Origin of the sequence: Xanthobacter aminoxidans (genome assembly GCF_023571765.1) — a bacterium.
Lineage (GTDB): Bacteria > Pseudomonadota > Alphaproteobacteria > Rhizobiales > Xanthobacteraceae > Xanthobacter > Xanthobacter aminoxidans.
In genome coordinates this window covers 225,404-283,074 of sequence record NZ_JAMJXC010000003.1, presented here as the reverse complement: position 1 = coordinate 283,074, position 57,671 = coordinate 225,404, and the positions used below count along the sequence as shown (strand labels likewise).

At 65.9% G+C, this 57,671-nt stretch carries 49 protein-coding genes; 23 read left to right on the top strand and 26 right to left on the bottom strand.

Annotation, left to right across the window (positions count from 1 at the left end; all coding sequences use genetic code 11):
• Positions 1–254 precede the first annotated feature (254 nt).
• The 5 genes from rnr (at position 255) to rpmG (ending at position 5,421) form a co-directional block, all read left to right on the top strand.
• A complete protein-coding gene (gene rnr, locus EJ105_RS06740; protein ID WP_250165850.1) occupies positions 255–2,558 on the top strand; it encodes a ribonuclease R in 2,304 nt (767 codons plus the stop codon).
• A 63-nt stretch (positions 2,559–2,621) separates the two neighbouring features.
• The gene (locus EJ105_RS06735) at positions 2,622–3,161 is read left to right on the top strand and encodes a DUF983 domain-containing protein (RefSeq protein WP_024278789.1); all 540 of its coding nucleotides are present in this window, start codon (positions 2,622–2,624) and stop codon (positions 3,159–3,161) included.
• Positions 3,162–3,166: 5 nt separating this feature from the next.
• Entirely contained in the window at positions 3,167–3,901 is a 735-nt protein-coding gene (locus EJ105_RS06730; RefSeq protein ID WP_024278788.1) for an NUDIX hydrolase, read from the top strand.
• 11 nt (positions 3,902–3,912) lie between these two features.
• On the top strand, positions 3,913–5,088 hold the full coding sequence (locus EJ105_RS06725; RefSeq protein WP_029558734.1) for an MFS transporter: 1,176 nt from the start codon (positions 3,913–3,915) through the stop codon (positions 5,086–5,088).
• A gap of 165 nt (positions 5,089–5,253) precedes the next feature.
• On the top strand, positions 5,254–5,421 hold the full coding sequence (gene rpmG / locus EJ105_RS06720; RefSeq protein WP_012115832.1) for a 50S ribosomal protein L33: 168 nt from the start codon (positions 5,254–5,256) through the stop codon (positions 5,419–5,421).
• A 169-nt stretch (positions 5,422–5,590) separates the two neighbouring features.
• Here rpmG and EJ105_RS06715 read toward each other — a convergent pair whose 3' ends face one another.
• The 3 genes from EJ105_RS06715 to EJ105_RS06705 all read right to left on the bottom strand — a co-directional run bounded on the left by EJ105_RS06715 (position 5,591) and on the right by EJ105_RS06705 (position 8,587).
• Complete coding sequence (locus EJ105_RS06715) at positions 5,591–6,859, bottom strand: lytic murein transglycosylase (RefSeq protein WP_250165723.1); 1,269 nt, start codon at positions 6,857–6,859, stop codon at positions 5,591–5,593.
• Positions 6,860–6,874: 15 nt separating this feature from the next.
• Positions 6,875–7,771: a glutamate racemase gene (gene murI / locus EJ105_RS06710; protein ID WP_250165722.1), complete on the bottom strand. Its 897-nt coding sequence runs from the start codon at positions 7,769–7,771 to the stop codon at positions 6,875–6,877.
• Between the two features lie 120 nt (positions 7,772–7,891).
• Entirely contained in the window at positions 7,892–8,587 is a 696-nt protein-coding gene (locus EJ105_RS06705; protein WP_250165721.1) for a DUF4336 domain-containing protein, read from the bottom strand.
• 83 nt (positions 8,588–8,670) lie between these two features.
• Here EJ105_RS06705 and EJ105_RS06700 point away from each other — a divergent pair, with 83 nt between their 5' ends.
• Positions 8,671–9,288, top strand: a complete 618-nt coding sequence (locus EJ105_RS06700; RefSeq protein ID WP_250165720.1) for a TetR/AcrR family transcriptional regulator — start codon at positions 8,671–8,673, stop codon at positions 9,286–9,288.
• Positions 9,289–9,353: 65 nt separating this feature from the next.
• On the top strand, positions 9,354–9,776 hold the full coding sequence (locus EJ105_RS06695; protein WP_250165719.1) for a hypothetical protein: 423 nt from the start codon (positions 9,354–9,356) through the stop codon (positions 9,774–9,776).
• A gap of 135 nt (positions 9,777–9,911) precedes the next feature.
• Here the strand turns inward: EJ105_RS06695 and EJ105_RS06690 are convergent, their stop codons facing one another.
• The 3 genes from EJ105_RS06690 to EJ105_RS06680 all read right to left on the bottom strand — a co-directional run bounded on the left by EJ105_RS06690 (position 9,912) and on the right by EJ105_RS06680 (position 12,859).
• Complete coding sequence (locus EJ105_RS06690) at positions 9,912–10,418, bottom strand: HPP family protein (protein WP_250165718.1); 507 nt, start codon at positions 10,416–10,418, stop codon at positions 9,912–9,914.
• Positions 10,419–10,496: 78 nt separating this feature from the next.
• Positions 10,497–11,702: an NAD-dependent formate dehydrogenase gene (locus EJ105_RS06685; protein ID WP_250165717.1), complete on the bottom strand. Its 1,206-nt coding sequence runs from the start codon at positions 11,700–11,702 to the stop codon at positions 10,497–10,499.
• A gap of 236 nt (positions 11,703–11,938) precedes the next feature.
• Positions 11,939–12,859, bottom strand: a complete 921-nt coding sequence (locus tag EJ105_RS06680; protein ID WP_250165716.1) for a LysR family transcriptional regulator — start codon at positions 12,857–12,859, stop codon at positions 11,939–11,941.
• Positions 12,860–13,001: 142 nt separating this feature from the next.
• On the opposite strand from EJ105_RS06680, the gene EJ105_RS06675 reads away from it, so the two are divergent.
• Positions 13,002–13,358 carry a winged helix-turn-helix domain-containing protein gene (locus EJ105_RS06675; protein WP_024278780.1) on the top strand — a complete coding sequence of 119 codons (357 nt, stop codon included), beginning with the start codon at positions 13,002–13,004 and terminating at the stop codon, positions 13,356–13,358.
• 25 nt (positions 13,359–13,383) lie between these two features.
• Here EJ105_RS06675 and ccmB read toward each other — a convergent pair whose 3' ends face one another.
• Both ccmB and ccmA read right to left on the bottom strand, forming a co-directional pair.
• Positions 13,384–14,055 carry a heme exporter protein CcmB gene (gene ccmB, locus EJ105_RS06670; protein ID WP_284145332.1) on the bottom strand — a complete coding sequence of 224 codons (672 nt, stop codon included), beginning with the start codon at positions 14,053–14,055 and terminating at the stop codon, positions 13,384–13,386.
• Positions 14,052–14,660 (bottom strand): heme ABC exporter ATP-binding protein CcmA, encoded by a 609-nt coding sequence (gene ccmA, locus EJ105_RS06665; RefSeq protein ID WP_250165715.1) that lies wholly within the window; start codon positions 14,658–14,660, stop codon positions 14,052–14,054. Before ccmA ends, ccmB begins: the two co-directional genes overlap by 4 nt.
• A 176-nt stretch (positions 14,661–14,836) precedes the next feature.
• Between ccmA and acnA the strand changes: the two genes are divergently transcribed.
• The 3 genes from acnA (at position 14,837) to EJ105_RS06650 (ending at position 19,311) form a co-directional block, all read left to right on the top strand.
• Positions 14,837–17,533: an aconitate hydratase AcnA gene (gene acnA / locus EJ105_RS06660; protein ID WP_250165714.1), complete on the top strand. Its 2,697-nt coding sequence runs from the start codon at positions 14,837–14,839 to the stop codon at positions 17,531–17,533.
• A 192-nt stretch (positions 17,534–17,725) separates the two neighbouring features.
• Positions 17,726–18,457: a DUF1223 domain-containing protein gene (locus tag EJ105_RS06655; protein ID WP_250165713.1), complete on the top strand. Its 732-nt coding sequence runs from the start codon at positions 17,726–17,728 to the stop codon at positions 18,455–18,457.
• A gap of 482 nt (positions 18,458–18,939) precedes the next feature.
• Entirely contained in the window at positions 18,940–19,311 is a 372-nt protein-coding gene (locus EJ105_RS06650) for a DUF2794 domain-containing protein (RefSeq protein ID WP_250165712.1), read from the top strand.
• 66 nt (positions 19,312–19,377) lie between these two features.
• Here EJ105_RS06650 and irrA read toward each other — a convergent pair whose 3' ends face one another.
• Positions 19,378–19,863: an iron response transcriptional regulator IrrA gene (gene irrA / locus EJ105_RS06645; protein WP_197023077.1), complete on the bottom strand. Its 486-nt coding sequence runs from the start codon at positions 19,861–19,863 to the stop codon at positions 19,378–19,380.
• A gap of 336 nt (positions 19,864–20,199) precedes the next feature.
• Here irrA and EJ105_RS06640 point away from each other — a divergent pair, with 336 nt between their 5' ends.
• The gene (locus tag EJ105_RS06640; RefSeq protein WP_250165711.1) at positions 20,200–20,688 is read left to right on the top strand and encodes a disulfide bond formation protein B; all 489 of its coding nucleotides are present in this window, start codon (positions 20,200–20,202) and stop codon (positions 20,686–20,688) included.
• Between the two features lie 84 nt (positions 20,689–20,772).
• Here EJ105_RS06640 and EJ105_RS06635 read toward each other — a convergent pair whose 3' ends face one another.
• The 9 genes from EJ105_RS06635 to gmd form a co-directional block, all read right to left on the bottom strand.
• Positions 20,773–21,972, bottom strand: coding sequence for a glycosyltransferase (locus EJ105_RS06635; RefSeq protein ID WP_250165710.1), 1,200 nt, complete (start codon positions 21,970–21,972; stop codon positions 20,773–20,775).
• 115 nt (positions 21,973–22,087) lie between these two features.
• Positions 22,088–23,374, bottom strand: coding sequence for a lipopolysaccharide biosynthesis protein (locus EJ105_RS06630; protein ID WP_051679279.1), 1,287 nt, complete (start codon positions 23,372–23,374; stop codon positions 22,088–22,090).
• A gap of 73 nt (positions 23,375–23,447) precedes the next feature.
• Positions 23,448–24,440: a glycosyltransferase family 9 protein gene (locus EJ105_RS06625; protein ID WP_250165709.1), complete on the bottom strand. Its 993-nt coding sequence runs from the start codon at positions 24,438–24,440 to the stop codon at positions 23,448–23,450.
• A 134-nt stretch (positions 24,441–24,574) separates the two neighbouring features.
• A complete protein-coding gene (gene rfaE1, locus EJ105_RS06620; RefSeq protein WP_250165708.1) occupies positions 24,575–26,038 on the bottom strand; it encodes a D-glycero-beta-D-manno-heptose-7-phosphate kinase in 1,464 nt (487 codons plus the stop codon).
• A gap of 72 nt (positions 26,039–26,110) precedes the next feature.
• On the bottom strand, positions 26,111–27,865 hold the full coding sequence (locus tag EJ105_RS06615; RefSeq protein WP_250165707.1) for a DUF8769 domain-containing protein: 1,755 nt from the start codon (positions 27,863–27,865) through the stop codon (positions 26,111–26,113).
• A 55-nt stretch (positions 27,866–27,920) separates the two neighbouring features.
• Positions 27,921–29,405 carry a hypothetical protein gene (locus EJ105_RS06610; protein WP_250165706.1) on the bottom strand — a complete coding sequence of 495 codons (1,485 nt, stop codon included), beginning with the start codon at positions 29,403–29,405 and terminating at the stop codon, positions 27,921–27,923.
• Positions 29,406–29,652: 247 nt separating this feature from the next.
• Positions 29,653–30,936 (bottom strand): WcaI family glycosyltransferase, encoded by a 1,284-nt coding sequence (locus EJ105_RS06605; RefSeq protein WP_250165705.1) that lies wholly within the window; start codon positions 30,934–30,936, stop codon positions 29,653–29,655.
• 38 nt (positions 30,937–30,974) lie between these two features.
• Positions 30,975–31,931, bottom strand: a complete 957-nt coding sequence (fcl, locus tag EJ105_RS06600; RefSeq protein WP_250165704.1) for a GDP-L-fucose synthase — start codon at positions 31,929–31,931, stop codon at positions 30,975–30,977.
• Position 31,932: 1 nt separating this feature from the next.
• Complete coding sequence (gene gmd, locus EJ105_RS06595; RefSeq protein WP_250165703.1) at positions 31,933–33,015, bottom strand: GDP-mannose 4,6-dehydratase; 1,083 nt, start codon at positions 33,013–33,015, stop codon at positions 31,933–31,935.
• Between the two features lie 925 nt (positions 33,016–33,940).
• Between gmd and EJ105_RS06590 the strand changes: the two genes are divergently transcribed.
• Together EJ105_RS06590 and EJ105_RS06585 are read left to right on the top strand one after the other, a co-directional pair.
• On the top strand, positions 33,941–35,260 hold the full coding sequence (locus EJ105_RS06590; protein ID WP_250165702.1) for a UDP-glucose dehydrogenase family protein: 1,320 nt from the start codon (positions 33,941–33,943) through the stop codon (positions 35,258–35,260).
• Between the two features lie 85 nt (positions 35,261–35,345).
• Positions 35,346–36,803, top strand: coding sequence for a mannose-1-phosphate guanylyltransferase/mannose-6-phosphate isomerase (locus tag EJ105_RS06585; RefSeq protein WP_051679281.1), 1,458 nt, complete (start codon positions 35,346–35,348; stop codon positions 36,801–36,803).
• A 31-nt stretch (positions 36,804–36,834) separates the two neighbouring features.
• On the opposite strand, the gene EJ105_RS06580 is transcribed toward EJ105_RS06585, so the two are convergent.
• Complete coding sequence (locus EJ105_RS06580) at positions 36,835–37,977, bottom strand: AGE family epimerase/isomerase (RefSeq protein ID WP_250165701.1); 1,143 nt, start codon at positions 37,975–37,977, stop codon at positions 36,835–36,837.
• 237 nt (positions 37,978–38,214) lie between these two features.
• Between EJ105_RS06580 and rfbC the strand changes: the two genes are divergently transcribed.
• From rfbC to EJ105_RS06555, 5 genes are all read left to right on the top strand, one after another.
• A complete protein-coding gene (rfbC, locus tag EJ105_RS06575) occupies positions 38,215–38,799 on the top strand; it encodes a dTDP-4-dehydrorhamnose 3,5-epimerase (protein WP_250165700.1) in 585 nt (194 codons plus the stop codon).
• 4 nt (positions 38,800–38,803) lie between these two features.
• Entirely contained in the window at positions 38,804–39,889 is a 1,086-nt protein-coding gene (gene rfbB, locus EJ105_RS06570) for a dTDP-glucose 4,6-dehydratase (protein WP_250165699.1), read from the top strand.
• Complete coding sequence (gene rfbD / locus EJ105_RS06565) at positions 39,886–40,848, top strand: dTDP-4-dehydrorhamnose reductase (RefSeq protein ID WP_250165698.1); 963 nt, start codon at positions 39,886–39,888, stop codon at positions 40,846–40,848. The genes rfbB and rfbD overlap by 4 nt, the downstream gene beginning before the upstream one ends.
• A complete protein-coding gene (rfbA, locus tag EJ105_RS06560) occupies positions 40,845–41,717 on the top strand; it encodes a glucose-1-phosphate thymidylyltransferase RfbA (RefSeq protein WP_029558766.1) in 873 nt (290 codons plus the stop codon). Before rfbD ends, rfbA begins: the two co-directional genes overlap by 4 nt.
• A gap of 159 nt (positions 41,718–41,876) precedes the next feature.
• Entirely contained in the window at positions 41,877–42,650 is a 774-nt protein-coding gene (locus EJ105_RS06555) for a ferredoxin--NADP reductase (protein WP_029558767.1), read from the top strand.
• A 12-nt stretch (positions 42,651–42,662) separates the two neighbouring features.
• On the opposite strand, the gene EJ105_RS06550 is transcribed toward EJ105_RS06555, so the two are convergent.
• From EJ105_RS06550 to EJ105_RS06525, 6 genes are all read right to left on the bottom strand, one after another.
• Positions 42,663–43,433, bottom strand: a complete 771-nt coding sequence (locus EJ105_RS06550) for an SGNH/GDSL hydrolase family protein (RefSeq protein WP_250165697.1) — start codon at positions 43,431–43,433, stop codon at positions 42,663–42,665.
• A 175-nt stretch (positions 43,434–43,608) separates the two neighbouring features.
• Positions 43,609–45,105, bottom strand: coding sequence for an O-antigen ligase family protein (locus EJ105_RS06545; protein WP_250165696.1), 1,497 nt, complete (start codon positions 45,103–45,105; stop codon positions 43,609–43,611).
• The gene (locus tag EJ105_RS06540; protein WP_250165695.1) at positions 45,096–45,839 is read right to left on the bottom strand and encodes a hypothetical protein; all 744 of its coding nucleotides are present in this window, start codon (positions 45,837–45,839) and stop codon (positions 45,096–45,098) included. The genes EJ105_RS06545 and EJ105_RS06540 overlap by 10 nt, the downstream gene beginning before the upstream one ends.
• A gap of 109 nt (positions 45,840–45,948) precedes the next feature.
• Positions 45,949–48,201: a polysaccharide biosynthesis tyrosine autokinase gene (locus EJ105_RS06535; protein ID WP_250165694.1), complete on the bottom strand. Its 2,253-nt coding sequence runs from the start codon at positions 48,199–48,201 to the stop codon at positions 45,949–45,951.
• Positions 48,202–48,420: 219 nt separating this feature from the next.
• Positions 48,421–48,711, bottom strand: coding sequence for a hypothetical protein (locus tag EJ105_RS06530; protein WP_029558776.1), 291 nt, complete (start codon positions 48,709–48,711; stop codon positions 48,421–48,423).
• A 125-nt stretch (positions 48,712–48,836) separates the two neighbouring features.
• Positions 48,837–49,892 carry a DMT family transporter gene (locus tag EJ105_RS06525; RefSeq protein WP_250165693.1) on the bottom strand — a complete coding sequence of 352 codons (1,056 nt, stop codon included), beginning with the start codon at positions 49,890–49,892 and terminating at the stop codon, positions 48,837–48,839.
• A 917-nt stretch (positions 49,893–50,809) separates the two neighbouring features.
• Between EJ105_RS06525 and EJ105_RS06520 the strand changes: the two genes are divergently transcribed.
• Positions 50,810–52,273: an undecaprenyl-phosphate glucose phosphotransferase gene (locus tag EJ105_RS06520; protein WP_250165692.1), complete on the top strand. Its 1,464-nt coding sequence runs from the start codon at positions 50,810–50,812 to the stop codon at positions 52,271–52,273.
• A 735-nt stretch (positions 52,274–53,008) separates the two neighbouring features.
• The gene (locus EJ105_RS06515) at positions 53,009–54,049 is read left to right on the top strand and encodes an NAD-dependent epimerase (RefSeq protein ID WP_284145331.1); all 1,041 of its coding nucleotides are present in this window, start codon (positions 53,009–53,011) and stop codon (positions 54,047–54,049) included.
• A gap of 6 nt (positions 54,050–54,055) precedes the next feature.
• Here EJ105_RS06515 and EJ105_RS06510 read toward each other — a convergent pair whose 3' ends face one another.
• Positions 54,056–54,808 (bottom strand): competence/damage-inducible protein A, encoded by a 753-nt coding sequence (locus EJ105_RS06510; RefSeq protein WP_250165691.1) that lies wholly within the window; start codon positions 54,806–54,808, stop codon positions 54,056–54,058.
• 170 nt (positions 54,809–54,978) lie between these two features.
• Here EJ105_RS06510 and EJ105_RS06505 point away from each other — a divergent pair, with 170 nt between their 5' ends.
• Both EJ105_RS06505 and EJ105_RS06500 read left to right on the top strand, forming a co-directional pair.
• Entirely contained in the window at positions 54,979–56,394 is a 1,416-nt protein-coding gene (locus EJ105_RS06505; protein WP_024278739.1) for a circularly permuted type 2 ATP-grasp protein, read from the top strand.
• A gap of 293 nt (positions 56,395–56,687) precedes the next feature.
• Complete coding sequence (locus EJ105_RS06500; RefSeq protein ID WP_024278738.1) at positions 56,688–57,638, top strand: alpha-E domain-containing protein; 951 nt, start codon at positions 56,688–56,690, stop codon at positions 57,636–57,638.
• Positions 57,639–57,671 lie beyond the last annotated feature (33 nt).

The window sequence follows — 57,671 nt, the reverse complement described above, 5'->3', positions numbered from 1 at the left end:
CCACCACTGGCGGCCGGGGCGTGTTCCGGGTAGCGTCCGGATGAAACCGGAAAGACCCATTGCCGAAGCGCCCCACCAAGCCGCCCACCCGCCATTCCAGCAAGGACGGCCACGCCGCCAGGATATCGCGCGCAGACAAGACATCGCGCGCGGAAAAGCCGCTGCGCGCGACCAAATCCCGTGCCGCGCGCAAGCAGGCGGCGGCCGCCCATGAGGCGGCGGCGCTCGCCGTTGCGCCGCTGGCCACCGGCGAGATGCCGACCAAGGCGCAGGTGCTGGCCTTCATCGCTTCGCAGAACGGCGAGGTGGGCAAGCGCGAGATCGCCCGCGCCTTCGGCCTCTCGCCGGCGCAGAAGGTGGAACTGAAGCAGCTGCTGCGCGACCTCTCCGAGGAAGGCACAGTGAGCCGCGAGCGCAGGCGCCTCCATGTGCCCGGCGCGCTGCCGGCGGTCGTGCTGGCCGACATCGTCTCCCGCGACGGCGACGGCGAGCTGGTGGCCATTCCGGTGGAATGGGACTCCGAGGCCCAGGGCGAGGCGCCGCCCATTCTCGTCCAGGTGCCGCGCCGCGCCTCCGGCCCCGCGCCGGGACTGGCGGACCGGGTGCTGCTGCGCATCGTGGAAGGCTCCATCGAGCACGCGGTCCCCCATGTGGGCCGCGTCATCAAGGTGCTGGAGAAGGCCCGCAAGCAGACCATGGGCATCTTCCGCGCCGCGCCTCAAGGTGGCGGCGGGCGCATCATCCCCATCGACAAGAAGCAGCTCGGCCGCGAATTGCAGGTGCCCCCCGGCGCCGAGCATGAGGCGCAGGACGGCGATCTCGTCACCGTCGAATTGATGCGCCAGCGCGTGTTCGGCCTGCCCACCGCGCGGGTGAAGGAAAAGCTCGGCTCGCTGAACTCCGAGAAGGCGGTGAGCCTCATCGCCATCCACGCCCACGGCATCCCTAACGCCTTCCCGGACGTGGTGGTGAAGGAGGCCGAGGCGGCGAAGCAGATCACCGTGCGCGGCCGCGAGGACTGGCGCGACCTGCCCCTCGTCACCATCGACCCGCCCGACGCCAAGGACCATGACGACGCCGTGCACGCGGCGCCGGACGAGGATGGCGGCTATATCGTCACCGTCGCCATCGCCGACGTCTCGGCCTATGTGCGGCCCGGCACGGCGCTGGACCGCGAGGCGCTCATTCGCGGCAATTCGGTCTATTTCCCCGATCGCGTCGTGCCCATGCTGCCGGAGCGCATCTCCAACGACCTGTGCTCCCTGCGCCCCAGCGAGGACCGGCCGGCGCTGGCGGTGCGCCTCGTCATCGGCGCGGATGGGCGCAAGCGCAGCCACAGCTTCCACCGTATCCTCATGCGCTCGGCCGGCAAGCTCGCCTATGCGCAGGCGCAGAACGCCATCGAAGGCCGCACCGACGACATCACCGATCCGCTGGTGGAGGGCGTGCTCAAGCCGCTCTATGCGGCCTATGCCTGCGTGAAGAAGGCCCGCGACGCCCGCCAGCCCCTCGATCTCGACCTTCCCGAGCGCAAGATCATCCTCAAGCCCGACGGCACGGTGGACCGCGTGGTGGTGCCGGAGCGGCTGGATGCTCACCGGCTCATCGAGGAATTCATGATCCTCGCCAACGTCGCCGCCGCCGAGACGCTGGAGGAAAAGAAGACCCCCCTCATCTACCGCGTCCATGACGGCCCGACGCTGGCGAAGCTCTCGGCCCTGCGAGACTTCCTGAAGACGCTGGACATCGGCCTGCCGAAGACCGACCAGGTGCGCCCCTCCCACTTCAACCGCATCCTGGAAGAGGTGAAGGACACGGACGCCGCCCCGCTGGTGAACCAGGTGATCCTGCGCAGCCAGAGCCAGGCGGAGTACGCCTCCGAGAATTACGGCCATTTCGGCCTGAATCTCCGCCGCTACGCGCATTTCACCTCGCCCATCCGCCGCTATGCGGACCTCATCGTCCATCGCGGCCTCGTCCGGGCGCTGGGTGTGGGCAAGGACGGGCTGCCGGAAGACGCGACCGTCGAGAGCCTCGGCGAGGTGGCGGCGGCCATTTCCGTTACGGAACGTCGCGCCATGGCGGCGGAGCGGGAGACGGTGGACCGGCTCATCGCCCATCATCTGGCGGACCAGATCGGCGCCACCTTCAACGCCCGCATCACCGGGGCGACCAAGGCGGGACTCTTCGTCGCGCTCGACATCACCGGGGCGGACGGCTTCATTCCCGCCTCAACCCTGGGCCAGGACTATTACCGGTACGACGAAGTGCGGCAGGCGCTGGTGGGAGACCGTACCGGCGAGATGCACCGCATCGGCGACCGGGTGGAGGTCAAGCTGGTGGAGGCCGCGCCGGTCGCCGGAGCGCTGCGGTTTGAGCTTCTGAGCGAAGGCTCCTATGTAAAGGGTCCGCGCGGGGGTGGCCCCCAGCGCCGCGGCGCGCCCTCCGGGTTCGCGGGCCGGCCGGGGAGATCCGCGCCGGGCCGTGCGAAAACGGGCAAGGCCGGTTCCGGAAAGGCCGGCTCCGGCAAGGCCAAGCCGGGACCCGGCAGGCGCTGAGGCGTCCGGCCGATAAATGTTGGAGAAGCGCGCTCCTCAGGGGCGACCGAGAGGTTCAGGACCGTGACCACGCCGACCGGCATGACCGTGACCCAGAAGCTGGCGACGCCCGAAGAGGCGGCGGCAGGCGAGGCCGCGGGTGCGCCCGGCGGCGCGTTCGAGCTTCCCCCGCCCCGCCGCGAGGTGCCCGGCGCCCTGATGCGCGGCGCGCGCGGCCTGTGCCCCGCCTGCGGCGCCGGTCGCATGTTTTCCAGCTATCTGAAGGTCTCGCCCTTCTGCGCCACCTGCGGCGAGGAGCTGTACCACCACCGCGCCGACGACGCGCCGCCTTATGCGGTGATCTTCGTGGTGGGCCACATCGTGGTGCCGCTGATGGTGCTGGTGGAGGAATTGTACCGGCCGGAGCTGTGGGTACACCTCTCCCTCTGGCTGCCGCTGACGCTGGTGCTCTGCCTCGCCCTGCTACCGCCGCTGAAGGGCATGCTGGTGAACCTGCAATGGGCGCTGCGCATGCACGGCTTCGATTCCGGCAGTGAGGAACGGGAGGCGCCCCCCGAGGGTGCCGTCCGCCCCGTCATCCGTGCCGTCCGTCCGATACTCTGAGCATCATGAACGATTTTGCCACCCGCCTGACCGAAGCCGAGCGCCTTCAGGCTTCTCCCAACGTGCGCCCGCGCGACGCCGCCACCCTCATCCTGCTCGACAGCAAGGGCAAGAAGCCCCGCGTGCTGATGGGCCGGCGGCATCCCAAGCTCAAGTTCCTGCCGGGCGTCTACGTGTTTCCCGGCGGCCGGCTGGAGAAGTCCGACAAGGCCATGCCGGTCTATGGCTGCCTCGATCCGGACAGCGAACGCCGGCTGATGGCCCATGTGCAGCGCCCGAGCCTCGGCCGCGCGCGCGGCCTTGCCGCCGCCGCCATCCGCGAGATGTACGAGGAGACCGGCCTGCTCGTCGGCACCAAGGAGTGCGGCGCCCCCGAATCCCCCGGTGACGACTGGCGCGCGTTCGAGGAGCGCGGGGTGTTCCCCGATCTCGGCGCGCTCACCTTCGTCGCCCGCGCCATCACCCCGCCCCGGCGCCCCCGGCGCTTCGACACCCGCTTCTTCATCGCCGACGCCACGGCCGTCTGCGACGAGGTGAAGGGGCTGGTGGGCGAGGAGTCTGAACTCATCGACCTTGCATGGCTGACCTTCGCGGAGACGGAGAAGCAGGAGCTTCCCACCATCACCCGCGTGGTGCTTGAGGAACTGGCCGCCCGCATCGATGCCGGCTTCGGCCCGCGCCTGCCGGTGCCCTCCTACGCCATGGTCCGCGGACGCTTCGTCCGCACCCTCCTGGATTGAAGCCGAACGCGATGCATGCTCCCCACGGGTCCCTCGGCCACATGAGCCGGACGGCCTCCATCGCGGCCGCCATCTCCGCCATCACGGTGGTGGGCGTCGGCATCAGCCTGTCCATCCCCCTGCTGGCGCTGGAGCTGGAATCGCGCGGCGTCACCGGCAAGTGGATCGGCATCAACACGGCGGTGGCCGGCATCGCCACCATCTTCACCGCGCCCTTCGTGCCGCTCATGGTGCGCAAGATCGGGCTGCGCGCGCTGCTGGTCGGCGCCATCGTGCTCGCCGCGGCGAGCCTCGTGGGTTTCAAGGCGGCGCCGTCCTTCCTCATGTGGTTCCCGCTGCGCTTCGCCTTCGGCGCAGCGCTGTGCATCCTGTTCGCGGTCTCCGAATTCTGGATCAATGCCCTCGCCCCGCCCAACCGGCGCGGGCTCATCATGGGCATCTATGCCACCGCGCTGTCGCTGGGGGCGGCGCTGGGGCCGACCATGCTCAGCGTGCTCGGCGCCTCCGGCTGGGCGCCCTACCTCGCCGGCGCGGTCGTGCTGCTGCTGGGCGCCATTCCCATCCTGCTGGCGCGGGGAATCACCCCCCGCATCCATGACGACAGCCACCACGGCGTACTCACCTTCGTGCGGCGATCGCCCTCGGCGGTGCTGGCGGCGCTGGTGTTCGGCGCCATCGAGACGGCGGTGATGACCTTCCTGCCGCTCTACGGCCTGCGCCTCGGCCTCGCCGAGACCAGCGCCGCCCTGCTGCTGACGGCGGCGGTGCTGGGCAACGTCGCCTTCCAGATCCCCATCGGCCTCATCAGCGACAAGGTGGACCGGCGGGTGCTGCTGCTCTGCTGCTCGCTGGCGGGCGCGGCGGGCGCCTTCACTTTGCCCTTCGTGCCGGTGTCGAGCCCGTGGTTCCTGGCCATGATCTTCCTCGCCACGGGCGTGGTGGGCTCGCTCTACACGGTCGGCCTCGCCCATCTCGGCGAGCGATTCCATGGCGCGGACCTCGCGGCCGCCAATGCGGCGTTCGTGATGCTCTATTCCGTGGGCCTCATCGCCGGCCCGCCGCTGGCCGGCGCCGGCATGGACCTTTACAACCCGTATGGCTTCGCCTTCGTCATCTCCACCATGCTGGCTGTCTATGCGGCCATCGTCGCCGTGCGGCTGATGATGCGCGGACGGCGGGAGGCGTGATCCAGCGGAAGGGTCGCCCACCCTTGACATTAGGGGCGCATTGAGAGAGTTTCCGCGCCCACGAGCCGCCGGAGACCGGCAGCGCGTCCGTTCTTCTTTTCGCCACCTCACGGTTTGCAAAAACCAGACGGTCGCACGCCGCACGCGGCACCCAGGGATCAAGACATGGCCAAGGCTGCAACCATCAAGATCAAGCTCCTGTCCTCGGCGGACACGGGCGTGTTCTACGTCACCAAGAAGAATTCCCGCACCAAGACCGACAAGATCGTGCTCAAGAAGTACGACCCGGTGGTGCGCAAGCACGTCGAGTTCCGCGAGACCAAGATCAAGTGATCTGGATCGGGTGATCGCAGCGGGTCTGGACAACCGGAACCGCGCCACCTACAATCTGTGGTTCATCGTGACTGGATAGGGCACCCACCGGGTGCCCTTTTCTTTTGCGCGAGAGGGGCGCCGCAAGGCGCCCGTTTCTTTTGGGCAGGCGGCTAGGGGCTGATTCCCCCTACCGCCCCTGCCGCAGCGCGTTGAGGACGGTGAGCGAGGCGTAGCCGTCCGCGGGCGTGATTCCCGCCTTCTGCTGGAAGGCGCGCACCGCGCGCATGGTGTCGGCGCCCACGCGGCCGTCGGAGCCGCCGGTGTTGAAGCCCGCCGCCGTGAGGCGCTGCTGGATCTCCTGGATCTCCGCCAGCGTCAGCGCCCGCTCGCCGCCGGGCCAGGAGGCGACGAATGGCCCCTCCCCCATCACCCGGTCGCCTAGGTGAACCACCGCCAACGCGTAGTTGGACGAGGGGTTGTAAGAGCGCACCGCATAGAAATTGTGGAGCAGCAGCAGCGCCGGCCCGCCGGGACCACCGGGCAGCCAGAGCCGCGCCGGCTCGTCATAGGCGGACAGCGACTGCCCCTCGATGGTGGTGAGGCCCAGCTCACCCCACTGGGAGAGCGGGCGGCGCGTCTTGTTGTCGGCGAGGTCGGAATTGAAATTGCCGGGCAGCTTCGCCTCGAAGCCCCACGGCTCGCCGCGCCGGTACTTGCCGCGCTTCACCAGATAGTTGGCGGTGCCGGCCAGCGCGTCGTCCGGCTTGCCAAAGGGCGAGATGCGCCCGTCGCCGTCGAAATCCACGCCCATGTTGAGCCACACCTCGGGCATCCACTGGGTGTGGCCCATGGCGCCAGCCCACGAGCCGGTCATCTCCTGCGGCGTGCCCCAGCCCCGCTCGACGATGACGAGGGCGTTGAGAAGCTCCGCCTCCCAGTATTTGCGCCGCCGCGCATCGCCCCACGCCAGCGCCGCCAGCGAATTGAAGATGGGCTTCATGTGCTTGGGATTGTCGAGCACCTCGCCATAGGCGCTCTCCATGCCCCAATAACCGAGCATCACCCGGCGATCGACGCCGAACGCCTGTTCGATTCGATCAAACAGGGCGGAATATTGCCGCGCCTTCTGCTTGCCGGTGGCGATGCGCCAATCGGAGACGCGGCGGTTGAGATATTGCCAGGACTGCTCGGTGAACTCTTCCTGGTTGCGGTCCTGCGCATAGACCGAGGTGTCCGGCTTCAGGCCACCGAACACCTTGTTGTAGGTGGCATCCGACACGCCGCGCGCGCGGGCCCGGGCGCGGAAGGTCTCGACCCATTTGGGAAAGGGCTGCGCCGCCTGCTGGGCGAAGACGGGCGGGGCGAGAAGCCCGACACTTGCCAGAAATGCGCTCCCCGCGAGACCGAGGGTGAAGGCGCGGCGGCCGATGAGGAGGCGGGATCGGTCGTCGGTCATGGTTCCTCGGCGGGATCAGCTGGGGGAGGCGAACGGCCGGGCGGAGGCCAGCACCTCGGGATCGGCCACGGTGCGGCCGACGATGGCGGTGACACGCTCTGGCTCGAATGGCCGCAGCGTGGAAATGAGGCGCACCGGCGCCGTATCGGGCGGCGCAACGGCCGGGCCGATGAGCTGCGTCACCCGCCGGGCGATGGCGGGCGCGGGATCGATCCAGGTGACGGGCCACGGCGCGAGGCGCTCGAAGCGGTCCACCAGCAGCGGATAATGGGTGCAGGCCAGAACCACCGTATCGGTGCGCCGGCCGCCGGCGGAGACGAAGCAGGGCGCGATCTCGGCGGCGATGTCCTCATCGTCCACCGGATCGCCTGATATGGCTGCCTCGGCGAGGCCGGCGAGCCGGTCGCTGGGCACGAGGGCCACGTCGCAGCCCTGCGCGAACTCGCGCACGAGGCCGGCCGTATAGTCCCGCCGCACGGTGCCGGGGGTGGCGAGAACGCTCACCCGTTTCGTCCGGGAAGCGATGCAGGCCGGCTTGATGGCTGGGACCGTGCCGATGAAGGGCAGCGCATGGCGCGCGCGCAGGCTCGGCAGCGCCAGCGTGGAAATGGTGTTGCAGGCGATGACCACCAGATCGGGCGAAACATCCGCGATCAGCCGGTCCACCACATGGCCGACGCGCTCCAGCATCACGTCGTCGGTGAGCGCGCCATAGGGAAAGGCCGCGTCATCCGCCGCATAGACGAGCCGCGCATCCGGCCGGGCCTTGGCCACCTCGCGGAAGACGGACAGCCCGCCCACCCCCGAATCGAACACAAGAATGGTCGGCGCGACGCCGGGATGGGACGCGGTCGCGGTCAGCGGGGCGGCGAGGGAGGTCACGGCGGAACTCTCGATGGCAGCGTGTGCCATGGCTTATCCTCAATAGCGCAGGCGAGATTGTGACCGCGCCATCGTAAAGGAAGGGTGAGCGTGGTGGCGGTTGGGATGACGCCTGCTGCTCGCGCACGACCTGAAGACGGGAAGCCGCGCTCAAGCAAGCCAACCGAAAGCGCGCCGGATAAAGGCGCGGCCATCGGCATGGACGGGATCAGCATGCGCCATCACCACGCGCTCGACCGGCCATTCCAGGATGCGTTCAAGCCCCCTTCTGGCGGCGGCGCGGTCCACGAAAGCGACACGGAATTTCCTCGGAACCTGCGGCTCGGGCGCGGTCATCAGGTCCATCTTGGCGACCCAGGCACGCCAGCCGGTGAACCAGGTCGGCGCAAAGTGCTGAATGAGGTCGGTGACGAGGAGCGTGGCGCTGGGACGATGGAAGAAGAGCACCTCGGTGGTGATCAGATTGCCATGCATCGGCGTCTGGTCGATGTCGGCAGCCCAGTCCGACGGGGGCTCTTCGCCGAGATCGACGGCGATATGGAGGTCCGGGCGGTGTTGGCGAAGCCCCGGGGCGGCATGGATGCGGGCGGCGGGATAGGTCGCCTGCCATTCGCCGAGAAACCGGTCGTGCAGGGTGTTCGGAGCGATCAGGTACCGCACGGGACCGAGGGCGTCGACCTCCCGCCGCAGCGCATCGGACAGCGCGACGGGCGACCAGATGAACAGCGACCCTTCCGTCAGCCGGACCACCGCCATGCGGGTGGGATAGTGGAAGCCGCCGCCGGCCGTGACGACCGGCCCGTCGGCGATCCAGAGGTTCGGCCCGAAAGCCTGCAAAGCCGTCATGCGGCGACCTTTCGATTGCGAGGGCGCGTACGCGCGCGCAGATTGGCATACACGTCTGTATAAAATTACACATGAGTATAATTATGCCCAGCGTCAAGCGAACCGACCGGTCGCGCGGCCTTATCCTCGATGCCGCCGACCGCGTGTTCCGCGAAAAGGGCTTCGCGGCGGCATCGGTGGAGGAGATCGCCTCCCGCGCGGGGCTGACCCGCAAGACGGTCTACAACCTGTTCGGTTCCAAGGAGGAGATCGCGCACCACCTGATCGCGCGGGCCGAAGCGCAGGATCAGGGCTATCGCGCCCGTATGGCGGCAGGCGAGGATGCGCTGGGCCTGCTGGAGACGATCCTGTTGGACAGCGCCGGCTGGTGCCTCGCCAATCCTTCACTCGCCCGACTGGCGCTGGCGCCAGCGGAGCGGCCGCGCCTGGAGCCGCCCGCGGATCGGTCGTCCTTTCAAGGGTTGGTTCGGGATGTGCTGCTGCTCGGTCAGCGCCAGGCCGTGATCCGCGCGGATGAGGACGCCAACTTCATGAGCCTAGTGCTGCTGGGCGTCTACGGTCAGGCGATGCTGACGGCATTGGCCGGCGGACCGTTCGACGCGAAAGACATTGTGCGCCTGATCCGGATCGTGGTGGAGGGCATCGGGCGCGCCAGAACGGATCAGGATGTCCCCGCCCCGCCGAAACGTCAGCGCCGTTGACGCTTGACATGCGCTATATCTGAACGAATATAGCTACATTGCCAAAGCGGGGCTGGATCGACGCCATGAAGACCGACGCCATGACGGACGAGAGCCTCCAGCGGGACGACATCATCGGGCAGGATCTCCTGTCGTTCGACGTCGCGGTGGATGGCAGCCGGTTCCGCATGAGCTTCAGCCAGCCGGATGGCTCCAGCGCGTCGCTCAACCTGCCGTCGGACTGCCTGCGCGCGCTGGTGATGACCCTGCCCAAGATGATGGCCGAGGTGCTGCGCGCCCAATACAAGGACGAGAGCCTGCGCCTCGTCTATCCCGCGCACATGGTGCGGGTGGAGCAGGCGTCCGAGCCCTCCACACTGATCCTCACCCTCGCCACGCCCGACGGCTTCGAGGTGTCCTTTGCCCTCGGCGGTCGCCAGCTCCAGACGCTGGCCGCCGCCCACGCCAGCATCCGCCGCACGGGCGAGGCGGCCCCCGTCTTCAACTGATCCCCCCTTTCCTGCCGAGCGACCGACCCCACCTGATCCGTTTGTTTTTCCGATCCCGTTTTCCCATCTCTCGTGTGGCATCTCGCAACGGCGGCACCGGGAGCCGAAAGGCCCCCGGTGCCATTTTTTGGTGCGTCAGCGGATCGGATAGGGACGCCGCGTCACGTATCGGTGGAAGCCGGTCGCGAGCAGCACGATGGCCATGGCACCCACCGCAACCGGCATCAGGGCGAACGTCCAGGACGCCCCCATGAGCATGGCGACGATGGGATCGGCCCCCGCCGGGGGATGCAAGGTGTCGGTCAGCAGCATCACGGCCACGGCGACACCAACGCCCATGGCCACCGCCCAGGGCGCCGCGCCGCAAAAAGCCAGCACGACAACGCCAACGGCCGTGGACAGCACATGCCCGCCAACGACATTGCGTGGCCGCGCCAACGGGCTTTGGGGGATTGCGAAGACGAGGACGCAGCTTGCGCCGAAGGGCGCGATCAGCAGGAGCATGCCGGAGCCATCCTGAACGAGGCCGAGGAGGAGAATCGCCAGGAAGGCCCCGAACCCGGCAAGGCCGGCGTCAAGCGCACGCCGGGCCAGCGGCGCCCCCTGGCCGGAGGCTCCTGACCCGGAAAAAAGGAACGTCATGGGACAAGCACCCGAAAAGCGGGAGGACGACGGCGATGGCACGGCGGCGACCCGAAGAACCGCCGCCGTGCCGGCGGATCAGCCCGCCTTCTTGAACTTCGCCGCCTCCTCCGAGCCGCCGGTGGCATTGCCCTTGGAGTAGGAATGGGCGCCGACGCCGGCGAGGTTGCCGCCCTCAACGATGAGATACTCGTCGCGGATGGGGCGCCCCTCGAAGAAGCACTCGAGGATTTCACGCGTGCCGGCCGCATAGCGGGCCTGGGCGGTGAGCGAGGTGCCGGACATGTGCGGGGTCATGCCGTTCCACGCCATGGTGCGCCAGGGGTGATCGGCCGGCGCCGGCTGCGGGAACCACACGTCGCCCGCATAGCCCGCGAGCCGGCCGCTCTCCAGCGCGCGGGCGATGGCGTCGCGGTCACACAGCTTGCCGCGCGCGGTGTTGACGATGTAGGCGCCGCGCTTGAACAGCTTCAGCGTCTCCTCGTTCACCATGTGCTCGGTCTCGGGATGCAGCGGGCAGTTCAGCGTCACCACATCGCAGTGGGGGTACATCTCCTCGCGGGTGGCGTGGAAGGTGAGGTTCAGCTCCTTCTCGATGGCTTCCGGCAGGCGGTGGCGGTCGGTGTAGTGCAGCTTCACGTCGAACGGCGCGAGGCGGCGCAGCACGGCGAGGCCGATGCGGCCGGCAGCCACGGTGCCGACGCTCATGGCTTCCAGATCGTAGGAGTGCTGCACGCAGTCGGCGATGTTCCAGCCGCCCTTGCGTGCCCAGTCATGGGCGGGGAGATAGTTGCGCACCAGGCCGAGGATCATCATCACCACGTGCTCGGCGACGCTGATGGAGTTGCAATAGGTGACTTCGGCGACGGTGACGCCCCGGTCGATGGCCGACTGCAGATCCACATGGTCCGAGCCGATGCCGGCGGTGAGCGCGAGCTTGAGGTTCTTGGCCTTGGCGAATCGCTCGGGCGTCAGATAGGCCGGCCAGAACGGCTGGGAGATGACGATGTCCGCATCCACCAGCTCGCGCTCGAACACCGAATCCGGGCCGTCCTTGTCGGCGGTGACGACCAGCGTGTGACCGTTGGCTTCGAGATATTTGCGCAGCCCCAGTTCGCCGGAGACGCTGCCGAGCATGGTGCCGGGGATGAAGTCGATGGCCTTCGGCGTCGGCAGGGTCTGGCCGCCGGGATAATGATCGATCTTCGGCAGGTCGTCGCGGGCATAGGTCTTCGGCAGGCCGCCGATGGGATCGTCGTAGAGAACGCAGAGAACCTTGGCCATGGTTTCCTCCTTGAGGCGATGGAGGCGCGCGTCCGCGATCGCCGGGTGGGGAGGCCGGCGCCGGTGGGAACGGGACGCATGTGGGACGATCCGCGGGGCGGCCTGAGGCCACCGCGCCGCGCTTCCATCTTGAGGCCGGCGCAGGTCGCGTCCGGCTTTTGCGAGTTAAGGACGGGGGCGGCGGCCGGTCCAATCGTTTGGCGGCAACGATTGATAGCCGCCTGCGATAAGCCCCCTCAGGCGCAGGCGGTGAGGGCCGGCGGACGGGCGACGCTCTCGCCCATCCGACGCGCCGCATGGCGCATGAAGGCGCCGGCCAGCGGCGATTGCAGGTCGCGGTCCGAGGTCACGACACCGACGCTCTGGCTGTGCACCGGGTCCACCAGCGGGACGGCGACGAGATGGTCCGGCGCGTCGAAGGTTTCGAGATAGGTGTGGGGCACGATGCCGGACCACGCCCCCGAGCGCACCAGAGACCACACGCCGAGGAAGCTGTTCGCCTCGATGCGCGGATTGGAGGCCACCCCCGCCTCGGCGAGGATGCGGTCGACGATGCGCCGGTTCTGCATGTCGCTGGTGAGCAGGCACAAAGGATGCGCCGCCGCCTCCGACCAGCCGATGGAATTGCGTCCGGAGAAGGCGCCGGCGGCGGTGACGAAGACATAGGTCTCGTCATAGAGCGGCAGGGAGCGCACGCGGGTCAGCGGCTCGTTCTCGGAATAGGTGACGCCGGCGTCGATATCGAGCGTGTCGAGCCCGCGCTGGATGGCGGTGGAGGCGAGCGAGAGCAGTTGCACCCGCACATTGGGATAGCGGGCGCAGAAGCCGTTCACCAGCGCCGGCAAGGCGGGGATGGCAGCCGGAATGGCGCCGATGCGCAGCGTGCCGGACAGGCCGGTGGCGGCATCCGAGAGGTCCTGCCGCATGCCGTTATAGTCCGCCACCATGCGCTGCGCCCAGGCAAGCACCCGCTCGCCCTCCAGCGTGAGCCCGAGGAAGCGGTGGGAGCGGATGACCAGCGGCAGGCCCAGCTCCTCCTCCAGCTTGCGGATGCCGGCGGACAGGCCCGGCTGCGACACCCGGCAGGCCTCCGCCGCCCGCCCGAAATGCCCCTCGCGCGCCACCGCCACCAGATATTCGAGCTGGCGCATGAACATGTGTGTGCCCTTCCTGTTCTGCGAGTCGATCTTATATATCGAAGGGAATAACGACAAGGCACCCTCCGGTTTGATAAGCTGCGCGCGGCGGATACAGCGCAGCGCCGGGCGTTCCGATGCGCGATTGCGTGTGTGAGGTTCCATGGCGTCGCTGAGCGTGAGAATCGACCTTGCTCCCGGAGGCCGGCTCGGCCCCGGCAAGATCGAGCTTCTGGAGAAGATCGAGGCGCTCGGCTCCATCTCGGCGGCGGGGCGCGAGATGGACATGTCCTATCGCCGGGCGTGGGAGCTGGTGGAGGAGCTGAACACGCTCTTCCCCGCCCCGCTCGTTTCCGCCCGCTCCGGCGGCAAGCACGGCGGCGGCACCGCGCTCACGGCGCTGGGGCAGTCGGTCGTCGCCAATTATCGCGCCATCGAGAAGGCCGCCGATGCGGCAACGCGCGCGGCCGTGGCGGAGCTGGAAGCGGAACTCGCCGCCACGCCCACCGCCGCCGAATAATCCCGCAAACTCCGCGCGGCCGGCCCTAGGCCCGCGCCGCCCGCAGCGCCGCCGCAGCCGCCACCGGCCCCAGCACCAGCGCGAACAGGGCGAGCCCCGCCAGCACGCGGAACGGCGTGCCGAACGGCACCGGCCCCACCACCGCCGCCTGAGTCGCCGAGACGGCGAAGATCAGCACCGGGATGGTGAGGGGAATCACCAGCACCGCGATCAAAAGCCCGCCCCGCCGGAACGCCCCGGCGAAGGCCGCGCCGATGAGGCCGAGGAAGGTCACGGCCGGCGTGCCCACCAGCAGCGTCAGCACCACCGCGCCGATGGCGGCCGGCTCCAGATTCAGCATCAGCGCCAGCACCGGCGCGGCGAGCACCAGCGGCAGGCCGGTGGCGAGCCAATGGGCGAGGCCCTTGGCGGCGGCGGTGAGTTCCAGCGGCAGCGCGGAAAGGGTGAGCGCATCGAGGGAGCCATCCTCCGCATCGGAGGCGAACAGGCGCTCCAGCCCGATGAGGCTCGCCAGCAGCGCGCCGATCCACAGGATCGCCGGGCCGATGCGCGCCAGGAGCACCAGGTCCGGCCCCACCGCGAACGGCACCACCGTCACCACGGAGAGGAAGAACACCACGCCCAGCCCCGCGCCCCCGCCGGCGCCCAGCGACAGCGCCAGATCCCGGCGCACGATGGCAAGGAAGGCGGCGATCATGGGCGGCCTCCCAGCCAGAGTTCGTCCGTCTCACCGAGGTCGAGCGGCGCGTGGGTGGCGGCGATGAGGAGGCCGCCGGCGGCGAGGTGGGCGCGGCCGAAGGCGGCGAAGCGGGCCTGCGCCTTCACGTCCAGCGCCGTGGTCGGTTCGTCCAGCACCCATACCGGACGCTTGGCGACAAGCAGGCGAGCGATGGCGAGGCGGCGCTTCTGGCCGGCGGAGAGCACCTGCGCGCGCAGCCGGCCGAGGCCGCCGAGGCCCACCTCCTCCAGCGCCTCTTCCACCTCCAGCCCGCCGCCGCCCAGCACGGTGCGCCAGAAGGCGAGGTTGGCGGCGACCGTAAGCGCGCCCTTCACCGCATCCTCATGCCCGAGATAATGCAGATGCTCGCCGACACTCTCCCCGCCCCCATCCAGGCGTACCGTCCCGGCGGTGGGGGCCAGCAGACCGGCGAGGATGCGCAGCAGCGAGGACTTGCCGGCCCCGTTCGGCCCGACCACCACGAGCGCCCGCCCGCCCGCCGCCGACACGGCGAGGCCCTCGAACAGAAGGTTGAATCCTCTTCGGCAGGAAAGGTTATCCCCTACCAGCGCCTTGACAGTCATGCGTTGCCGACCCCTGCCTTTTGGTGCATTGCACATTCAACGCTGTTATCGCATGACCGCGCTTTGAAATGGCTCTATAAAGCCCGCAGCCGCGCCGTCCAAGGTGGTGGAGAAAAGACCTCCACCGTCAAAGGAGGTGCTGTTTCGGTCGATCATCGAACCGGAGTTTTCCAGCCGTGACCTCCCTCGACAGCTTCAAGTGCCGCACAACCCTGACGGTAGACGACAAAGAGTACGTCTATTACGATCTCGAGCTGGCGGAGAAGAATGGCCTTCCGGGCATTTCCGCGCTTCCCTTCTCCATGAAGGTGCTGCTCGAGAACCTGCTGCGCTTCGAGGATGGTCGCTCCGTCACGAAGGAAGACGTGATCTCCGTCGCCGACTGGGTGAACAACCGCGGCAAGGCGGAAAAGGAAATCGCCTATCGCCCCGCCCGCGTGCTGATGCAGGACTTCACCGGCGTTCCCGCGGTGGTGGATCTCGCCGCCATGCGTGACGCCATGGTGGCCCTCGGCGGCGATCCCGAGCGCATCAACCCCCTGGTTCCCGTGGATCTGGTCATCGATCACTCAGTGATCGTGAACTTCTTCGGTGACAACAAGGCGTTCGGCAAGAACGTCGAGGAAGAATACAAGCAGAACCAGGAGCGCTACCGCTTCCTGAAGTGGGGCCAGAACGCGTTCGACAACTTCCGCGTCGTCCCGCCCGGCACCGGCATCTGCCATCAGGTGAACCTCGAATACCTCGCCCAGACCGTCTGGACCCGCAAGGAAGAGATCAACGGCAAGAAGGTCGAGGTGGCCTATCCCGACACGCTGGTGGGCACCGACTCGCACACCACCATGGTCAACGGCCTGGGCGTGCTCGGCTGGGGCGTGGGCGGCATCGAGGCCGAGGCGGCCATGCTCGGCCAGCCCATCTCCATGCTCATCCCCGAGGTGATCGGCTTCAAGCTCTCCGGCAAGCTGAAGGAAGGCATCACCGCCACCGACCTCGTGCTCACCGTCACCCAGATGCTCCGCAAGAAGGGCGTGGTGGGCAAGTTCGTCGAGTTCTACGGCCCCGGCCTTGAGCACCTCTCCCTCGCCGACCGCGCCACCATCGCCAACATGGCCCCGGAATACGGCGCCACCTGCGGCTTCTTCCCGGTGGATCGCGAGACCATCGACTATCTCGACGAGACCGGCCGCAAGGACAGCCGCGTGGAGCTGGTGGAGAAGTACTCCAAGGCCCAGGGCATGTGGCGCAAGAAGGACACCCCGGACCCGGTGTTCACCGATACGCTGGAGCTGGACCTCGACACCGTCCTGCCGTCCATGGCCGGCCCCAAGCGCCCGCAGGACCGCGTGCTGCTCTCCGAATCCAAGGCCGGCTTCCAGGCCGCGCTGGAAGGCGAGTTCAAGAAGCCCGGTGAGGCCGCCAAGCGCGTTCCCGTCTCCGGCGCCGACTACACGCTCGGCCATGGCGACGTGGTGATCGCCGCCATCACCTCCTGCACCAACACCTCCAACCCCTCGGTGCTCATCGCCGCCGGCCTCCTCGCCAAAGCGGCCGTGAAGAAGGGCCTGCGCTCCAAGCCGTGGGTGAAGACCTCGCTGGCGCCCGGCTCGCAGGTGGTGGAAGGCTATCTCAAGGCCGCCGACCTGCAGGACGACCTCGACAAGCTCGGTTTCAACCTGGTCGGTTTCGGCTGCACCACCTGCATCGGCAATTCCGGCCCGCTGCCGGAAGCCATCTCCGAGGCCATCAACACCAACGACCTCGTGGCCGGCGCCGTGATCTCCGGCAACCGCAACTTCGAAGGCCGCGTGAACCCGGACGTGAAGGCGAACTACCTCGCCTCCCCGCCCCTGGTCGTCGCCTATGCGATCGCCGGCTCGCTCCAGATCGACCTGACCACCGAGCCCCTCGGCACGGACAAGGACGGCAACCCGGTCTATCTCAAGGACATCTGGCCCTCCAACAAGGAAGTGGCCCAGTACATCCGCGAGAACGTCACCAAGAAGATGTTCAAGGAAAAGTATTCCGACGTCTTCAAGGGCGACGAGCACTGGCAGAAGATCGCCGTGCCCACCGGCCAGACCTACGCCTGGCAGGACGCCTCCACCTACGTGCAGAACCCGCCCTATTTCGTCGGGATGCAGAAGGAGCCGGAGCCGGTCAAGGACATCATCGATGCCCGGATCATGGGCCTGTTCCTCGACAGCATCACCACCGACCACATCTCGCCGGCCGGCTCCATCAAGCAGGCGTCCCCGGCGGGCCAGTACCTGATCGACCATCAGGTGCGCCCGGTGGACTTCAACCAGTACGGCACCCGCCGCGGCAACCATGAAGTGATGATGCGCGGCACCTTCGCCAACATCCGCATCAAGAACCAGATGGTGCCGGGCGTGGAAGGCGGCGTGACCATCCACTATCCGGACGGCGCGCAGCTTCCCATCTACGACGCGGCCATGAAGTACCGCGCCGAAGGCGTGCCGTTGGTGGTGTTCGCCGGCAAGGAATACGGCACCGGCTCCTCCCGCGACTGGGCGGCGAAGGGCACCAAGCTGCTCGGCGTGCGCGCCGTGGTGGCCCAGTCCTTCGAGCGCATCCACCGCTCGAACCTGGTCGGCATGGGCATCGTGCCGCTGGTGTTCAAGGACGGCGAGAGCTGGCAGAGCCTCGGCATCAAGGGCGACGAGGTCGTCACCCTCAAGGGCATCGAGGGCGACCTCAAGCCCCGCCAGACGCTCACCGCCGAGATCAAGTTCGCCGACGGCACCGTGAAGAATGTCGAGCTGATCTGCCGTATCGATACGCTGGACGAGCTCGATTACTTCCGCAACGGCGGCATCCTGCCCTACGTGCTGCGCTCGCTGGCGGCCTGAACCTTCGGCCTGATCTTTCGGCGCCCGCCAGGGTGCTGACGGAACCGTGATGAACGCCGGCCCGATGCCTGTCGGGCCGGCGTTTGCGCGTCTGGAGCGGCTCAAAGATACCGCCCCGCACCCCTTTGTGACTGGAGTGCGGTGCCTCCGTCCGCTATTGCGGAGACACATTCCAACAACGCATTGCGCTCCATGATGTTGAACCGCTCCACCCTCACGCTTGTCCTCGCCCTCGCCGCTTCGCCGGCGCTGGCGCAGAGCCAGCCGAAGGTGGTGGTGGAGCTGTTCACGAGCCAGGGCTGCGCCTCCTGCCCGCCCGCCGACGCGCTGCTGAACGATCTCGCCAAGGATCCGCAGGTGCTCGCGCTCACCCTCTCGGTGGATTACTGGGACTATGTGGGCTGGAAGGACACCCTCGCCCTCCACGGCCATTCGCTGCGCCAGAAGGCCTATGCCGAGCAGCGGCCGGACAAGAAGATCTACACCCCCCAGATGGTCATCGACGGCCAGATCGCCGCCAAGGGCAGCGACCGCGCCGCGGTGCAGCGCGCCGTCATGACCGCCCGTGCCTCCGGCGGTCTCTCTCTTCCGGTGGAGGTGAAGCGGGACGGCGACGCCCTCGAGATCACCCTGCCCCAGCCCCTCGCCATCGAGGATGGTGCCGAACTGTGGGCCTGCCCCGTCGCCCGCACCCAGTCGGTCTCCATCGGCCGGGGCGAGAACGGTGGACGCAACGTCACCTATGCCAATGTGGTGCGCGGCTGGACCCGGGTGGCCCGCTGGCAGGGCGACGCCCGCACCTTCCGGGTGCCGCTGAAAGACATCCATCGCGATGGCATGGATGCGGTGGCGGTGATGGTGCAGACCGGCACCCCGGCCACCCCCGGACAGATCGTCGGCGCGACCCTCTTCCCGCTCGACTGAACCGGCATTCGGACCGAACTGTCGTCGAACCGGCCTGAACGGCCCCTTTTACCCCCTGAACTGCCCCTGACTCGGGTGTCGATTCGACACACGAACCGCGTCGCCGCGCCGGCCAAAAAAAAGGCCATCCGCGGGGGATGGCCTACATCGGGGGTCTGAAGTCGGTGCGTAGCAGTGGCCGGTTCGGATGCACCCCGGGGGGCTGGGGGGCTGGGATAGACCGGAGCGCTTCACGAACCGGCCCTGCTACGCGAAGAAAGATCGCGCCCGGCCGCGGCACGCGATTGGCCGAAATCCGGCGACACTGTGATTCCATTGACGTTGGCGTGATGGGTATCCGGATGCCGTCCAGCGATCGGGAGCAGCCGGCTACGGATTGCCCTTGAAAGGGGTCGCCGGTGGAGGGATCATGAGGCAATGCAAGCGTCCGATCCCCGGCAGCCCCGCCGGAAAGTGATGCCAGACAAGGACAAGGAGGCCCGATGGGAGACATCGAACCCATAGTCCTGCAGCGGCGCGGTGCCTCGCCGGTCCAGCCCTCCACTCCGTCCCCCGCTCCCCTCCGCGTCACCTTCGATCGCCGCGAGTTGGACCGGATTCTCGACCTCTACGGCCGCATGGTCGCCCAGGGGGAATGGCGCGACTACGCCATTGATTTTCAACGCGACAAGGCCGTGTTCAGCATCTTACGCCGCGCCATGGACGTCCCTCTCTACCGCATCGAGAAGGACCCCAGACTCGCCCGCAAGCAGGGCATCTACAGCGTGGTCTCGCAGACCGGCCTCATCCTGAAGCGCGGCCACGAACTGCCGCGCGTGCTGGCGGTGCTGGAAAAGCCGCTGCGCACCATCTGAGCCGGTGTCCGGACGCAAAAAAGGCCGGGACATGCCCGGCCTGACCCTCAGCGACAAAGAAGCGAATCAGGCGCGATTCGTGCCCTTGCGGCGCAGCCGGACGACCACGTCAACACGCGCCACCTCATAGCCTTCCGGCGGCTCGGGCAGCAGGTTCACAGCCACGTCCGCGGCCGGGATATCCACGAGGTCGTTCTGGCCCTCGACGAAGAAATGGTGGTGGTCGGAGGCGTTGGTGTCGAAATAGGTCTTCGAGCCATCCACCGCCACCTCGCGCAGCAGGCTCACTTCCGTGAACTGGTGCAGCGTGTTGTAGACGGTGGCGAGCGAGACCGGGAAGCGCGCCTTGATGGCTTCCTCGTGCAGGATTTCCGCCGTCACATGCCGGTCGCCCTTGGCGAACAGCAGCCAGCCGAGGGCCAGACGCTGGCGAGTCGGCCGCAGGCCGACTTCCTTCAGCATCTCGCGGACGTCGTGGAAGGGGCAGCCGGTGCGACGCGCCGTATTCACATCCCGAAGCTGTGCAACGGGAAGGATCGGTTCAACCTGCATGTCACCGCCCTGGGAGAAGGAGGTGCTGAAGGTGGTACGGGCGCGGGGCATCTCGGTCATTTCGGCTGCAATCTTCGTAGCTAAAACCAAAATATGCGCCGCCGAGGGAAACGCAATGCGAATGCCTCCGAAGACGACTAGCAAATTTATACCCCATGCTGCACAGCAGCGCCATACGGGAGGGGCTGAGTAAGAATATTTCCAAGGTAGGGGCGCACCATCGAACCTTCCGTCATGCCCGGTCACATGAGCGTCAATCAACGCACAGCGCATGGACAATGACGCCTCCGCCAAGCTATCGCGGGACCTTGCCGCCGACCGAGAACGGAGCCTGCCTTGTATCCGACCACGAAGGAAACCGCGTCCCTGCTGCTGGTGGCGGGCTCTGTCATGGCCCTCAGCGCTGCCTGGTATTTCCAGCTGGTCGTCGGGCTGGCGCCCTGCCCCCTCTGCCTCGACCAGCGCATCGCCTATTATGCCGCTATCCCCTTGGGGCTGATCGCCTTCTTCCTCGCCCGAACCGACCGGTCCGGACCGGCGCGGGTGTTGCTCGCCCTGCTGGGCGTCGCCATGCTCGCAAACGCTGGTCTGGCGATCTACCACGCCGGCATCGAGTGGCAGTTCTGGACCGGCCCCACGGCCTGCACCGGCGCCCCGGTGGCGACGAGCAATGTCCTCTCCGCCCTCAAGGGCGCCCGCGTGCCCCGCTGCGACGAAGCGGCGTGGCGGATGTTCGGGCTGTCCATGGCGGGTTGGAACGCGTTGATCGCGCTGGGGCTGGCGGTGGTCGGGTTTGGCGGCGCGACGACCCGTCGCAAGGCCTGACCGAGCCTCGAAAAGAGCAGTCCCCGTTTCACGAAGGCGGGGAATGCTGTCGGCATTCTGCGGCAGTAGGCCAGCTCCGGGACCTCAGGTGCGGCCGGCGATGGCGTCGAGGCACGCCGCGTTGACATCCTTGGCTGACTGACTGACCTGGAAATGCCGCAGGAATGCCTCCCGCGCGCGGGCGCCCATGAGGGCGCGGGCCTCGGGCGGCATCTCAAGAAATGCGGCAAGGCAACGGGCCGTGCCGGCCAGATCGTCGTTTTCCGCGAGGCCGCCGCCACTGGCGGTGACTTCGCGCCAGATGTTCACCTTGTTGGTGATGAGCACCGGCCTCGAGCAAGCCATCGCCTCGGCGACGACGATGCCGAAATTCTCCTGATGGGAGGGCATCACGAACGCCTCCGCCTGATGGAACGCGCCCCACTTGGCATCCCCCCGCAGCAGGCCGGGCCAGTGGATGCGGTCGCCGATGCCATGGCGCGCGGCCTGGGCCTTGAGCTCGGCGAGATACTCGTCCGAAGCTGGCCCCGCCATCACGAGATCCAGGTCGTCACGGTCGCGGCAGACATCCGCGAAGGCGTTGATGAGCAGGTCGCAGCCCTTCTTGGGGTGAACCCGGCTGAGAAACAGGAGATAGGGCTTCTTCAGCTCCGGTGCCGCCGCGCGGAAGGCCTCCGCGTGCTCGGGCTTCAACGGGCCAGGGTCGGACGTACCATAAGCGATCACGCGCTCGTTCACCCGATAGGGGCCGAACGACTCGCGGGCGAGGATCTTCTCCTCCTCGGTAGTGAACAGCACGAAGCCCGCATTGTTCAGGAGCGGGCCCTCGTTGAACAGCCAGAACGCCTGCTTGCCCGCGGCCTTGACCGGGAAGTTGTGCTTGAACCACGGGTCGAGCATGCCGTGCGTCTGGGCCAGATAGGGCACGCCCGAGCCGACGAGCGCCAACCGTGCCGCCATGGTGGAGTAGTTCCACAGCCCATGGACCGTTACCACGTCATAGTCCCGCACATGGGCCTTCAGCCACGGCAACAGTGCGGGACGATAGCCGTACCGGCGCCAGGGCAGGCGCCGCTTCCATTCCGGCACCGAACCAAGGGGCTCGCCGAGGCCGAACACGGTGAGGGGGAAGTTCTGCACCCATGGCGCATCCGGCGGGTCGAGGGACACCACATGCTCCTCGATGCCCGCCGCCGCGTGGAACGGAGCCTGCTGCCGGATGCCCTCGATGGGGCCGCCCTCGCTCGGATTGACTCCCGCGATGATTCTCAGCCGCTTTTTCATGGAGCCCCCGACCCCTCGTGTTTGGAGCCGGCGCCGCGCACGACGCAGCTGCCGGCAATCCCGATATCCCCATCGCCGCCGCACCCGTGCAAAGGCCGCGTCATGAGGCACGCATTCATCCCCGCGGCCGCAGCAGCAACACGAGCACCGACATGGCGACATGCAGCAGCAACAAGGCTGCGGCCACCCCGGTCGCGCCCCACGACACGGCCCAGCTGTAGGCCAGCACCGCGCAAACCATCGTCAAGCCGACGAAGATGTAGGACAGCCGCACATGGCGGTTGATGGCGGCGATGGGCGTGAACAGGCAGCCCCACAGCATTTCTGCCGCCACAGCCCCGTTCATCAGCGCAAAGAAAGGATAGACCACGGCCACATGGCCGTGGGTCCACAGCGCCATGATGAAGGGGCCGAGCGCCCACAGCCCGATGCCATAGGCGGGAATGCCCACCAAGCCGATGAGCACGTGAATCTTGCGCAGGCGGGCGAAGGCGGATCGGTTGCCCTCGCCGTGCATGCGCGAATACTCCGGCGCGAAGGAAAAGTTGACGAGGTTCGCCGCAGACGTGCCCATGCGCGCCAGCGTGCGCGAGGTGGAAAAGAGCACGGTCTCCTGCGTGGTCGCCAGTGCGCCGAGGAGAACGATAGGTCCCTGGATGGCAATGGCCTGCGCGAGCCCGAGCAGCATGTAGCTGAAGGAGGGATTCGCCATGCGCCGGATCTCGTCCAGGCGTGCGTTCTTCAGGCCAAGCCGGATTTCCGGCGCGACGATCCTGAGCCATGTCCACACGCCAATGACCATTCCGATCCGCGTGATCAGCACGGCGAGTGCCGCCAGTTCCACACGCGTCGTAACCAGCGCGACCGCCACGGTCGCAACGCCCTCGAGCAGGCGCGCCGTCGCTGCCGCGATGACTTCGGCGGCCGGCCTGCCGCTGGCGCGCACGCCAGAGCCCAACAGCAGCAGGAACTGGTAGCAGACCACACTCCCGACGAGGAACAGGATGGTTTGCTTGGCCTCACTCTCGCTCAGCGGCCCGAGGGCGAAAGTCGTCGTGAGCGAGACCGATTCCACGCCCAGAATGCAGGCGCCGAGAATGACGGCCGTCGCCACCAGCAGAAGGGCGAACACGCTGTGGTACACGCGCAGCACGCCGGTTCGGTCCGCTTTCGCCGCGTGGATCACCATCTGGTTCTTGGCAACCGAGGTGAAACCGAGGTCGGTCAGCGTCAGGTAGCTTGGCACCGCGTAAAGCACGAGCCAACCGCCGTAACGCTCGGAACCCCATGCAGCGAGCAGGAACGGCACCTGCACCAGCTGCACGCCGAGTATCACAATCTGGTTGTAGATCTGGGCGGAGAAGGTCAGCCCGACCCGCCGGAACGACAGAATGCGGCTCATGCCTGAAAGAGCCTCCCGCAGCCGCTCGGCACCGGGAAAGACGCTGGGGACCGGAAGTGCGAAGTCTGGTGCATCAGCCAATTTGCTCCGCCACCGCCGCAACCACCTGATCGACGGTGATCGCCCTCACCCCCCGCATGTCATGGATCGTGCGGTTCCGGCCCACATAGGGATGCCACTTGCGCGGCCGGTTGAAATCGCCGAACAGCCCGATACAGGGCACGCCGGCCGCGGAGGCAAGGTGCAGCGGCCCTGAATCGTGCCCGATGAAAAGCTGCGCGGCCTGCATCGCCGCCGCCGATTCACGGGGAGCGAGAGCACCGCAGGCGTCGATCAGCGGCCCGCGCCAGACGTCGCGTATCGCGTCCACGCGCGCCGAGTCCTCGGCGGCCCCCACCACCAGCAAACCATGTCCTGGATGCTTCTGGCTGATCTCGCCGAGCAGGCTGCGCCAATTGTCGACGCCCCAGTCCTTCTGCGCCGCCTTGCCGCCCATATTGATCGCGATGGATGGCACGCCTGCGATGGACGCCACGATCCCGCGGCCCGCGGCGAGCTCGGCGGGCGTCAGCGCCAGATCCCAATTGGCGGGATCGTGCAGATCCACCGGGCCGAGCGCTGCGAGCGCGCGGCCGACGCGCTCGCATTCCGGCTCCTCCTCACCGGTCTGCGGGGAGATGCGGCAGGTGTCGAGGTCGCGAGTGTAGGGAACCCCGATGATGCTGCGGAAGCCACACAGCTTGAAGAACAGCAGGTCTCGGTAGACGTTCACGACCCCGCGTGAAGGCATCATGTAGATCATTGTATCCGCGCCGAGTGCCATCAGCCGGCGACGCAGGTCCCACAAGGCGGCCGGGCTGCGCGTGCCCACCGGATAGGACAGCGCGCCATGCACGATTTCGGTCCCCAGAACCGATAGCAGCGGGGCCGCCTTGGACGAGACCGGCACATTGGTCAGCACGATGCGCTCGTGGTCGGGATAGAGTTCGGCGACACGCCGGAAGAAGGGTAAGGCGATGATGGTGTCGCCGAGACTTCCGAGCCGGTAGATGATCAGGCGCTTCATCGAAGACGTGACCCTGTCGAGAATTGAGGCGGCCACTAGAGCCGGGCGGCAAGCGAGATGCCGATGTCGCGGGCGGAAGGGGGGAAGGCACCGGCCCGCGCGGCGAACCGGCGGGCCGAGCGGGAATGAGCCGTTCAGGCGCTCACGCCCTCGGTCATGCGGCTGATGACCTTGGTGGTGCTGCGCCCGGGAACGAGCTCGAAGCGCAGCACCCGGCCTCCTCGCGCGAGCACGCTGTCGGCGCCGACAATCTCCGAGACCTGATAGTCTGCCCCCTTCACGAGAACATCCGGCTGGAGTTCCTCGATGATCTCCTTGGGCGTGTCCTCGTCGAACACCACCACCAGGTCGACGGCTCCGAGGGCCGCAATCACCTGCGCCCGATCCATTTCGCCGTTGACCGGGCGGCTCGGCCCCTTGAGCCGCTTCACCGAAGCGTCCGAATTCACCGCGACCACGAGGCGGTCGCAATGGGCCCGGGAGAATTCGATGATGCCCACATGCCCCACATGGACGATGTCGAAGCAGCCATTGGTGAAGCCAACCGCAAGCCCGTGGCGCTGCCAGGCCGCGACCTGCGCCGCCGCCTCCGCGCGCGAGACGACCTTGGCTGATGACGGGTTCCCGTCCGTGTAGCTCTGTCGGTCCAGCTCGGCGAGGAGTTCATCGCGCGAGACGGTGGCAGTGCCGCGCTTGCCCACCACCACGCCGGCAGCGGCATTCGCGATATAGGCCGCTTCCTGCAGGTCCCCACCGGCACCGACCACCAGCGAGAGGGCCGCGATGACTGTATCGCCGGCACCCACCACGTCGGCCACCTCGCGGGCGGCGGTGGGAATGTGGACCGGCTCGGCGGTGCGCTGCACCAGCGTCATGCCCTTTTCCGAGCGGGTCACGAGGACCGCCCCGATCGTGGTGCCGGCCAGCACTTTGCGGGCCGCTGCCACGGCCGACGCATCGTCGTCCCCCTGGATGCCGGTCGCAAGGTAAGTCTCGTGCAGATTGGGCGTGACGAGGGTCGCCCCGTCATAGCGCGCCAGGTCCGAACTCTTGGGATCGACAATGACGGGGGCCCCGCGCCGTGTCGCCAGCTCGACCACCCGCCGGATCACGTCCGTCGTCAGAACGCCCTTCGCGTAGTCCGAGAGCACCACCACATCGTGCTCCGGCAGCGCCGCAGCGATCCGGGTGACGATCGCCTCCTCCACGTCAGGCGCGACGGGTGAATTGTCCTCGCTATCCGAGCGCAGCATGTGCTGGCCCTGGGCGACGAAGCGGATCTTCTCGGTGGTGGGACGTTGCGGCACCTCCACGAAGGTCGACGCGACACCCGGCGTCTCATTGAGAATGCGCTTGAGCTCCGCGCCGCAGGCATCGGCCCCGATGACGCCGACCAGCGTGCACCGCCCCCCCAGGGAGGCGATGTTACGCGCCACGTTTGCCGAGCCGCCGGCGATGGTGGTGCTGCCTGTCACCGACAGCACCGGCACCGGGCTTTCCGGCGAAATGCGGCGCGCGGCCCCCATGACGAAGCGATCAAGCATGACGTCGCCGAGACACAGCACACGCACGCCCGCGAATTGATCAATAACGGACATCTCGCCTCCTCACGGCGATTAGAACCATTTCAGAAGATGCAATCCCGATCTGCATTTGCAGGCCGAGGCAGATCATCTCGATACCGGAACGGCAGGCGAGACCAGCCGCAAATCCCCCCAGCTCAGCGATTTGGAAGCCACCCGCGCGTCGTGCGCCTCGCCGACCGTAACGGCCGGCGGATTGGCGACCTCGGCGACCGGCACGACGGACACCCCCGCAGAAAACAGCGTATCCTTAAGCTCTTCGAGCTTGATCCGCCCCGCGAGCGGCACCGGCACTTCGGCGAGGGCGATATCTCCCTCGGTTCGGGCGGTCCACTGGCCGGTGACATCGCGCCCGTCATAGCGACAAGGTCCGGTGGAGACCACGGCCTTCCAACCGCCGGCGCTCAGCTCGATCTTGTCGTCGGCGATCCGCCGCGCCTGGGCCCCTGCCCCCTGCACGGTGAAGCGGAACCGCAGCTCGGAGCCCTCGTATCCGTCCTTCGACCGGAACATGTTGGGAAATCGATCGCCAGCGTCGACGAGCGGATAGGCCGCCACGAGCACCCGGCCTTCGCTCTGGGCCGCGCGCATGCCGAAGGAGGCGAAATCGAACTTGTCCTTCATGATCCGGGCGCGGAAGACGACCGGCTTGGCGCCGCCCTTCCAATATCCGATCACCGGGTGGGCCTGCGCCCAGCACATGGCGATGGATGCGCTGCCGAGGCAGGCTTCCGGCGCCAGCCATGTGGTGCCCCAGATCTCGTCGCCATTGTCGGCGAAGCGACGGTAGCGCTCTCGCACGGTGCGGGGGAGTGGCGCCGCATCGGTGAAATAGACCTTCAAATCCTCCGGGCAGGGGATCGAGTATTTGGGGGGGCGCTGCAATGCGCGCAACCGCGCGGGGACATCGCGCCCGATCCGTTCCTCCACCATGGGCCAGCCCTCGGTGGCGAGAAGGTCCATATAGGCCCGGCTGTGCGGCCCGGCCCACTGTTGGGTCGGTGGATGGAAATGGAAGGCGACGGTTTCCCACGTTTCGCGCCAAAGGGCCGACGCGTCGCGATGGATCCGCTCGTCAGAAAGGTAGTAGACGATCGCCTCAAGCTCCGTCAGCGCAAGGACCGTGTAGACTGGGCTGTTGTATTCAGTCAGGCCGCCCTGCTGCCGCGTATAGGCACTGAAGCGCTGCATCTGCGTGACGGCATAGCTGGTCAGTTCCCGCATGTTCAGCAGGTGCCCTGCCATACCGGTCACTCGGATCGCCATCACCGCGACGTTGGTATAGTCGAGGCCAACGTTCCGCCGCATGATGGACGCACAGGCGTTGAGCAGGACGAAATTCGCCTTGGAGCGAGCTTCGGGGGTGAGCAGCCCGCCGTGGTCCCACAGCAGCTCACACAGCCGCGCTCCGATGAAATTGGCCCAGTTGAGGTCCGGCGGCCGCATTTCCGAGAGCGGTTCCTCGACATACCAGGGCCACGTGCCGAACGTCAGGCTGAAGGGATTGGTATCCTGCTCGTCGGCGAGCCGCATCACGATCCGGTTGATCCGCTCCGCCGCGCGCGGATGCCCGTAGTCCGCGAGCGCGACGGCATAGGTCGCGCTTTCGCGGGTCGGATGGACCATCATCGCGCTGGTCGTGCGGGTGGCGTAGCCCGGTCCCCCGCCCTTGGTGATCAGCAGCCCGGCGGTCTCGTCCCAGCGGAAGCGCGGTCCCCATTGATCGATGCCGCCCCATTCCGCCATTTCATCCGACGCAGCGGCTGGGCTCGGACGGATGCCGAGATGGACCCCCCCGGCACCCAACAGAGCCAAGGCAGTGCGCCGGTTCATCAGCGACATCTGAGCGTTCCTCGCCATCCCCGGCTTTGCCGATCCAAAGGCCACCGCACCGCCCTCAGCGTTTCAAGGAGACCCGGGTGGGCATTGCAGACACGGACTGCGCCGTCACAAGGCCCAGCGCTTGCCGGACGATGAACAGAAATGCCAGCACGATCAAAAACTGACGGGCAAAAAAGGCGATGATCTCAGCCGCCTCCTTCTCGATGAGGCCCAAGCACACGCCCAACATGAAGACGCCGACGACGTTGCCCTTCAACGGCCCGGAGAAGCGATTGACCAGGTAGAAGGCGCCGAACATGATCACCCCGGGCAGGAATATCGCAGCCGGATATCCCCCGACGGCAAAAGAACTCGCCGTCAGTCCGATGACGGGGCGCCCGACCACGCCCGGAGTTCTTATTCCGTAATACCACGCGATGAAATCCGGGCTGGATGCGGCGAGCTTGTCCACGAGGAAGGAGGGCAGGATCGACGACGCCAGGCCCTGGAAGGATTCAAAGCCCTGAATGCCGAAGAACTCGGATCGGGAGACGACCTGATCCACCGGCTGGATGATGCAGAAGCGATCCAGATTGGCCGTGCTCGGAAACAGATAGTTCAGTGACGGATCGCGGAAGGAGCCATACACGGCCAGCTTCGCTTCCGCCCTCTCCTGCAGCTCGAACGGATTGTAGTCCACGCGATCCAGCCAGCCCAGTGCGAGCTCAACGCGTTCACTGATCGTCTGCGTGGTAGACGCATCTCTCGACAGATGGATGATAGGAGAAATATAAAAGGCGAGAACGAAGAATATAATCGCTCCAACGACCGCCTCTTTCGCGACATTTACGGTATGGCGCGAAAATATAATTATAAAAATAATCGACAATATACAAGAAACAAAGATGTATTTCACGTTACCCAACACAGACAAAACCATGAAGGTGAGCAACATGAAGCTCAAAAATACCATGCCTCGACGCCGGCCTCCGCCCAGACCGAAGGCGAAGGCGGCCTGGCAGATAAGGGCGAAGTTCGCGATAAACGAGAAATTCCCGAGAAAGCCAACGGAATCGCCCGCATCAACCGAGACCTGCGAGGCGGCCGGCCGCAAGATGATATGCGCGACAGTGACGGCCGCACCGATCGGGAAACAGACGACCGCACACGCCTTCAACTTCTTGTCGTCCGTCAGCACGGCCGCCAAGTTGGATATGAAGGGGGAAACCGCAGTAAACCGATACGAAAGCAGATATCCGACAAAAACCGAGGCAAATCCCAGGAAATGCACGATGCTTGAATTGACCGGATCGGTGAGATTTTCGTCAACGGCCTGTCCAAGCGCAGTCTTGATGAGGATGGGAAAGTACCCGGAATACATGATCAGTCCGAGCATCATGACGTCGGACGAACGCATCGGCTGGCCGCGAACGATGGCCGGCTCGAAGCAGCATATGACCACCATAACGCCAAGGACGACCGGATCGGCTCCCAGGAACGCCTGGGCGATCGCGCCGGCTATCAGCACGAGCCAATAGGACGTCCGCAAAAAGGCGCTCATTATTTTCCTTCCATCCTTACCGTCGGCGCAGAACACTCAGTAGATGATTGCAACGCCCTGCATGGAGCCGAGACAAGCACCACTTACGAAACGAGACACAACATCCAATATTATCACACACCTACCCCGAAAGTGTCCCAAAACGAGGCATGGCAACGCGCGATGCCTTAACGCAACCGTAGGGCCGTGCACCGGCCGAAATCACGCAACCTGTCTTGGCGCCCGCACGTGCAGCAGCACGGCTGCTTCACGCGCCGTGCGGGCTGCTGCGTTGCGGTTTATCCCGTTCGCTACGGGCATCACGTTGACGATCGCCGGTCCCTGCCGGCATCAACAGGTCTTCGAGTTTATCCATCGCGCTCTGTTCGGACAATGTCGCGGCAAGCTGACCACACCGCACGCTCGTGTCGGGCAGGCTGCCCGACTGATGGCGCCGCACGGCATCGGCCATCGCCCCGGCGTCTCCCGGGCTCACGAGGGTAGCGGCCCCAGCGAGGAAATCTGCCAGTTCGGTGCCGGGCTCCGCGGTGACCAGGATCGTCCGCCCGCTCGCCAGCATGCCGCCGAGCTTGGACGGCAGCACCAGATCTGCCGCGCTCGCCTGCTGAGGCAGAAGATGCAGGTCGCACACGCTCAGGAATTGCGACAGGCGTGCATAGGGCTGGAAGGGCAGGAAACGCACATTGGGAAGGTCCGCGGCCTGACGCCGCAAGCCTTCCAGGGAAGGCCCCTCGCCGGCGATGGCGAAGACGATGTCGTTCCGGTCCGCCAGCAGCCGCGCCGCCTCGACCACCACGTCGAGCCCCTGCTTGGGTCCGACGTTGCCGGAGTAGAGCGCCACGAAGGCATCACGCGGCAGGCCCAGTTCCTCGCGATAGGCAAAATCCGTCGGCGACGGGCGGATGTGACCGAGATCCACCCAGTTGCGCACCAATGCAATGCGCTCCTCGGGAATGCCCTTCTCGGCGATCTTCTCCGCCATGCGCTGGGAGATCGTGACGATGGTGTCGAACCGCGACAGGCAGAACAGCTCGAAGGCGGCAGCGAGGCGCTTCAGCCCCCCTGCCCCGCCGAGGTGCCCGACGGCAAAGGCCGCGTCCACCTCGAGATCCTGTACATGGAGCACGGTGCGCGCGCCGGCGAGCCAAGCCGAAAGCAGCACGAACGGAGCCGCAAACAGGGTCGGCTCGATAGACAGAACGGTATCCGGCCTAAGGCTCAGGGCCCGCCACAGCGTGACGGGAGCCGAAGTGAGCGCGAACGACATCGGCGCGATCAGCCGCCACACGCCGCCCATGGCGGCGCGCACCAGGACAGGGCAGCGATAGAGGCGCGCGCCGTCCAACACTTCGGTGGAGTAGCGGTTGCGATACGGCGCCTTGACCGTCCAGCCGGGATAATGGGGCGGTGCAGTCACCACCTCAACCTCATGGCCACGGCGGACCATGAGCGCCACCAGCTCTCCGGTGTATTTACCGCAGCCGGTGAGTTCCGGTGCGTGGTTCATGGCCGAGACGAGAAGCTTGCCCATTCAAAATCCGTCCATGACCTGCGCCGCTCGCCGCCGCTTCAGCTCGCGGCCCTGAGCTCGCCTTGATTCTCCAGGAACCAGCGATAGCTCGCCGCGATGCCCTCTCGCAGAGGGACGGAAGGTGTCCATCCCAATGCCCGGAGGCTGTCCGCGCTCATCAGCTTGCGCGGCGTGCCATCAGGCTTGGACAGGTCGTGCACGATCTCTCCGGTGAAGCCGACGACGTCGCAGACCGTGCGGGTCAGCTCGAGGATGGTCACGTCCTCTCCAGAGCCCACGTTGACGTGGGTGTCGCCCGAATACGTCTTCATCAGCAGCACGCAGGCGTCCGCGCAATCGTCGACGTGGAGGAACTCGCGGCGGGGCGTGCCCGTGCCCCACATGACGATCTCCTTGTCGCCGCGCAGCTTCGCCTCGTGCGCCTTGCGGATGAGGGCCGGCATCACATGGCTGGAATTGAGATCGAAATTGTCGCCAGGCCCGTAGAGATTGGTGGGCATGGCCGAGATGAAGTCGCTGCCGTGCTGGCGACGATAGGCCTGCGCCAGCTTGATGCCGGCGATCTTGGCGATCGCATACCATTCGTTGGTCGGCTCCAGCGGACCAGTCAGCAGCGAGTCCTCGGTGATGGGCTGCGGCGCCATCTTCGGGTAGATGCACGACGAGCCGAGAAACAGCAGCTTCTCGACACCGAAACGATGGGACGCCTCGATGATGTTCGCCTCGATCATCAGGTTATCGTAGAGGAAATCGGCCGGATAGGTGTCGTTGGCGAGGATGCCCCCCACCTTCGCCGCAGCGAGGAATACGGCGTCCGGCCGGACCCGCTCGACGAAGGCGCGAACGGCGGCCTGATCCTTCAGATCCACGTCGGCGCGCGACGCGGTGATGATGTCGCACCCCTCCGAAGCGAGCCGCCGAACGATCGCCGACCCCACCATGCCCCGATGGCCGGCCACCCAGACGTTTTTCCCCTGGAGCGCGTAGGATGCCATGTCAGGCTTCCTTCATGACGGTCGCCGTCTGCATCACCTTCAGGTCCTCCTGGACCATCTCGCGGCACAGATCGCGCACGGAGGTTTCGTGGGTCCAACCGAGCTTCTCGTGGGCCTTCTTGGGGTTGCCGATGAGCAGGTCCACCTCGGTCGGGCGGAAGTAGCGCGGGTCCACCTCCACGAGGCAGCGGCCGGACGCCTTGTCATAGCCCTTCTCGTCGACGCCGCTGCCACGCCATTCCAGATGGAGACCCACGTCCTCGAACGCCCATTCCACGAACTTGCGGACCTCCGTGGTCTCGCCGGTGGCAAGCACATAGTCGTCCGGGGTTTCCTGCTGGAGGATCAGCCACATGCCGCGGACATACTCGCGCGCATGGCCCCAGTCGCGCTTGGCGTCGAGATTGCCGAGATAGAGCTTCTGCTGCTTCCCGAGGCTGATCGCCGCGACTGCGCGGGTGATCTTGCGGGTGACGAAGGTCTCACCGCGCAGCGGGCTCTCATGGTTGAACAGGATGCCGTTGGAGGCATGCATGCCATAGGCCTCACGGTAGTTTACCACGATCCAGTAGGCGTAGAGCTTGGCCGCCGCATAAGGACTGCGGGGATAGAAGGGTGTGGTCTCGGACTGCGGCACTTCCTGCACCAGTCCATAAAGCTCGAACGTGGAGGCCTGATAGAACCGAGTCTTCTTTTCGAGCCCCAGGATGCGGATCGCCTCCAGCAGGCGCAGCGCGCCGATGGCGTCGGCGTTCGCGGTGTATTCCGGCGTCTCGAACGACACCTGCACATGGCTCTGCGCGGCAAGATTGTAGATCTCGTCCGGCTGACATTGCTGCACCACCCGGATCAGGTTGGTGGAGTCGGTCATGTCCCCGTAGTGCAGGATGAAGCGGGCGTCGCCCTCGTGGGGGTCCTGGTAGATGTGCTCGATGCGGCCGGTGTTGAAGGACGACGAGCGCCGCTTGATGCCGTGAACGACATAGCCCTGGGACAGCAGCAATTCCGATAGATAGGCCCCATCCTGACCCGTCACGCCGGTGATAAGAGCAACTTTTCCGTTCGACGGAACCTGCACAGACATGAATCGCCTCATAAACTAGCGTCACCCCCGAAGCAGGACGAAGCCGCTCAACCCCATCCGCCCCACACCACAAGACCCCACCCAAATCCGCAGGATGAAGCCCCGTCCCAGCCCCTCGCAGCGCGACTGCGCCTGCGGGCCGCATTCAACAAATCACTTTAACGGTTTGCGTCAGCAAAGACCGAACTCGCCTAGCCGATACCAAGCCACCGACACCGACAGAACCTCGAAAACACGCAAGCGCGATGCAGGCGAAGCCGTAGAGAGCGGAGGCTGCGAGGAAGCCAAAAGCGCCCCATGAGAACGACATCCCGCGAGGAGTATCCGAGACAAAGAAAACTCAGGACGAAATCGTCCTCATCGCCTTCGGCAGCCGAGTTCGACCTTACAATACCAGCGGTAGGCGAACTTCACGCGCCCAAAGCTTGCAACACCCATCTCAGGACTACAAAAGGCAATGCCCACAACTTAAGGCAGCGAAAATCTCCCTGCGTCGCGACAGTCCTAGCTATGCAATGCAATACAAAGCATCCCCCCTTATTGCAACGCAAAATTTGATCTGGGTTACGATTCGCACGGCCGGCCGAGCTGTAACGCAATACGTCAATAGCCGGCAAATTATACCAGCCTGCCATCCGGCAACCCATGGTCGGCTTCTTCTCGCAAAATGCGGAAAAAGGTTGCCGTCACAATATCCGCACCATGTGCGCCGCCGCGCTCTTCGCCGAGCGGATCGCCTTGATGCCGTGGTGGCCGAGCACTTGAAGTCGCCGGCTAGTGCGAGGAGAAGCGGCCTCTACCGACCGCCCGAACCCGGAGCTTATCCCGCGCTGCAAAAACGTCATTGAGAATTCACTGCAATGAACGTAATCAGCATAAAGCGCCGCTGTTTAGGCAAGCGAAATCCTGATCGGGAAGACTCATCATGCGTATTGCGATGATTGGGGCAGGGTATGTCGGCTTGGTCTCGGGTGCGTGTTTTGCGGATTTCGGCCATACCGTCACCTGCGTCGACACCCATGCCGGCAAGATCCAGGCTCTGAAACAGGGTGAGATTCCGATCTATGAACCCGGCCTCGCCGAGCTTGTCGCAAGCAACGTGAAGGCTGAGCGGCTCGATTTCACAACCAGCCTGGCGGAGGGCGTCGCGGACGCCGATGCCGTCTTCATCGCGGTCGGTACGCCCTCGCGCCGCGGTGACGGTCATGCCGACCTCTCCTACGTCTATCAGGCCGCGCGCGACATTGCCGGCGCCATCAGCCGCTATACGGTCGTTGTGACCAAATCCACGGTGCCGGTGGGCACCGGTGACGAGGTGGAGCGCATCATCCGCGAAACGCGCGCAGAGGCGGAATTCGCCGTCGTCTCCAACCCGGAGTTCCTGCGCGAAGGCGCCGCCATCACCGATTTCAAACGCCCCGACCGCATCGTGGTGGGCACCGAGGACGAACGCGCCCGCCAGGTGATGACCGAGCTCTACCGTCCGCTCTTCCTGAACCAGTCGCCGCTGCTCTTCACCTCGCGCCGCACTGCCGAGCTGACCAAGTATGCGGCCAATGCCTTCCTCGCCACCAAGATCACCTTCATCAACGAAATCGCCGATCTCTGTGAGCAGGTGGGCGGCAACGTGCAGGACGTGGCCCGCGGCATCGGCCTCGACAACCGCATCGGCTCGAAGTTCCTCCACGCGGGACCGGGCTATGGCGGCTCATGCTTCCCGAAGGATACCCTCGCCCTCATGAAGACGGCGCAGGACTATGGTGCGCCCGTGCGGATCGTCGAGACCGTCGTTGCGGTGAACGACCAGCGCAAGCGCGCCATGGCCCGCAAGGTCACCGAGGCCTTGGGCGGCTCGGTGCGCGGCAAGACCGTCGGCGTGCTGGGCCTCACCTTCAAGCCCAACACCGACGACATGCGCGATGCCCCCTCCATCGCCATCATCACCGCCCTGCAGGACGGCGGCGCGGTCATCAAGGCGCATGATCCCGAGGGCATCGAGCAGGCCAAGCTCGTCCTCGACAACGTCACCTACGTGGACAACCCCTATCATGCTGCCGAGGGCGCCGACGCCCTGGTCATCGTCACCGAGTGGGACGCCTTCCGCGCCCTCGACCTGAAGCGGATCCACGGCATGATGGCGCAGCCGGTGGTGATCGACCTGCGCAATATCTATCGCCCGGACGAGATGGAAAGCCTTGGTTTCCGCTATTCCAGCATCGGACGCCGCACCGTCGCGGACGCCTGAGCAGCATTGGCGCCCGGTCGCACTCTTTGTGCACCGGGCGGCCACCTTGCGGTAAACTGCCTCGATTCAACATCAGGCGCCTTCCATGACAAGCCAAGCCCAACCTGAGCCCCCCCACGCAGCCGCCGGGAAGATCATTCCGGTCGTCCTGGCCGGAGGATCGGGAACACGCCTCTGGCCGCTGTCGCGCAACAGCCTGCCGAAGCAGTTCCTGCCGCTGGCGTCCAACCACACGCTCTACCAAGATACCCTGCTGCGGTCGGCGCCCGACGACCTCTTCGGCCCTCCGGTGGTGGTGGCCAACGAGGAGTTTCGCTTCTTCGCGCAACGTCAGGCGCGCGAGATCGGCATCGATGCCACCGTCATGCTCGAGCCTGCCCGGCGCGACAGCGCGCCGGCTCTTCTGGCAGCCGCGCGTCATGTGGCCGAGACGCATGGGCCCGAGACGCTGGTCCTTGCCCTTGCTTCGGATCACGTGGTGCAGGACACGGCCGCCTTCCGGGAAGCCGTGCAACTCGGGGCGCGGATCGCGCGCCTCGGCCGCATCGTGACGTTCGGCATCTCCCCCTCCGAACCGCGCACCAGCTACGGCTACATCCGGCTAGGCACCGAGCTGGACCCGCTCGGCGCCTATGAGGTGGATTCGTTCGTCGAGAAGCCGGATCGCGCCACCGCTGAGCTTTATGTCCAGGCGGGCTACCTCTGGAACTCGGGCAATTTCCTTTTCCCCGCCGGTCTCCTTCTGGAGGAGGCCGAACGTTACGAGCCGGCCATCGCGGCGGCCGTCAACTCGGCCGTGGCGAACGCCAAGATGGACCTCGTCGGCTTCCTGAGGCTTGATCCGGTGGCCTTCAAGTCGGCCCCCGCCAAGTCCATCGACTTCGCCGTGATGGAGCGCACGCGCCTTGCGGCGGTGGTGCGCGGCAGCTTCGGTTGGTCGGACGTGGGCGCATGGGACGCGCTGTACGAGATCGGCGCACAGGACCAGAGCGGCAACGTCACCGTGGGGTCTGTCCAGTTGCTGGACAGTTCCAATTCCTATGTCCGTTCGGACGGCCCGCTGGTGACCGCCATCGGGATCGATGGCCTGTCCGTCATCGCGACCTATGACGCCGTGCTGGTCATGCCCTCCAGCCGCAGCCAGGACGTCAAGCACCTCGTCAACCTGCTGAAGACACGCAATCCCCGGGAGGTCGACGAGCACCTCACGGTGCACCGGCCTTGGGGTACGCTGGAGAGTGTGTGCGAAGGCGAACGCTTCCAGGTGAAGAAGATCGTGGTCGAGCCCGGCGGCGTGCTCTCGCTCCAGAAGCACTACCACCGGTCCGAGCATTGGGTCGTGGTGCACGGCACGGCCGAGGTCACGCTGGAGGACCGCACCTTCATGGTGCACGAGAACGAATCCACCTACCTGCCCATCGGCACCGTCCATCGCCTCAGGAATCCGGGCAAGATCCCGCTGGAACTCATCGAGGTCCAGACCGGCTCCTATCTCGGCGAGGACGACATCACCCGCTTCGAGGACATCTACCAGCGCGCCTGAGCGCTGGTCCCGAGGAGCGGTGACGGCCGGCTTAGGCCAGACCGCCCGCCTTCAGCAGCACCACGAAGGCCGAGAGGATGTGGTAGAAGGAAGAGGCGGGCGCCGGCTCTTCCAGGAAGGCGCCATCAGCCAGCCACTGGTCCCGCCACAGCCCGGCCACGGGCACGTCGAGATAGACCTTCAGAACCTCGAACGCCTCGCGGGCATCGGCGATGAATGCGTCGCGCGCGTCCGCATCGGAAGTCGCCGCCGCGAACACCAACGCGGTCCGCAGGCGCTCCGTCTGCGCCCACAGGCGGGCGCGCGGATCGGTCGGCGTTCCCGCCGCATCCACGGCGAAGATCGCCGCGCGGCGATCCGGGGCGATGCCGAAGCGGCTACCGAAGGCATAGAGCCGGTCCGAAGCGGCACGGTGATCGACGCCGAGCAGATCGCCGGCGTGGCGGAACAGATAGGCCCACTCGAACTGGTGTCCCGGCTCGCGCACGGCGCCCGGCGCGCCTTCCGCGAACTTCCAGTCCCCATCGTAGTACTCGCCGATCGCTCCGGTCTGCGGGTCCAGGAGGCGGGTCGCGCCGAGCTCGACGATCGCACGCGCGACCCCCTCGAAGGGCTCGCTGACGCCCTCTGCAACCCACGCGAGCTGGGCTTCCAGAAGGTGCATGTGCGGATTGGAACGCAGCGGCAGGACGCGGGGGCTTGCTTCCTCGAAACCCAACAGGGGATGCGCACGCTGTGCGGTCAATTCCCCCTGCAACGCGCGCGCCGCCGCGAGCAGATCGGCGTCACCCAATCCGGCCCCTCGGGCATGGGCGAGGGCGAACAGCACGAATGCCTGATCGTAGAGGTCGGCCGTGTCGTCCAGAGGACGACCATCCGGCGCCACGAGGCAGCGAAAGAGCCCGTCCGCGCGCCGGTAATTGCCCATGAAGAAGGAGAGGCCATGCTCAGCCGCCTCACGCCACGGCCCCTGCCAGCCCAGCCGTCCGCCTTCGATGAAGGCGTAGGTCTGTCGGGTCTGAACCCTGAGGCGGCGCGGCGCGATGACCGGCTTTCCATCAAGCGCGATCTTTTCGAAGAAGCCGCCTGCCGGGTCCGCCCCCACCTGCCACCAGAGCGGCAGTGCGGCATCAAACAGCCATTCACGCGCCCAGCGAGCTTCGGCCTCAAGCATCATTGCGATTCCCCAATGTCCGCAGTGGCTGATCTTGACGCCCCGATCCGGACGTCGCCATTTCTGCCCTTATCGCACTGCAGCGACAAATTGTATCTCCTCTTGCCCTCAGGCGTCGGAACCGGGCCGCGGCCTTGTGTTCTCACGGCCCGACCCATGTGCTAGAGCACGCGCCGATGCGGCCTTGTCGCGAGGCGAGCCCGATTCCATCCGGTCCTTGGAAAGGTGGATACGCTTGTGACGGCATTCCTCCCGCTTGGCCTGCCCGACGTCATCCTGGTCCAGCCGCGCCGCTTCGGCGACGCACGCGGCTATTTCTGCGAGACCTATGTGAAGCCCGTATATGCGGCGAACGGGATCGGCGCGGATTTCGTACAGGACAACGAGTCCCTTTCGGCGCAGGTCGGCACCATCCGTGGACTGCACATGCAGGCTCCCCCCTTCGCCCAGGCGAAGCTGGTGCGGGTGCTCTCCGGTGCCATCTACGACGTGGCGGTGGACGTGCGGAAGGGTTCGCCCACCTACGGCCGCTGGGCCGGTGCACGCCTCACGGCCGAAGGCGGCGAGCAGCTCTACATACCTCAGGGTTTTGCCCACGGCTTTTGCACCCTCGCGCCGGACACACGCGTCGCCTATAAGGTGGACGCGGTCTACGACCGGGCAAGCGAATGCGGGATCATCTGGGACGATCCCGACCTTGCCATCGACTGGACCCTGGGTGACGGCGAGAAGATCCTCTCCGACAAGGATCGCGTCTTGCCCCGCCTCAAGGATTTCGACAGCCCGTTCGCCTATCAGGGGACGGCGGCGAACGAAAGGTAGCTTCATGCGGGTGCTGGTGACGGGTGGCGCGGGCTTCATCGGCTCGGCGGTGGTGCGACACCTTGTGGGGCTCGGGCACGACGTCCTGAACTTCGACAAGCTGACCTATGCCGGCAACCTCGCCTCCCTCGCGCCGGTGGCCGAGAATCCGCGCTACGCCTTCGTGCAGGCTGACATCTGCGATGCCGGTGCCGTGCGTGCCGCGCTGGAAGGTTTCAAGCCCGACCTCGTGATGCACCTCGCTGCAGAGTCCCACGTGGACCGCTCCATCGACGGGCCGGGTGACTTCATCTCCACCAACGTGGTGGGCACCTACACCATGCTGCAGGAGGCCCTGCGCTACTGGCGGACGCTGCCGGGACCGCAGAAGGAGGCCTTCCGCTTCCACCACATCTCCACCGACGAGGTGTTCGGCAGCCTCGGCGCAGAGGGGCTGTTCCGGGAGGACGCCCCCTACCAGCCCAACTCCCCCTATTCCGCCTCCAAGGCGGCCTCCGACCATCTCGTCCGGGCGTGGTTCCACACCTATGGCCTGCCGGCGGTGATGTCGAACTGCTCGAACAATTACGGGCCGTACCACTTCCCCGAGAAGCTTATCCCCCTCGTCACGCTGAACGCGCTGGAAGGCGCGGAGCTGCCCGTCTACGGCACGGGCGAGAACGTGCGGGACTGGCTGTTCGTGGAGGACCACGCGGAGGCCCTGTTCCTCATCGCCACCAAGGGCCGTCCGGGCGAGAGCTACAATGTGGGCGGCGCCTGCGAGCGGCGGAACATCGACGTGGTGCGCACCATCTGCGCCATTCTCGACGATCTGGTGCCCGACGCCGCCATCGGCAAGCGCGAGGGGCTGATCCGCTTCGTTACCGACCGACCCGGCCATGATGCCCGCTACGCCATCGACTTCTCCAAGCTGAAGGCGGAGCTCGGCTGGTCGCCGCGGGAGACGTTCGAGACGGGTCTCGAAAAGACCATCCGCTGGTATCTCGCCAACCGTCCGTGGTGGGAGCCGCTGCGCCAGCGCTATCAGGGCCAGCGGCTGGGGCTGGACAAGGCACCGGCGGCCGGCACGAAACTGGGGCTCGCATCTTGACGCGCATTCTTCTGTTCGGTGCCGGGGGGCAGCTCGGGCGCGAAACCATCGCGCTGGCCGGTGAGCGGGGGATCGATCTTATCGCCCTCGGCCATGCCGACCTCGACATTTCCGATCCGGTCGCCGTCGCCCGCGCGCTGGAGGCAGCGCGGCCGGATGCGCTAGTCAATGCGGCGGCCTACACCGCCGTAGACAAGGCCGAGAGCAAGCCGGACCTTGCAGCCCGCATCAACGCCTTCGCGCCCGGCCTCATCGCCGAGCGCTGCGCCCGCTATCGCACGCCCTTCATCCATGTCTCCACGGACTACGTGTTCGACGGCACCAAGCGCGGCGCCTATGTGGAGGCGGACCCGGTGGCGCCGCTTGGTGTCTACGGCCGCACCAAGGCGGCCGGCGAGGCGGCGGTGCGCGCCGCGCACGAACGCCATGTGATCGTGCGCACCTCGTGGGTCTACGGCGCCCACGGCAACAATTTCCTGAAAACCATGCTGCGCCTCGCCGGCGAGCGCGACCAGTTACGGGTGGTGGCCGACCAGCGCGGCTGCCCCACCGCCACGCGCGACCTCGCCGAGGCGGTGCTCGCCGCGGCGCTTGCGGCCGCCCAGGGCGATGCCCGCTGGGGCACCTATCATTTCGCCGGGCGCGGCGTGACCACGTGGCACGGCTTGGCCAGCGCCATCGTGGCGGCGGCCGAACCCCACACCGGCCGCAAGCCGGAGGTGACCCCCATCACCACGGCCGATTATCCCACGCCCGCCAGCCGCCCGAAGAATTCGGAACTGGCCAGCGACCTGTTCGAGCGCACCTTTGGCGTGCGTGCCGCCCCGTGGGAGCAGCGCGCCCGCGAGGTGGTGGACGCGCTTCTCGCCAAAGCCCCCCAACCGGAGGCTTCGGAGCCCGAGAAGGCGCCCTCCCCCTCATCCGCAATTCCCGCGCCGCAATCCGAGGAAGCATCGTGAAGGGTATTATTCTGGCCGGCGGTTCCGGCACCCGGCTTCATCCCATCACGCTCGTCGTCTCGAAGCAGTTGCTGCCGGTCTACGACAAGCCGATGATCTATTATCCCCTCTGCACGCTGATGATGGCGGGCATCCGGGACATCCTGATCATCACCACGCCGCACGATGCCGCGCTGTTCCAGGCGCTGCTGAAGGACGGCAGCCAGTTCGGCATCAACCTCACCTATGCGGTGCAGGAGCATCCGCGCGGCCTCGCCGACGCCTTCATCGTCGGCCGCGAGTTCGTGGGCAACGACCGCGTGGCCCTGGTGCTCGGCGACAACCTCTTCTTCGGCCATGGCCTGCCCGAGCTTCTGGCCGACGCGGCGCGGCGGGAGACGGGGGCCACGGTGTTCGGCTATCCGGTCCAGGACCCCGAGCGCTATGGCGTGGCCGAGATGGACGCTTCCGGCAAGGTTCTGTCGCTGGAGGAGAAGCCGAAGGCTCCGAAATCCAACCTCGCGGTGACGGGCCTTTATTTCTACGACAACCGCGTGGTGGACATCGCCGCGAACCTCGCGCCCTCCCCGCGCGGCGAGATCGAGATCACCGACGTCAACAAGGCCTATCTCGAACTCGGCGAGCTGCGCGTGGCCATGATGGGCCGGGGCTTTGCCTGGCTCGACACCGGTACGCCGGATTCCCTTGTGGAGGCTGCCCAGTTCGTCCAGATCCTGGAAAAGCGGCAGGGCCTGCGCATCTCCTCCCCCGAGGAAGTAGCCTACCGCGCCGGCTTCATCGACCGGGCCGGTCTGGAGGCGCGGGCGCACGACCTCGCCAAATCAAGCTACGGCCAGTATCTGGCGCGCGTGGCCGCCGGCACCGCCTGACCAAGGGACGGGTCGGTTGAGGGCCCGCGCGGCCTGCGGACACCCGCCGCACTTTTGAAGCGCGGCCGCATCCTGTAGGGTGGGAGCCGTCTTCCCTTGAGCTTTGCGGGGTTCTCGCCGTTCCGGCGCGCCGCCCTTTGTCGAGACCGGACTTTCGAGATGAGCAATTTCAACGAAGAGACCGTCACCAGCGTCCACCACTGGACCGACAACCTCTTCTCCTTCACCTGCACCCGCGATCCCGGCCTCCGCTTCCTCAACGGCCAGTTCACCATGATCGGCCTTCGGGTGGACGGCAAGCCGCTGCTGCGCGCCTATTCCATGGCGAGCGCAAACTACGAGGAAGAGCTGCAGTTCTTCTCCATCAAGGTGCAGAACGGCCCCCTCACCTCCCGCCTCCAGCACCTCAAGGTGGGCGACAAGATCCTCGTCGGCCGCAAGCCTACCGGCACGCTCGTGCAGGACAGCCTGCTGCCCGGCAAGCGGCTCTATCTACTCTCAACCGGCACGGGCCTCGCGCCCTTCCTGTCGGTGGTGAAGGACCCGGAGGCCTACGACCGGTTCGAGAAGGTCATCCTCATTCATGGCACACGCACGGTGGCCGAACTCGCCTATGACGAGTACCTGACCAAGACCCTGCCTGACGACGAGATCCTCGGCGAGGAAGTCAAGGCGAAGCTCGTCTACTACCCGACCGTGACCCGCGAACCCTTCCGCAACCAGGGCCGCATCACGGACCTCATCACCTCGGGCAAGCTGTTCGCCGACCTCGGCATGCCGGTCATGTCGCCGGAAGAGGACCGCCTGATGCTCTGCGGAAGCCCGGCAATGCTGAAGGACGTGGTGGAGCTTCTGGAATCCCGCGGCTTCACCGAGGGCAGCCAGTCAGCACCCGGCCACTACGTCATCGAGAAGGCGTTCGTGGAGCGCTGACGTCCGGTCCCGTCACCGCGCTGCGGCAGCGCCGGACAGGCGGTGTCGCAGCATCTCGTCGAGGTGCACCGCCAGAATGTCGTGCGCCTCTTTCGACAGGTGGATCTCGTCGGTCGCGAACCGGGCCGGCAGGGTTGCCTTGTTCCCGACCAGGATCGCGTCTGCATCAAGGACGAGCACATCGCGCGACGCGAGGCCGCGGATGTGGGCGTTCACCTCTTCGATGATCCCGTAGACCCGATCCGACCAGAACGGCCGGCGGATCAGCCTCGGCGTCGTCGGACGAACAATGGTCGACATGATGGCGCCCGCACCGGACGCAGAAACCTCCAGGGCGAACCGAGACAGGTTGGCCTTGAGGTTGGCCACCGCGGCCCGCTCCATGGCCGGAAGATTGGCGGCCGCCACCACATCGTTGATCCCCGTGACGATGATCACCGCCTCCGGCTTGAGATCGATGACGTCGCTCTCGAAGCGGTAGGCCGATTGGACGGAGCTTTCCCCCGATACGCCTCGGTTGACGACCTGCCAGTCAGCGGCAGCCTTCCCGCTCACCGCAATCTGGTGCGCGCGGGAATCGCCGAATATCACGATACGGGGCTGGCCGGTCGCCGGCAGGCTTGCGTTCTCTTCGGCGAACCGATCGGGATCGATGGGCCGGAGGCGAAGCTCGGATCTGTCATGGAAAAACGACCTTGCGCCCATGACCGCCGTCGCGAGCGCCCCGGCGAGCAGCAGGCAAAGCAAGCCCAACACACCGAAACCTGCTGCGGGCCAGTTCATCACGTGTCGTCCGCCTGCTCTAGGACCTGAGAGAGTTTGGACATCCGCCAGCGGGAGCTTTGGCACCGGGGCCTAAGGCCGTGGCGAGCGCCGCACGACCGGCACGGAAACCCATCCATTCGGGCCAGCGCCCTGAGCCGGCGCGGCCCCCAAGTCCCATCACCAGCAATTCAGGTCACTTGGCAGGGCTTGCTTCGGGACCGCCTGCTGGGCCGGCAACCGGCGCCTCAGCGGCGGCCGATCCGACGGGACGCCGCGACATCCGTTTCCTCACCACCTTGCGCTCCTCAGCCGGAAGGAAGGAGCGCCCCAGGGCCATGCCGACGACGGCAAGGTAGATGATGAGGAAGCCCGGAATCTGCAACGGAAAGTCGAAGCTCGTGTGCACGAGGCCCGCGATGCCGACGAGGAGTCCGGCGAGGATGAAGGGATCATTGGGCCGGCGCAGCGCGCCCCGCACCAGCAGGGCGCCGCAGGCCAGCACATAGGCGAAGACGACGAAGGCAAGCGGATACCCACCCTCGAAGATCAACTCGACGGGCGTGCTATGGCCGATGTCGAACACCGCGGAAGTCCCGAGATCCTCAGTCCGAAACTTCGGGAAGCTTTCGGCGAAACTGCCGAGCCCGTATCCGATGAGCGGACGCTCCGCGACTGCGCCGAGCATCATCCCATAGGCATCCAGGCGCCCCAAGGTATCGAAGCCGATACGTATCTGACGCTCGCGCCAGGCCCCACCCGACAGGCCGTAGATGAGGGAGAACAGAACGAAGATCGCGAACGCGACCTTCCAGATGGATGCGCGCTTGCGCAGGCGAAGCTTGGATACGACAGCGCCCAGACCCACAAGGACGGTCAGTATCAGCCCCGCGCGCGAGAGCGTCAGCGGGAGGAGGACGAGCACGAACAAACCGGCGGCGGCTGCAATGACGCGTCTGCGGCTCCCTTCCCCGCGGAAGAGGCTCGACAATGGCTTGTTCTCCCGCGCCGCGGCAAGAGCACTGGGGAGCAGCATGGCCAGCACGATCAGGACTGCCGAGCCTAGGTAGATCGCCGAGGTATTCTTGTTCAGAAAGAAGGTGGTCAGCGCGCCTTCCTGGTCGTAGGGCCTGAGACTGTCGGAATCGGAGACGAAGCCGACAAACCCGATGAACCCGTATAGGCACGCGGCCCCGACGATGGCCCGCAGCACCTGCCCAGCCCGCTGCCGATCGGGGCCGATCACGATAGCCGCCGTCAAGACCAGAGCCGCGAGCAGGGGCCGGCCGAGGAAGAGGAGCGGCGAGTGCCGGACCGACCCGGAGAGGGGCGCAATCTCGACGCCCAGAATCTTGCCCGCCTCCGACCACATGGCAAGCGGCGCCGGGCCCGGCGAGATGGACTGGAGATACGCCACAAGACCGTAGGCCGCGAGGACGACGAGAAGGCCGCCCAGCAAGAGTGCGGCACCGCGGGATACATCACGATAGCTGATGAGGAGCACCGCGACGGTGGCGAAGCCCGTCCACACCTGGATCCAAAGGAGCGCGACCGATCCGTCCGGCACAGGGGCAAGGATCACCATGGCCAGGAAGAACCAGAAGCCGATGCGGTCCGGGAGGCTTCGCGCGCGGCGCCGACGAACCCGTGTATCCGCCGGGGCTTCGGCCGGCTTCTCTGCGGTCACTTCCACGGCCGGCTCCCCAAAGGTTCGACCGCCGGGAGGTCGATATCCTCGCCGCCGTTGCGGATGATCTCCGCCGCCCGCTTCTGGACCCTTTCCGGCGCCTCGGCGAGGATGTCCCGCAGGGCCAGCCGCGCTTCCGGCTTGGCCGCAACGTATTGTTCTCCAATGTATTCGGACAAGTTCTTGACGGCCAGCCAATTCACCGACTGCTTCAGATCCGCCAATTCGCTCTGATCGAGCTTTGGGTAGAGCGCCAGAAGGATCTCCGTGCGGCGGAGAAGGGGCCACCCCTCATAGGGCCCGGAGCGAAAGGACTGTCGCAGATACGTCCGCAGCAGCGGTGTGTCCTCGTGCCGGATGTGCTCGATCCACGCCAAAATCGTCCAGGCACGTGGCGAGCCCGGGCTGCAGACAATGCTGGCCTTGGCCGCCTGCTCGGCTGCGGTAAGCCGCGTATCCGCGAGATCGGCATCATCTGCCTGGAACGCAGTCTCGGCGAGCGCGGAGCGAACGATCGCAAGGTCTTGAAGCGCCTGATAATCGCAGACACGATCGGAAAGCACCACGGACATGTCGCGATCCATCGCCGCGATCAGATCCGGATCGTAAGGCTCTCCGGCCATCATGCGGGTGGCGACAGGGCGCAGGAACAGCCCTGAATCGAAGCGCCGGATGCCCGTAGAGGTCGACAGCCAGATCACCGCACCGATTGCGATGGCGAGCCCGGCGAGGCGGGCCATGACCTTCGCAGCCTTGCTCGGACCGGGAGACCGACCACCGTCCCGGCCATTTCCGTCGTTGCCGGAGCCGACCGGCGTACCGGACGCCGCGCCGACGCCCCGGGACGGATCAGGACTCTCGGCCATAGCTCGCGTAGTATTTGTGGTAATAATACTTGCTTCCGTAATCCTCGAGGCTGCGAAGCGCCTTCAGGTCAGCCTTGTTCAGCAGGCAGCCAAGCACCTTCTCGTAGACTGTCGGTGCGTTCTGCAGCGTATTGGCGACGAGATCCCGGTTGGATGAGCCCCAGTCGAGCACATAAACATAGCCATCGACGATATGCGTCGATGCCATGACGTCGACCACCGGAGCAAGCGGCGGGAAATCGATGACGATGTAATCGACATCCCGCTTCAGCGCATCGATCACCGCCGCCATCTGCTCGGAAGCGAGAATCTCGTTGGTGTGGACGATATCGCCCGGCACCACGGCCGGAATGAAGCGGAGACCCGTCATCCGGTCGACGATGCTCACTTCCTCAAGCGTCGCCTTACCGAAGACCAGCTCAAGCAGGCCCGCACTGCGGCCCGGCGCGAGGCGCCGTGTCAGCGTCGGATTGCGCAGGTCGCCATCGATGAGCACGCAACGCTGGCCGCTATGGGCGATCAGCTGGGCGAAGTTGGCGGAAACGGTGGACTTGCCCTCCTTCGGCAAGGTCGAGACGATGCCGATGACCTTCACCGCGCGGCTGTGGATCGATACGTCTGCAGAAACCTTCACCGAGCGCAGCGTCTCCGAGAAGCGCGAGAACGGATCGGAGGTAACCTGGCGCATGATGCCGGTCGAGCTGTCGAACGCGCTCTGCCCGGCCGGAACCGGCGTCGCGACGGAAGACGGCAGGAGCGGAAGCACACCGAGGCAGTCGAGCCCCAGATAGCGCTCCACATCCGCCGGCAGCCGGAAGGTCCTGTTCATGCGCTCGCGCCACATGCCGACGCCGAAGCCCATCAACAGTCCGAGAAAGAGGCCGCCGGCGACGATAAGCGTCGTCCGCGGGGATGAGGCCCGAAGCGGGGTGGACGCATCAGTGATGAGCCGCGCCTCGGTGATCGGGAAGGACTGCTGCTGGGTGGCCTGCATGAAGCGCTGCAGGAAGTTGTCGTAAAGGGCGCGATAGGACTGGGCGTTGCTCTCGAGCTCACGCAATTCAACCTGCGCCTGCCCCGTCAGCTTGGCCTGGACCATCAGCTGCTCAAGGCTGGATGAAAGGCTTGCCTCGCGGGCGCGGGCGATTTCCAGATCGGATTTGTAGGTCTCGGCGATGCGCGACAGCTCGGTGAAGAGCGAGCGCTGAAGGCCCTTGATCTCGTTATTGAGATTGACGACCGCGATATGATCCGGACCGTAGCGCTTGGACCAGTCCGCCTCGCGCTTCACGGCGTCGAGATACTGGGTGCGCAGGAGGCTGATGACCTGATTGTTGAGCACGTCCGACACGACTTCGTCGCTCGTGCCCGTCACGCCGCCCTGCTTGATGATGTTGTTGACGCGCTCATAACGCGCCTGCGCCTCGGCCACCGCGGTCCTGGCCGTGATCAGCTGCGTGTTCAGTTCCGACAGCTGCTGATCGGAAATGAGGCCACGCTGCGTATCAATGATGTTGTTCTTGGCTTTGAAGTCCTGCACCGCGCGGTCGGCCGCAAGCGCCTGGTCGCGCAGCTCGGCGATGCGATCCTGCAGCCAGACACTGGCGCGACGGGTCGCCTGGTACTTGGCCTCAAGCTGATCGACGATGTACGCCTCGGCGAGCTGGTTCGCCACGTCTGCCGAGAGGACAGCGTCGATCGCCTTGTATTCGATGCTGATAACGTAGCTCAGACCAACGCGTTTGACGCGCAGACGCTTGCCGAAATCGATGATCTGAGTGCGCTCGATCTCGTAGTCGCTCATAGGAGAGCTGCTGACGAGAAACGGAACAACGAAACCAGCCACGGTGTTAAACACCGAATTGGCGCTTTCTTCGAGTTCCTTCTTCTTCGCCTCGACGAGCTTCAGCTCCTTGATGACCGCCTTGGCGATACGCTCGGACTGAAGAATCTGGACCTGGCTGTCGATGCCGCTGGAATCCATCACGCCCGTAAGCTGAGGCATGACTTCCAAGCCACGGGCCTGCTGCGTGTCGATCAGCAACTCGGCGGTTGCCGTATATTGCGGCGTTGCAACAAAGCAATAGAGAGCCGCCAGACTTGCTACCGCGCCGGCGACGGCTGCGATGACCCACTTCTGACGACGGACCACCTGAAGCAAATTGACCAGATCGAGTTCGCCCTCGGTCTGGATATTCAGAGACTTCCCCGGCCCAGACTTGTCGATACGAAGCATGCCGCTAAAGCCCCGCTAACATCAGATGCAGTCGAAGCACACGCACCACCCAAGCAAAAGCCCGGCAATCTGACGCCCCGAAAGGATTCCTGCCGTGTACACCCGCGCGACCGGGCGCTTCAAACGAAAGTGGCCCGCCTCACGCATCCCCTGACCAGCGCTATCGTGACGGTCAAGGAACACAGGAAGTGGGCCACTTGATTGGGCTTGTAAGGCAGATCAGCAGCCGAAGCGGCAGAACGGCGAAACCGGACGGCCGAGGAACTTGCTGATGCGCTGGTCGTACTTGTAAGCGCGATACTGGATGAGCGACCACTTCCAGCCACCAAAGCTATTGGAAGCAGCCTGGGCGCCGAAACGATTGGCCGGCTGGAAGTTGGCATTGCTGCGCAGAGCAGCAAAACGCTCACCCCACAGGCCAGCGGCCTGCGACGGCATGACCGCTCCGAGGACCAGACCCGCAACAGCAGCGCCCGTCAGCGCCGCCTTGATCTTGGAAACTTTCGCCATCGCCCGCACTCCGATTAGGTGAGCCATGTTTACCACAAGCTCTGTGGCGCCGCAACAATCGCCGAAAGACCGGTGCACGCCAGACGGGAAATCTACTGGAGTTTCACCGGGAATGACCTACCTTGCTACCTAGAACTCGCGCAACGAACCGGAAGTTCCTGCTCGCCTTCATCTTCCACAACGTAAGATTCAGGGCGGGCAACGACCGGATCATCCAGCCTAGTACGTTGAGATGTAACGGCCGCAAACTTGACAGTGTCACCGGCTGGCCCGTCCGCCTGACGCAGGCCCGGCGCCGGCACCTTCAAGCCGTGGCGTTCACGCCACACCAGCACAAGACCTGCTGAAACGACCGCTCCCGCCCCGATCAGCACCAGAGAATCGGGCCATTCGCCGAAAGCGAGCACCCCGAACAGGGTGGCCCAGATCAAGGTCGCATAGTTCAGAGGTGCCACGACGGACGCAGGCGCATAGCGCGTCGCCGAGGTCATCAGGATCTGGCCCAGCCCGCCGGCGATGCCGGTTGCAATGAGAACGAGACTGGTGCGGAGGTCGGGAACCACCCACCCCAGCGGCAAGGTCGCAAGACCCGCGAGAGACGCGACGGTCGAAAAGTAGAAGACGATCGCTTCGCTGGTCTCCGTCCGCGTCAGATGCCGGACCTGTGTCACTGCGAGCCCGGCGATCACGGCCCCAACCAGGGCCATGGCCGCGCCGATCAGTGGCCCCGGTCCACTCCCCAGCGAGGCATGGGTGAAGGAGGGCCACAGCATGAACAGGATGCCGGCAAAGCCGACACCGAGCACCGCCCAGCGATAGGCGGGCACACGCTCTCCCAGAAGAACGGCTGCGAGAAGCACGGCGACCAGCGGCGTCACATAGGTAAAGGCAACGGCCTCGGCGAGCGGGATGAAGGCAAGCGCTGCGAAGCTGAGCCACATGGCGCTCACGCCCACCAGCCCGCGAACAACATGGCCGAACGGCTGGCGCGTCACGAGCGCGCTTGTCATCCGCCGCCTCCACAGCAGCCAGATGACGAGCGGGACGAGACCGAAGGCGCTGCGCGCAAACACGACCTGCCCGCTCGGCACGTCGTCCGCCACGAAGCGCACGAGCGCGGACATGATGGCGAAGAAGAACGTGGCGCTGATTTGCAGGGCGATGCCTGCTGGGGCATTCATGAGCAAAAGTCCGGTGAGCAGTCCCTATAGCGCCTTGCCGGCTGGATGGGCATGCAATGCGCGCAGGTGAAGGGCGTCAGCCCTGCGTCTGGAAGAGGGGCCGCGCCCATGGACGAACTAGGCGCCCGGATTTGCTGACAAATGGCGCCCTGCGGGATGCCCTTTTGGGGCGCCGAGAAACGGATTCCGCGGCACATTTGGCGTAGGCCATACGGTGTCGAGCTTGGCACTTGTGCACTGCAGCGACTATTTTCGTAGAATGCGACTCTCAATCGGTCCGATCTGCCCCCTTTTCCGCCTGCTAGCTCAGAGCGTTATCCCGGATTGGAGACTTGCGCCGGAGCAGAGGGGAAACAGCGCCATCAAGCTCACCGCGACGCAATGTCGCGACCGTTTGATTTCAGGGACGCTCGCGACAGCCCTCCCGATCGGGCTCTGCGCGAGATTGCATAAATGGTTGATTTCCCCCGCGAAATGGGGCATTCGACAAACGATCTAAATGCGACTTCGATGCGTGGCAACGGAAGCAGCACACTGCCAAATTGCAGGGCTTTCATCGCCCCCACATGCACTTAGAATTTATTTTGCAGTGCAGCAATGCCTAAAGCTTGGGCCCCGAACTTGATCTGAATCAACCTCCCAATCCAAGCCATATGACGTCAGGCTAAAAACCGCATGCCATCTTCGGCTTTTTGGGCAATCAACTCGCCGTAGCCACCCGTCGCCACCATAGATTGAGCACGTTTCCAAAACAATCCCGCCTTAACTTGTGAAACTGAAATATTTCAGACTTGTGACACTGGAATATACGCTTGCGGCCACATCTTTTACTCGCTTGTCGATTCAAGCACCGAGTGCTATGTTGACCCTATAATTTCAATCTTCCTTACGGTAGCCATCTGCCGATTGAGGGACGAATGTCGCTTTCCACGGACAACATGCGGGTTGAACGGGCGAGCGAAGCGCATCGGTCGGGGGGCACCCCCACGCTCGACTACGCGTCGATGCCGCCGCTCTTCGTTGTGGCCGACGTCGTCCTTATCCTGGGACTGAGCGTCCTCGTGGATTTCCTGTTCTCGGCGCAAGCAAGCGGCGGGTTCGAGGTCACTCAACCCATTGGCATCGGAATTCTCGCGGCGGTTGCCTTCGTGCTGACCACCATCTCGCGTGGTCTGTACAAGCCTTGGCGCATGGTGCGTGTGGTCGAGGAGGTGCGCGCGACGATGGTCAGTTGGACCTTCGCGATCCTCGTCGTCGCAACGGTGATCTTTTGCCTGAAGGTGGCGGGAAGCACGTCGCGCATCTCGACCGGGACTTTTGCCGTTCTCGGCTTTGTCGCGCTTCCGGTGTCGCGTTGGGCGATGGGTGTCTGGCTGCGCCGGGCCATCGCGAGCGGCGCCGTGAAGGGACGCGCGACCATTCTGGTCGGCGACGCGGACGAACTCGCCAAGGTGGTACCGGCCCACATGCTGGTGCGCCTCGGCCTGAACGAAGTGCGGCGCTTCAGCCTTTCCACGCCTGACGGTTCGGCGAAGGAGCTGCTCTCCGCGTCCGACAAGGATGCGCTCAAGGCAGCGCTCCAGTTCGCCCGGCAGCACCGCGTCGAGGAAATCGTCCTCGCCATGCCCTGGAGCGACGTGGATCGGCTTGATGCCGTGCGCGCCCGACTGCGCTCGGTTCCGCTTCCGGTGAAGCTCCTGCCGGACGAGATCGTGAGCGAGCTGCTTGATGCGCCGCGCGTCGATTTCGGCTCGTCCATCGCCATCGAGGTCCAGCGCGCGCCCCTGTCGCGCTTCGAACTGGCGCAGAAGCGCCTTCTGGACATCGCCGTCGCCAGTTGCGCGGTTCTTCTGCTGCTGCCGCTGTTCGCCATCATCGCCACCGCGATCAAGCTCGACAGCCGTGGCCCGGTGATTTTCCGCCAGCGCCGCAACGGCTTCGGCGGCCGCGAATTCACCATCTACAAGTTCCGCTCCATGACGGTGATGGAGGACGGTTCGAAGGTGGTGCAGGCGCAGCGCAACGACAAGCGCGTCACGCGTGTCGGCCGCTTCCTGCGCGCGTCGAGCCTCGACGAGCTGCCGCAGGTGCTGAACGTGCTGTTCGGGCAGATGTCCATCGTCGGGCCGCGGCCCCATGCCATCGCCCATGACGACGAATATTCCAAGCTGATTTCCGGCTATGCGTTCCGCCACCACGTCAAGCCGGGAATCACCGGCTGGGCCCAGGTGCAGGGCTTCCGCGGCGAGACGGCGGAGCTTGAGCAGATGGAGCGCCGGATCGAGATGGACCTCTGGTACATCAACAACTGGTCGGTCTGGATCGATATCAAGATCATCCTGAAGACCTTCCTCGAGGTCCTGCGCAAGGAAGCCTACTGAGGCCCTGTGGGGGAGCCCGGCGGCATGGCCCGTTCTCCTGCCTCGATATGAGGCGTCCGGATGCGCGACTGAAAGGGAGCGTCGTTCGCTCGGCGGCTGTGCCTCCTGCTTCCCGCACCAATCGGATGGATCGTTGAAGGACCGCAAGAGCGCTCCTGCCAGCGGTCGCGAGTCTTGACCTCAATTCCTTCTGCGGTCGCCATTGCCGCTCGCCCGTCCGAGCGCGCAATGTCGTCCCAGATCCCCGACAATATTTGATTAACCCTACCGTTTGATCAAAGCGAACGTCGGACTGTTTTCCATCGCCCCCTCCCCAACCATTTGAGTAAATGCAGCGCAACAATCGCGCTAACGACTGCTGGGGGGCAGATAAAATGATAGCCGAATCCGTCCTGGCCCTGTGGGGCATGCTGTGCTGCTCGGCCTACATCATCTTTATGGTCCGCGTGAGCTGAGGTGAGAACGCGAGGCGCCAAGTGCCCGCCCGCAGTTCACCCCGCCCCTCATAGCCTGGACCAACTCCGGACCAAGGCGGGCGCGAGGGAGATGGCTCCCGGTCGTGTCGTGTTCTCCTTCCAGCACCGTTATGAACGGGGGCGGCTCGCTCCGTCACGGCCGGCCGGCCTTGCACCCCTCCCCTTTGGGCGCGTTGATGCCGCGGGAGCGCTGATCTAAGAATGCGGGCGACCCCGGCGAAGCTTCCGCCGTCCGGCGCGTTCTGTCCGGGGACCGTTCTTGACCTTCACCAATGCTCCCATCTTCGTTACCGGCGCGGCCGGCTTCATCGGTGCCGCCGTCGCCGAGCGGTTGCTTGCGATGGGACAGGACGTCGTCGGCATCGACGACCTCAACGCCTATTATGACGTGCGCCTCAAGGAGGCCCGCCTCGCCCGGCTCCTCGGCCATCCCGGCTTCAGCTTCGAGCGCTTGACCCTGGCCGATCGCGCTGCCACCGCTGAGGTCTTCGCCCGCCACCGGCCCAGCCATGTGGTCCATCTCGCGGCGCAGGCTGGCGTGCGCTACTCCATCGAGCATCCCGAGACCTATATCGACTCCAACCTCGTCGGCTTCGGCAATGTGCTGGAAGGCTGCCGCCATGGCGGCGTCGCGCACCTCGTCTATGCCTCGTCGAGCTCGGTCTACGGCGCCAATACCGACCTGCCCTTCCGGGTGGACCAGACGGTGGACCACCCCATCAGCCTCTATGCCGCCACCAAGAAGGCGAACGAGCTGATGGCCCACGCTTATTCCCACCTCTACCGGCTGCCGGTGAGCGGGCTGCGCTTTTTCACCGTCTACGGCCCGTGGGGACGGCCGGACATGGCGGTGTTCCTGTTCACGGACGCCATCTGGCACGGCCGGCCCATCAAGGTGTTCAACAACGGCGACATGCAGCGCGACTTCACCTTCATCGACGATGTGGTGGACGCCGTGGTCGCGCTGCTCCCCAGGCCGGCGACGCCCGATCCTGCCTGGACCGGGGCGGCCCCGGACCCCGCCACCTCGAATGCGCCCTATCGCATCTACAATGTGGGCAACCACAGCCCCGAGCCGCTGATGGCGCTGATCGGCCATATCGAGGAGGCGCTGGGCCGCAAGGCGGAGCTGGACTTCCAGCCCATGCAGGCCGGCGACGTGCAGGCCACCTTCGCCGACGTCACCAGCCTCGCCCAGGCGGTGGACTTCGCGCCGCGCACCCCCCTGAAGGAGGGCATCGCCCGCTTTGCCACGTGGTATCGCGAGGTCTGGCTCGGCCAGATCGCAAAGAACGACTAGGCGGCGTCAGTCGCCCGCATTGTCTTCCACCATCCGGGCGACCGCGTCTCCGGCGGTGGCGAGCAGTTCCGGCTCGCGCGCCCGCACCACGAGATTGGTCTTGTAGCGCCCGTCTACCTCGTCGCGGAACGGGTAGGAGCCGATGATGGCGTCGGGGTAGGTCTCGGCAATCCTGCGCAGCGGAGCGGCGATGTCGCCCTCCTTCGCCTCGGCGAGGATGGTGCGCGAGAGCATGGGCCGGCCCTTGCGCAGCTCCGGCAGCACCGCCTCCAGCATTGACTGCATGATGCGCGGCACGCCGGCCATGACGATGACGTTCTCGATGCGGAAGCCTGGCGCCTTGGACACCTCGTTCACCACGAGGCTGGCCCCGGCGGGAATCCGCGCCATGCGCAGGCGCGCCTCATTCAGGTCCTTCTCGGCGATGTATTCGAGCAGCATGGCGCGGGCGCGAGGATCCACGTCGATGGAGACCCCGAAGGCCTTGGCGATGGCGTCGGCGGTGATGTCGTCATGGGTCGGGCCGATGCCGCCGGTGGTGAAGACGTAGTCGAAGCGGGCGCGCAGCGCGTTGACCGCCGCCACGATGTCCTCCTCCACGTCCGCCACCACCCGGACCTCCCGCAGGTCGATGCCCACGTCGGTCAGCCGCTCGGCGATGTGGCCGATGTTCTTGTCCTTGGTCCGGCCGGAGAGAACCTCGTCGCCAATCACGATCAGCGCAGCCGTGACCGATCGCGCGTCGCCTGCCTCACCCATGTCTCAGATCCCTGCCCTTGCCGGCGTCAGCCGGGGTAAAACCGCCCAAAATCTAGGCATATTTAAAGCGTGAGCGGCGCCTTCGCTCCGCTTTCCCGTTTAGCACTTCTTTGGCACGATGTTTGTTAAGTTCATGGGGAGCTTCCCCGGGGCGTGGAGTGTCGATCCCAATGCCGCATGCGTTCGATGAAATGTCCAGTACCGACGGTGCGGTACGGCCGGCCTATGAGACCCTCCAGCGCTGGCTCGCCGAGGTGCCCCAGGATGTGCTGGACCACCGGCGCAAGGAGGCCGAGTTCATCTTCCGGAGAATCGGCATCACCTTCGCGGTCTATGGCGAGCAGAACGCGCAGGAACGCCTGATCCCGTTCGACATCGTGCCCCGCATCCTCACCAAGGACGAGTGGACCCGCCTCTCGCGCGGGCTGGAGCAGCGCGTCAAGGCGCTGAACATGTACATCAAGGACGTGTACTCGAAGCGGGAGATTCTGAAGGCCGGCATCGTTCCGGAGAACCTCGTCTACCAGAACCCCGCCTTCCGCCCGGAGATGAACGGGCAGCGCGTGCCGCACGATCTCTACGTCCACATCGCCGGCATCGACATCGTCCGCACCGACCCCGACAAATTCTACGTGCTAGAGGACAACGCCCGCACCCCGTCCGGCGTCTCCTACATGCTGGAGAACCGGGAGATCATGCTGCGGCTGTTCCCGGAGCTGTTCTCCATGCACCGCGTCGCGCCGGTGGAGAACTACGCCGACGACCTGCTCGCCACCCTCCGCTCGCTCTCGCCCCACGGCGGGCATGAGCCGAACGTGGTCATCCTCACCCCCGGCATCCACAATTCGGCCTATTACGAGCACTCCTTCCTCGCGGACAAGCTGGGCGTGGACCTCGTCGAGGGCCGCGACCTGTTCGTGAAGGATGCGGTGGTCTACATGCGCACCACCGAGGGGCCGAAGCGCGTGGACGTGATCTACCGCCGCCTCGACGACGATTTCCTCGACCCCCTCGCCTTCCGCCGCGACAGCGTGCTCGGCGTGCCGGGGCTGATGAGCGCCTATCAGGCCGGAAACGTCACCCTGACCAACGCGGTGGGAACGGGCGTCGCCGACGACAAGGCCGTCTATTCCTACATGCCTGATATCATCAAATTCTACCTCGGCGAGGAGCCCCTGCTCCCCAACGTGCCGACCTGGCGCTGCCGCGAGGCGGACCATCTGAAATATGTGCTGGAGCACCTCCCCGAGCTGGTGGTGAAGGAAGTGCATGGCTCCGGCGGCTACGGCATGCTGGTCGGCCCCGCCTCCGACAAGGCGCAGATCGAGAAGTTCCGCGACAAGCTCAAGGCGGACCCGGCGAACTTCATCGCTCAGCCCACGCTGGCGCTCTCCACCTGCCCGACGCTGGTGGAAAAGGGCATCGCGCCGCGCCACGTGGACCTGCGCCCGTTCATCCTGTCCGGCTCCGACAAGGTGCGCATCGTCCCCGGCGGCCTCACTCGCGTCGCCATGAAGGAGGGTTCCCTCGTGGTGAACTCCAGCCAGGGCGGCGGCACCAAGGACACTTGGGTGCTGGACGCATGAGCGGCGGCGCTCATGCTTCGGGTGCTGGACGCATGAGCGGGCACGCTCGTGCTTTGGGTGCAGGACGCATGGGCGCGGGCACGCGCGCTCTCGCTTTTCGGCGCGTGAGCGCTATCGTTGATGCAGGTTTCTCCCCGCGCACGGGCATCCCGGCCCGTGCCATTGCCGGAGCCGGGGCCCCGCCCGGTTCCGCCGCCTGAACCGCCCCCGGAGGCACCACGCCATCCGGGTGCAGGACGCCTGAGCGCGGCTGAACCGCGCCGCGCACCCTCTCCTTCCGCAACGGGCTCCCCATGCTTTCCCGCACCGCCGACAACCTCTACTGGCTGACCCGCTACGTCGAACGCGCCGACTGCCTGGCCCGCATCCTCGACGTCTCCCAGCGCCTCGCCTACACGCCCGTGACCTACGGCGGCTCCACCAACGAGTGGAGTTCGGCCGTGCTCACCGCCGGCTGCGCCGACGAATTCGTCGCGCGCTATGGTCCGCTGGAGGAGGCGAAGGAAGAGAACGTGGTGTCGTTCCTCGCCTTCGAGTCGGAGAACCCCTCCTCCATCCGCAACTGCTTCGAGGTAGCCCGCACCAACGCCCGTTCGGTGCGCACGGCGCTGACCTCGGAGATGTGGGACGTCATCAACTCGGCCTGGATCGAGCTTCGCAACTTCCCCAACCGTGCGCTGACGCGCGACGAGCTCTCGCGCTTCCTCGCCTTCGTGAAGGAAACGTCGCTGCGCTTCGACGGCGCGACCTTCCGCACCATGCTGCGCAATGACGGCTACTGGTTCGCCCGCTCCGGTGCCCAGCTGGAACGCGCCGACAACACCGCCCGCATCCTGGACGTGAAGTATCACGTGCTGCTGCCGGAGAAGGAGCACATCGGCGGCCCGCTCGATTATTTCCAGTGGGCCTCCATCCTGCGCTCGGTTTCGGCGCTCACCGCATTCCACTGGGTCTATCGCGACAGCGTGAAGCCGTGGCTGGTGGCGGACCTGCTCATCCTGAACCGGCAGATGCCGCGCTCGCTGGCCGCTTGCTACGACAGCCTCGCCCGCAATCTGGACGACATCGCCTCGGTCTATGGTCGGCAGGGTCCGTCCCAACGGCAGGCACGTGCCATGCTGGCGCGGCTCACCAACAAGTCCATCGACGACATCTTCCAGACCGGCCTGCACGAGTTCATTTCCGAGTTCATCTCGGACAACAACAAGCTCGGCGCCGAGATCACCGAGCAGTATCTGACCTGACCCCGGGGCCGTTCGCGGCCCCATCAGCTTCCC

Excerpts from the sequence above, each read along its gene's own strand:
- rnr (WP_250165850.1), top strand. The coding sequence starts at position 255 with ATGCCGACCAAGGCGCAGGTGCTGGCCTTCATCGCTTCGCAGAACGGC.
- EJ105_RS06730 (WP_024278788.1), top strand. The coding sequence starts at position 3,167 with ATGAACGATTTTGCCACCCGCCTGACCGAAGCCGAGCGCCTTCAGGCT.
- EJ105_RS06725 (WP_029558734.1), top strand. The coding sequence starts at position 3,913 with ATGCATGCTCCCCACGGGTCCCTCGGCCACATGAGCCGGACGGCCTCC.
- rpmG (WP_012115832.1), top strand. The coding sequence starts at position 5,254 with ATGGCCAAGGCTGCAACCATCAAGATCAAGCTCCTGTCCTCGGCGGAC.
- EJ105_RS06715 (WP_250165723.1), bottom strand. The coding sequence starts at position 6,859 with ATGACCGACGACCGATCCCGCCTCCTCATCGGCCGCCGCGCCTTCACC.
- murI (WP_250165722.1), bottom strand. The coding sequence starts at position 7,771 with ATGGCACACGCTGCCATCGAGAGTTCCGCCGTGACCTCCCTCGCCGCC.
- EJ105_RS06705 (WP_250165721.1), bottom strand. The coding sequence starts at position 8,587 with ATGACGGCTTTGCAGGCTTTCGGGCCGAACCTCTGGATCGCCGACGGG.
- EJ105_RS06700 (WP_250165720.1), top strand. The coding sequence starts at position 8,671 with ATGCCCAGCGTCAAGCGAACCGACCGGTCGCGCGGCCTTATCCTCGAT.
- EJ105_RS06695 (WP_250165719.1), top strand. The coding sequence starts at position 9,354 with ATGAAGACCGACGCCATGACGGACGAGAGCCTCCAGCGGGACGACATC.
- EJ105_RS06690 (WP_250165718.1), bottom strand. The coding sequence starts at position 10,418 with ATGACGTTCCTTTTTTCCGGGTCAGGAGCCTCCGGCCAGGGGGCGCCG.
- EJ105_RS06685 (WP_250165717.1), bottom strand. The coding sequence starts at position 11,702 with ATGGCCAAGGTTCTCTGCGTTCTCTACGACGATCCCATCGGCGGCCTG.
- EJ105_RS06680 (WP_250165716.1), bottom strand. The coding sequence starts at position 12,859 with ATGTTCATGCGCCAGCTCGAATATCTGGTGGCGGTGGCGCGCGAGGGG.
- EJ105_RS06675 (WP_024278780.1), top strand. The coding sequence starts at position 13,002 with ATGGCGTCGCTGAGCGTGAGAATCGACCTTGCTCCCGGAGGCCGGCTC.
- ccmB (WP_284145332.1), bottom strand. The coding sequence starts at position 14,055 with ATGATCGCCGCCTTCCTTGCCATCGTGCGCCGGGATCTGGCGCTGTCG.
- ccmA (WP_250165715.1), bottom strand. The coding sequence starts at position 14,660 with ATGACTGTCAAGGCGCTGGTAGGGGATAACCTTTCCTGCCGAAGAGGA.
- EJ105_RS06655 (WP_250165713.1), top strand. The coding sequence starts at position 17,726 with ATGATGTTGAACCGCTCCACCCTCACGCTTGTCCTCGCCCTCGCCGCT.
- EJ105_RS06650 (WP_250165712.1), top strand. The coding sequence starts at position 18,940 with ATGGGAGACATCGAACCCATAGTCCTGCAGCGGCGCGGTGCCTCGCCG.
- irrA (WP_197023077.1), bottom strand. The coding sequence starts at position 19,863 with ATGCAGGTTGAACCGATCCTTCCCGTTGCACAGCTTCGGGATGTGAAT.
- EJ105_RS06635 (WP_250165710.1), bottom strand. The coding sequence starts at position 21,972 with ATGAAAAAGCGGCTGAGAATCATCGCGGGAGTCAATCCGAGCGAGGGC.
- EJ105_RS06630 (WP_051679279.1), bottom strand. The coding sequence starts at position 23,374 with ATGAGCCGCATTCTGTCGTTCCGGCGGGTCGGGCTGACCTTCTCCGCC.
- EJ105_RS06625 (WP_250165709.1), bottom strand. The coding sequence starts at position 24,440 with ATGAAGCGCCTGATCATCTACCGGCTCGGAAGTCTCGGCGACACCATC.
- rfaE1 (WP_250165708.1), bottom strand. The coding sequence starts at position 26,038 with ATGTCCGTTATTGATCAATTCGCGGGCGTGCGTGTGCTGTGTCTCGGC.
- EJ105_RS06615 (WP_250165707.1), bottom strand. The coding sequence starts at position 27,865 with ATGTCGCTGATGAACCGGCGCACTGCCTTGGCTCTGTTGGGTGCCGGG.
- EJ105_RS06610 (WP_250165706.1), bottom strand. The coding sequence starts at position 29,405 with ATGAGCGCCTTTTTGCGGACGTCCTATTGGCTCGTGCTGATAGCCGGC.
- EJ105_RS06605 (WP_250165705.1), bottom strand. The coding sequence starts at position 30,936 with ATGGGCAAGCTTCTCGTCTCGGCCATGAACCACGCACCGGAACTCACC.
- fcl (WP_250165704.1), bottom strand. The coding sequence starts at position 31,931 with ATGGCATCCTACGCGCTCCAGGGGAAAAACGTCTGGGTGGCCGGCCAT.
- gmd (WP_250165703.1), bottom strand. The coding sequence starts at position 33,015 with ATGTCTGTGCAGGTTCCGTCGAACGGAAAAGTTGCTCTTATCACCGGC.
- EJ105_RS06590 (WP_250165702.1), top strand. The coding sequence starts at position 33,941 with ATGCGTATTGCGATGATTGGGGCAGGGTATGTCGGCTTGGTCTCGGGT.
- EJ105_RS06585 (WP_051679281.1), top strand. The coding sequence starts at position 35,346 with ATGACAAGCCAAGCCCAACCTGAGCCCCCCCACGCAGCCGCCGGGAAG.
- EJ105_RS06580 (WP_250165701.1), bottom strand. The coding sequence starts at position 37,977 with ATGCTTGAGGCCGAAGCTCGCTGGGCGCGTGAATGGCTGTTTGATGCC.
- rfbB (WP_250165699.1), top strand. The coding sequence starts at position 38,804 with ATGCGGGTGCTGGTGACGGGTGGCGCGGGCTTCATCGGCTCGGCGGTG.
- EJ105_RS06555 (WP_029558767.1), top strand. The coding sequence starts at position 41,877 with ATGAGCAATTTCAACGAAGAGACCGTCACCAGCGTCCACCACTGGACC.
- EJ105_RS06550 (WP_250165697.1), bottom strand. The coding sequence starts at position 43,433 with ATGAACTGGCCCGCAGCAGGTTTCGGTGTGTTGGGCTTGCTTTGCCTG.
- EJ105_RS06540 (WP_250165695.1), bottom strand. The coding sequence starts at position 45,839 with ATGGCCCGCCTCGCCGGGCTCGCCATCGCAATCGGTGCGGTGATCTGG.
- EJ105_RS06535 (WP_250165694.1), bottom strand. The coding sequence starts at position 48,201 with ATGCTTCGTATCGACAAGTCTGGGCCGGGGAAGTCTCTGAATATCCAG.
- EJ105_RS06530 (WP_029558776.1), bottom strand. The coding sequence starts at position 48,711 with ATGGCGAAAGTTTCCAAGATCAAGGCGGCGCTGACGGGCGCTGCTGTT.
- EJ105_RS06525 (WP_250165693.1), bottom strand. The coding sequence starts at position 49,892 with ATGAATGCCCCAGCAGGCATCGCCCTGCAAATCAGCGCCACGTTCTTC.
- EJ105_RS06520 (WP_250165692.1), top strand. The coding sequence starts at position 50,810 with ATGTCGCTTTCCACGGACAACATGCGGGTTGAACGGGCGAGCGAAGCG.
- EJ105_RS06510 (WP_250165691.1), bottom strand. The coding sequence starts at position 54,808 with ATGGGTGAGGCAGGCGACGCGCGATCGGTCACGGCTGCGCTGATCGTG.
- EJ105_RS06505 (WP_024278739.1), top strand. The coding sequence starts at position 54,979 with ATGCCGCATGCGTTCGATGAAATGTCCAGTACCGACGGTGCGGTACGG.
- EJ105_RS06500 (WP_024278738.1), top strand. The coding sequence starts at position 56,688 with ATGCTTTCCCGCACCGCCGACAACCTCTACTGGCTGACCCGCTACGTC.